The organism is Streptomyces sp. NPDC018031 (genome assembly GCF_044327625.1).
GTDB lineage: Bacteria > Actinomycetota > Actinomycetes > Streptomycetales > Streptomycetaceae > Streptomyces.
Map to the genome: position 1 here is coordinate 993494 of NZ_JBIRFT010000001.1, position 57671 is coordinate 1051164.

A 57671-nucleotide genomic window follows, 5' to 3' on the forward strand; every position below is an offset into this window, starting at 1 on the left:
GGATCATGGACCGCGGGAGTGCGGAGGACTGGGACATCGTCGTGGCCCTCACCGACCTTCCGCTGCACACCCACGGTCGCAGGCTCGCTGTGGATCTGAATCACGAGCACGGCTTGGCGCTGCTCTCTCTTCCTTCGCTGGGGGGCCTGCGGCTGCATTCGAGGGCCCGGCGGGCCGTCGAAGAAGCCGTGCTCGGCCTGGCGGGTCCCCAGACCACGGCGGTCGAAGGACTTCCGCTAGGTCAGCCGTCCCCGCCTCCAGACGATCGTCTCGAGCCTGTTCATCCGGGCCCGATCGGTGAGACGGAAGCCGACGATCTCCGGTACGTCGTCAGCGGACCGCGTGGTTACATGCGGGTACTCGTCGGTATGGTCCGCGCCAACCGGCCGTGGCGGTTGGTGACGGGCTTGTCGAAAGCCCTGGCCGCCGCACTCGCCACCGGGGCCATCGCCACCCTCGACTCCACCACCTGGAGCCTTGCCGAGGCCCTGAGCGCACCGCGCCTCGTGATCGCCATGGTCGGGTCCGTCGGGCTCATGATCGGCTGGCTGATCGTGGACGGAGAACTGTGGCATCGATCAACAGAAGGCTCACCGGAGGCGAGGCAGAGGGCCAGGCTCTACAACGCCTCGACGGTCGTGACCGTGGGTATCGGGGCCCTGGTCTGCTACGTGGGTCTGATGGCCATCAACTTGGTGTGGGCCCTGTTCATCCTCAACGACCAGGTGTTCGCTTCCATGACGCGATCCCCGCTGCACGCCACGGAGTACCTGACGCTGTCCTGGTTCGTCGCGTCGGTCGCCACCGTGGGGGGCGCGCTGGGATCGGGCTTGGAGAGCGACGAGGCCATCCGTGCAGCCGCCTACTCCAAGCGCGAACAGGAACGTCGCCACAGGCTCCAGGGCGCCCACGATGACTAGCCGGGGTCCGAGTCGGACATACGTCGCCGACCGGTGGTCGTTCTTGGGCCCTGCGGCAGTCTCGCCCGCCCGGGTGGTCCACCTCGACCAAGCCGTCGAGCCCCGGCAGGGCGTTCCGGCCGGGCTCACGCCGTGAGGTGGCTTCGGACCTTCGGGGAGGTCGTGCGATCCGGGCTCACGATCGAGGAGACCCGGCTGGAGCCTCTGCTCGCGCTGCGCACGGCTGCGGGGGTGGCGCTGGTCGTCGGGCCCGCGCTGTGGCTGGTCTCGCCCGCGTTCGCCGCGTCCGCCGCCCTCGGGGCCTTCTCCGCGGGTACGGCCACCTTCCAGCGCACCTGGCGTCCGCGCAAGGTGATCGCGCTCGGCGCGGGGGCGGGCCTGGCGCTGAGTACCTTCGTGGGCTACCTGGCGGCGGGGCGGCTCGCGACTTTCCTCCCGCTGCTGGCCGTATGGGCCTTTGCCGCAGGGATGGCGTGGGCCCTCGGATCGACCGCTGGGATCGTCGCGGCGACGACGGTCGGCAGCATGCTGGTGACCGTCACTCTGCCCACGAGCGTCGGGCTGGCCCTGGAACACGCCGGCGTCATCGCGCTCGGAGGCGTGGCGCAGGCCGTGCTGATCCTGCTGTTCCCGATCCGGCGGTGGGGGGCGCATCGCGACGCGCTCGCCGACGCGCTGGCCGCCGTGGCCGACTACGCCCGTCGGCTGCAAGACGACCCGGCTGCCCCGTTCGACCCGGAGCCCCTGATGACGGCCCGGGACGCGGCCGCCGTGACGCCGTCGCAGGCCCGCACCCGGCCTCCCGTCCTCCACGGCCCCCGGGGCCTCGCCGAGCGCATCGTGCCGGTCGTCGCCGCGCTCGCCGACCCGGACGTCGGCGCCCCGGCGGAGGGGCCCGGGCGGGACCGCGTACGGGAGCTGCTCAATGCGGCCGCCGACGTGCTGGACGCGGCCGCGCGTTCGATCCGCCGCGGCACTTCCACCGAGGTTCCGCCCCGCAGCGCGGACGTGCTGAGCCTCAACGGGCAGGGTGAGATACGGGAGGGCCCTGCCCGGCAGGCCGGGCGGGGCGAGGTGCTGGAGGGCCATGCCCGGCAGGCCGCCGAAGAGCTCGTGAAGCTGCTCGCCGAGACGTTGGAGGTCGCCGGGGGCGTTGGCGCGCACGAGAAGGCGCCTGCGTCGTCCCGCCCCGCGAGCGCTCAGTTCCTGGTGCGCCCGACCTTGTTCCGGCTGCTCCCTGTTGTCGTCCGGGCGGTCCGCCGTGAGCTGCGCCGCGACTCACCCGTGTTCCGGCACGCCGTCCGCCTGGCGGCGGTGGCCCCGCTCGGTTATCTCATCGCTTCCCCGCTGCCCGTGGGCCACGGGTACTGGGCGCCCATCGCCTCGGTCATGGTCATGCGGCCGGACTTCCACCGGACGTACGCGCGTGCGGTGGGCCGCCTCGCAGGGACCCTGGCGGGCGTGGCCCTCGCCACCGGGATGGTGCGGGCCCTTGGCCCGGACGCCCAGGTGTTCGGCGCGCTCGCGGTGGTGTCGGCGGCCCTGTCGTACACGCTGCTCCGTACCGGCTACGCGTATTCCCAGTGCTTCACCGCCGCGTACGTCGTCTTCCTGCTCGGCATGGGGGGCCATGCGTGGGAGCAGACGGTCCCGGAGCGGGTGGTGCTCACCTTGCTTGGCGGGGCCCTGGCAATGCTGGCGTACGTGGTGTTCCCCGCGTGGGAGACTCCCCGGCTCACGAGTCGGCTTGCGGACTGGCTCGCCGCAAACGGCCGCTACGCGGCGGCGGTGCTCCGCGGCTACTCCGAACCGACCCGGGCGCATCGCGCCGACATGCGCGGGGCCCTGCTGGCGAGCCGGGAGGCACGTGCCGCCTGGCAGGGAGCCTATGACCAGGCGAGGCAAGAACCCGTCCGTCCCAGGGGCCTGACGTCCCGCGAGGCGGAGGAGGCGCAGGAGGCGCTCAAGGGGTTCGACCGAGCGACGATGCTCATGGAGAGCCACCTCCCGGGGGCCGACAGTCGTCCTGCCCCCGAGGTGGAGAGGTTCGCCGAGGCTCTGGAAGCGAATACCGCCCAGGCGGCAGAAGACATGCGCGAGCACAGGAACCCGGACTGGGGACGCGTGGCGGAGGCGCTCGACACCTGGGAGGGCGCCGCCGGGGACCGCAGCCCGGTCCTGCGACGCGGTGCGGAACTGCAGAAGAAGGCCCTGGACAACCTCGCGACAGCCGTGAGCCGCACACCCTTGGAGCGGGACGTCGGCTCTGCTCGCGAGGGGCAACGGGTGCGGGCGGCTCTGGCTTCGGAGGGTGACGGATCAACGCCCGCCCGCGGGGGTGGGTGAGGGTTTCGGCGTCGAGAAGCACGGCGTCTCCCGAGTCAGCCGGACCCGCCCAGCACGATCTTCCATACGCGGGTCGCCACTTGGAGGTTGAGCCGGTCCTCGACATTCGCGAGGTCGTTGCCGCTGATGTCACGGATTCGCTGCAGCCGATAGCGCAGCGTGCTTCGGTGGATCGCGAGGGACGCGGCGGTCTCGTCGTAGTTGCCGCCGCAGTCGAAGTACCGGGTCAGGGTGTCCACCATGGTCGCGTGGTGCCGGGAGTCGTAGTCGATGAGCTGCCCGATCCACTCGTGGACGAACGCCTCCAACTGTTGGTAGTCGTTGCCGGGGCCGAGGATGCGGTAGAGGCCGAGCTCGTCGAAGAACGTCGTGCCGTGGCCCTCGCGGGAGTGGCGGCGCACCTCCAGGGCGCGCTGCGCCTCCTGGTAACCCCGGGGGATGCCGGTCGGGGAGTCGCACGGGGCGCTCACCCCGATGGCCCCTGAATGTGTCCCCGTCTCCACGGCGAGCGCCTCGTACAGCGCGCGGGCGCGCGGCCTGGCGTCGGTGACCAGGACCACGTGATCGGAGCGCCGGGTCAGCAGCGAGCGCATGCCCTGGGCGGTGGCCGCCCGGCCCACGGTCTCCGCGAAGGAGTCGTCCACGGTGCGCTTCGACCACTGCACCACGACGATGTAGTGGCTGCGGTGCAGGTCGTGGCCGATCGCCTCGGACCGGGCGTAGGCGCTCGCCGTGTCCGTCCCGGCCAGGAGGTCGTCGGCCAGCTCGCGGCGCAGTCCCAGCTCGACTTCGGCAAGGTTGCGCAGGTGGGCCAGCTCAAGGGCGAGTGACGTGGCGGCATGTTCCAGCGCGAGCACGGTGTGCTCGTCCGCCTCGCCTCCGGCATCGATCAGGGCGAGCACGCCCAGGATCTCGCCGTGCGGGCGGACCAGGGTGAGCAGCCGGTCCTCTATCCGTACCGGCCCGGCCTCCCGTGCCACGGCGTGCAGCATCTCGTCCTGACGCACGGGGTCCGGTTCCGGATAGGGGTCGGGCCGGCTGGGGCCGCTCCAGGACCTCAACCGGCCGAAACGGTCCTCGACCAGCGCGGGGAGTCCGGTGAGACCGTGGAGTGCCCGCGTGACGGCTTCCTCGCCGCCGCCCGCGGCGGCGACGTCGGTGATGAGTGTGTGAACGGCCCGCTGGTACCGCTGCTCGGCCACGACCGAGATGAGCTGTCGCTGAAGGGCGGTGCGTTCCTCCCTCACCCGGTGGAGCTCCACCGCTTGGTCGCGCAGGCGGCGGTGTGCAAAAGCGAGCGAGAGAGCGGCGGCGGTGTGCCGGACGAGCGTGGCCAGCAGGAATCGTTCTGCCTCGGTGGGCTCGGAATCGGACGTCACCACAAGGTAACCGTGGAGTCGCTCCAGCCCGTGCAGCCCGAGGGCGCGGCCCCAGGGTCTGTCGGGTACGGTCACCGGGCCGTCCTGGCCAGCCAGCTCCCGCACTCTCTGGTCCACCGCCGAGGCGTGATTCCGTCCGTTGGCCGGAGCCGGAAACAGATCACCACCCCTTTCGACGAATCCGGCCTCGGCTCTGTAGGCCCCTACGGCCTCCACGTGGGCCATGGCCAGCCCGAGGATCTCAGCTTCGTCCAGGGTGTCGAGCAGAGCGTAGGAGAGCGCCGCCAGGTCGTTGAGGGCACGGTCGAACTGGCCGGCCGATGGTGGCCGGCCCGCCGCCGGGGCGGCCGCGGGAGCCAGCCCGGCGCCGCCCCGTGGGAGATCGTTCTCCCGGTCGGGGCCGCTGGAGTACGGATCCTGCACCCGGCTGCCGGCCATGGGATGGCTCCGTCCGCTCGAGCCGTCGGTGGACGAGCTGACGGGTACCCGTCCACAAGCCGACTCATTCGAGATGCACGACTTGCACCGTCTTGTGCCGACGGTGCGAACGGCCGCGGGCAATCTCGACTCGCCAGGAGCAGGCGTGCTCCTTCTCCTCTCACCACCCTGGGGTGTGTCCGAGAACCTCCGTCCACACCGGCGGCAAGAGCTGGGCGATGCCCGAGGAGCCCGCCCTGCAGGCCAGGAGGTTCCGGTCGTAAGTGAACCACGCGATCCGGAGAGTCGGCGCGGGCCGCCAGAGCAGGAGGAGATCCTCATGGCCAAGGCAGTGGGCATCGATCTGGGCACCACCAACTCGGTGATCGCCGTGTGGGAGGGCGGCGAGCCGTCCGTCGTGCCCAACAACGAGGGCAACCGCACCACACCATCCGTGGTGGCCTTCACGGACAGCGGTGAGCGCCTGGTGGGCCAGCTGGCCCGTCGCCAGGCGATTCTCAACCCCAAAGGCACCATCTACTCGGCCAAGAGGTTCATCGGCCGGCACTTCGACGAGATCTCGGACGAGGCCAGAGCGGTGGCGTACGACGTCGTCGAGGGCGACGGCGGGGCGGCCCGCTTCAAGGTGGGCGACAAGCTGTACGCGCCTGAGGAGATCAGCGCACAGGTGCTGCGCAAACTCGCCGACGACGCTTCCAAGCAGCTGGGCGAGCGGGTGACGGAGGCGGTCATCACGGTGCCGGCCTACTTCAACGACGCGCAGCGCACCGCCACCAAGGATGCCGGACGGATCGCGGGACTGGAGGTGCTGCGGATCATCAACGAGCCGACGGCGGCCGCCCTCGCGTACGGCATGGACAAGAAGCAGCACGAGACGGTGCTGGTCTTCGACCTGGGCGGCGGCACCTTCGACGTGAGCATCCTCGACGTCGGCGACGGCGTAGTGGAGGTACGGTCCACCGCCGGCGACAGCCACCTGGGCGGTGACGACTTCGACCGGCGTCTGGTGGATCACCTCGCGGACGACTTCCAGAAGGAGAACGGCGTCGATCTGCGCAAGGACCCGCAGGCGCTGCAGCGGCTTTTCGAGGCGGCGGAGAAGGCCAAGACAGAGCTGAGTTCGGTGACGCAGACGCAGGTCAGCCTGCCGTTCATCACTGCCGACGCCTCGGGTCCCAAGCACCTCACCGACTCGGTGATGCGCTCCACGTTCGAGCAGATCACCAGCGACCTGGTGGAGCGGTGCCTGGGCCCCGTCCAGCAGGCCATGGCTGATGCCAAGGTCGGCGAGAGCGACATCGACGAGGTCATCCTCGTCGGCGGTTCCACCCGTATCCCCGCCGTCCAGGCCCTGGTGCGCCGGCTGACCGGCGGCAAGGACCCCAACATGAGCGTCAACCCCGACGAGGTCGTGGCCCTGGGCGCCGCGATCCAGGCCGGGGTGCTCAAGGGCGAGGTCAAGGACGTCCTGCTGCTCGACGTCACGCCCCTGTCGCTCGGGGTGGAGACACGTGGCGGCGTGATGACGAAGATCATCGAACGGAACACCACCATCCCGGTACGCCGCAGCGAGACCTTCTCCACCGCCGAGGACAACCAGCCGGCCGTCGACGTGGTGGTCCTCCAGGGCGAGCGCGAGCGGGCCGCCGACAACCGGGTGCTGGGCCGGTTCCAGCTCACCGACATCCGGCAGGCGCCGCGGGGCGAACCGCAGATCGAGGTCACCTTCGACGTCGACGCCAACGGCATCCTCGAGGTCAAGGCCCGCGACCGGGACACCGGCAAGGAACAGGGCATCACCATCAGCGAGAGTTCGAACCTGGACCGCGGTGAGGTCGAACGGATGGTCCAGGAGGCCGAGCGCAACCAGGGCGAGGACCAGGCACTCCGCGAAGCCGTCGACGCCCGCAACGAGCTGGACGCCGTCGCCTACCAGGTCGAGAAGCGCCTCGCCGAACTGGGCGACACCGCCCCGGCGCACGAGAAGGCACGCGCCGAGATGCTCGTGTCCGACGCTCGGGCGGCGGTCAAGGAAGAGGCGGGCGTGGAGCGGGTACGGCCGCTGACCTCCGAACTCCAGCAGGTGCTGGCCGGGCTGGCGGCTGCCCAGCAGAGCGCCACCGCCGCGGGCGGGCCCGGCCAAGACACCGCCGACGGTGGTCCCGCCGGTGGCGGTGACGACGACGTCATCGACGCCGAGTTCGACAAGGACTGAGGCACGCCATGCCCACCCACCCGAACGAACCCGACCGCGCCGCGTCGGACCCGGCCGAGCCGGCTCCGGAAGCCGAACGTCCGCCTCACGGGGATGTGCCGCGACCGGACCCCTCACCGCCTGGACCGGAAGCGGCGCACGGCGAATCGGAACCCGACGCCGTCCGCCCCGAGCCCGCCGACGACGAGTACACGACCGCGGTCCAGGAGCTCGAAGACCGCTGGCGGCGCGCGCTCGCCGACCTCGACAACCTCCGCAAGCGTCATGCCAGGGAGCTGGAGCGGGAACGGGCGGCGGAACGGTCCCGCACCGCCGCCGCCTTCCTCCCCGTCATCGACAACCTCGAACTCGCCCTGAACCACGCCGGTGCCGCCCCCGGCGCGATCGTGGAGGGCATCCGGGCGGTCCGCGACCAGGCGGTGAACGTCCTCGAACTGCTGGGCTACCCGCGACACGCGGAGATCGGCGTCGCCTTCGACCCGGCCCGGCACGAGGTGGTCGGCGTCGTCCAGGACCCCGAGGCCCCACCGGGCACCGTCGTCGAGGTGCTGCGCCCCGGCTACGGCGACGGTGACACGCAGCTCAGGCCCGCCGCCGTGACGGTCGCGAAGCGGGAGTGACGGGTCATGGCACGGGACTTCTACGAGGTGCTGGGCGTGTCGCGGACCGCGAGCCAGGACGAGATCCAGCAGGCGTACCGCAAGCTCGCCCGCAGGTACCACCCCGACGTCAACAAGGATCCGGGGGCGGAGGAACGCTTCAAGGACCTCAACGAGGCGTACAGCGTCCTCTCGGATCCGAAGACGCGCGGCCGTTACGACCGCTTCGGCGAGGACTTCCGCAAGATCCCCGAGGACTTCGACGAACGGGTCGCGGCCGGAGCGGGCGGCGGGTTCCGCGCTCGCAGGACCGCGGGCACGGGTGGCCCCCGCGCCCGGTACGCCACCGGCTTCGGCGACGACTTCGCGGGGGAGGGTGTCGACATCGAGGACCTGCTCGGTTCGCTCTTCGGAGCGGGCGCGGCCCCCGGCGGCGTACCGGGAGCCGACCAGGAGGCCGAGCTGCCGCTCACCGTCGAGGAGGCGTACAGGGGCGGCCGCCGCACCGTCACGCTCGCCGGCCCCGGCGGGCAGCCGCGGCGGTACGACGTCGACGTGCCGCCGGGCGTCACCGACGGGCAGCGCATCCGGCTGGCCGGCGAGGGCGGCCGGGGCAGCGGCGACGCCCCGGGAGGCGACCTGTACCTGAGGGTGCGTCTCCAGCCCCATCCCCGGTTCCGGCTGGAAGGCCGCGACGTGCACGTGCAGCTCCCGGTGGCCCCCTGGGAGGCGGCGCTGGGCGCGACCGTGCCGGTGCCCACCCCCGGCGGTGGCACGGCCAAGGTCACGGTGCCCGCGGGCTCGTCCAGCGGCCGGCGGCTGCGACTGCGCGGCGAGGGCATGCCCAATCCCCGCGGTGCCGACGGCGACCTGTACGCCGAAGTCCGTGTCATGGTGCCGTCCACCCTCGGCGACCGGGAGCGCGAACTGTTCGAGGAGCTCGCCGCCACCTCTTCCTTCGACCCCAGGAGGACACGATGAAAGACCGACCCGAGAGAGCGGCAGGCCCCGTCCGGACCGGGCTGGGCGACCGCCCGGCCCGGGCGCCCGCCGACGTGACCGCCTCCACGGCCGTCCGGTTCGCACTCGTGCCCGCACCGAGGCTCTCCTTGGACGCCGTGGCCCGCCGCTCGGGCCTCCACCCCGATCTCGTCCGCCGGTTCGTCGCCCTGGGGCTGGTCGACGCCGAACGCGACGCCGCGGGACAGCTGGTGTTCGATCCCACGGCCCCGGCGGTACTCGCCCGCATCCAGCGGCTGCGCGCCGGACTCTGCCTCAACTACGCGGCCATCGGCCTGGTGCTCGACCTGCTCGACCGCATCAGTCTGCTCGAGTCCGCCCTGCGCGTCCGCGGCACGAGGAGTGAAACACCCCCATGGACATGAACCGTCTCACCCAGAAATCCCAGGAAGCCCTCCAGGAGGCCCAGACCGCGGCCGCCCGCATGGGACAGACCGAGGTCGACGGGGAACACCTGCTGCTCGCGCTTCTCGACCAGGAGGACGGTCTGATCCCGCGGTTGCTGCAGCAGGCGGGAGCCGAGCCGAAGGAACTGCGCGAGGCCGTGCGCGACGAACTCTCCCGCCGCCCGCGGGTCACCGGTCCCGGCGCGGCGCCCGGCCAGGTCTTCGTCACTCAGCGCCTCGCCGGCCTGCTCGACACCGCCGAACAGGAGGCCAAGCGCCTCAAGGACGAGTACGTGTCCGTGGAACACCTCCTGCTCGCCCTGGCCGGGGAGGGCTCCTCGACCGCCGCCGGACGACTGCTCGGCCGGGCCGGCATCACGACGGACTCGTTCCTGGGCGCGCTCTCCCAGGTGCGCGGCAACCAGCGCGTCACCTCCGCCAACCCGGAAGTGGCCTACGAGGCCCTGGAGAAGTACGGCCGGGATCTCGTGGCCGAGGCCAGGGACGGCAGGCTCGACCCGGTCATCGGCCGGGACTCCGAGATCCGCCGCGTCACCCAGATACTCAGCCGCAAGTCCAAGAACAACCCCGTCCTGATCGGCGACCCCGGCGTCGGCAAGACCGCCATCGTCGAGGGCCTCGCCCAGCGCATCGTCCGCGGTGACGTACCCGAAGGACTCCGCGACAAGATCGTCTTCGCCCTCGACATGGGCTCCCTGGTCGCGGGCGCCAAGTACCGCGGTGAGTTCGAGGAACGTCTGAAGGCCGTGCTCAGCGAGGTCAAGGCCGCCGAGGGAAACATCCTGCTCTTCGTCGACGAACTGCACACCGTGGTCGGCGCCGGCGCCGCCGAAGGGGCCATGGACGCGGGCAACATGCTCAAGCCGATGCTCGCCCGCGGCGAACTGCACATGATCGGCGCGACCACTCTCGACGAGTACCGCCGGCACATCGAGAAGGACGCCGCCCTCGAACGCCGCTTCCAGCAGGTCCTGGTGGACGAACCCAGCGTCGAGGACACGATCTCCATCCTGCGTGGACTGCGGGAACGCCTGGAGGTCTTCCACGGCGTCAAGATCCAGGACACCGCGCTGGTCTCCGCGGCCACCCTGAGCCACCGATACATCACCGACCGGTTCCTGCCCGACAAGGCCATCGACCTCGTCGACGAGGCATGCGCCCGGCTGCGTACCGAGATCGACTCGATGCCCGCCGAACTCGACGAGATCACCCGCCGGGTCACCCGTCTGGAGATCGAGGAGGCGGCCCTGTCCAAGGAGACCGACCCCGCCAGCGAAGCCCGCCTGGAGGAACTGCGCAGGGAGCTGGCCGACCTGCGCGGCGAGGCCGACGCCAAGCACGCCCAGTGGGAGGCCGAACGGCAGGCGATCCGCCGCGTGCAGGAACTGCGCCAGGAGCTGGAGCAGGTCCGCCACGAGGCGGAGGAGGCCGAACGCGCCTACGACCTCAACCGCGCCGCCGAACTCCGCTACGGACGCCTCCAGGACCTGGAGCGCCGGCTCGCCGCCGAGGAGGAGCAGCTGGCCTCCAAGCAAGGGGAGAACCGGCTGCTGCGCGAGGTCGTCACCGAGGAGGAGATCGCCGAGATCGTCGCCGCCTGGACCGGCATCCCCGTCGCCCGTCTCCAGGAGGGGGAACGGGAGAAACTGCTGCGTCTCGACGAGATCCTGCGCGAGCGCGTCGTCGGCCAGGACGAGGCCGTCAAGCTCGTCGCCGACGCCATCATCCGCGCCCGCTCCGGCATCCGCGACCCGCGCCGCCCCATCGGGTCGTTCGTCTTCCTCGGCCCCACCGGCGTGGGGAAGACCGAGCTGGCCAAGACCCTCGCCCGGGCTCTGTTCGACTCCGAGGAGAACATGGTCCGCCTCGACATGAGCGAGTACCAGGAACGGCACACCGTCAGCCGGCTCATGGGCGCACCGCCCGGATACGTCGGATACGAGGAGGGCGGCCAGCTCACCGAGGCCGTACGCCGCAAGCCGTACTCCGTTGTGCTGTTCGACGAGATCGAGAAGGCGCACACCGATGTCTTCAACACGCTGCTGCAGGTCCTCGACGACGGCCGCATCACCGACGCCCAGGGCCGTACCGTCGACTTCCGCAACACCGTGATCATCATGACGTCCAACATCGGCTCCGAGCACCTCCTGGACGGCGTCACGGCCGAGGGGGAGATCAAGCCGGACGCCCGCGCCCTGGTCATGGGCGAACTGCGCGGGCACTTCCGCCCGGAGTTCCTCAACCGCGTGGACGACATCGTGCTGTTCAAGCCGCTCGGCGAGCGGCAGATCGAGCGGATCGTGGAGCTGCAGTTCGACGAACTGCGACAGCGGCTCGCCGAGCGCCGCATCGAGGTCGAACTCACCGATCAGGCGCGTGAGGCGATTGCCCATCAGGGCTACGACCCGGTGTACGGGGCGCGCCCGCTGCGGCGTTACATCTCCCACGAGGTGGAAACACTGGTCGGGCGCGCCCTTCTGCGCGGCGACGTCCAGGACGGCGCGACGGTCCGTGTGGACACCGAGAACGGAGAGCTGGTGGTCACCTACGACCAGCGGGAGGCCGCCGCCCGGGAAGCGAGGGCCGCGTGAACACCAGCCGGACGACGACGGTGACCTGCCCGCACTGCGAGCGCGAGAACCGGATTCCCGTGACCGCCGAGGGACGCCCCAGGTGCGGTCACTGCAAGCAGTACCTACCCTGGATCGTCGACGCGGGCGACGGCGACTTCCGCGAGGTCGTCGAGCAGGCCACGGTGCCCGTCGTCGTCGATCTCTGGGCGACCTGGTGCGGCCCCTGCCGCGTGGTCAGCCCCGCCCTCGAACAAGTGGCTCGCGACCTTGCCGGACGGATCAAGCTCGTCAAGGTCGACGTCGACAAGAACCCACTGCTCAGCCAACGGTTCGAGGTGCAGGCGGTGCCCACACTGCTTGTCCTGGACCGGGGCGAGACGGTCGCCCGGCAGGCCGGCGCGGCACCCGCGCACGTCCTCCGGGATTGGGTCGAACAGGCCATGGCAGGCCGGCCGGACCGACGAGAAAGCGGAGGTGATCGGTGATGAACATGCCCGTTCGCAGCCACCGCGGTGGCGCGACAGCAGAGCGGCCTCTCGGGTGGGCCCGTAATCCACTGACGGATTTCGACGAACTGCTCAACCAGATGAGCGGACTGCTCGAATCGACGGTGGGCGGGGCGGCCGCGCCCGCAGCCGCCTGGACCCCCCTCGCGGACGTCACGGAGACCGATGACGCCTTCGAGGTCGAGATCGAACTTCCTGGCGTCAAGAGCAAGGACATCCACGTCGAGGCCAACGGACAGGAACTGGTGGTCACCGGAGAGATCAAGGAAAAGGAGCGCAGCGGCGTCCTGCGCCGCCGCGCCCGCCGAACCGGTGCCTTCGAGTACCGGCTGCGGCTGCCGGGCGAGGTGGACACCGAAAAGGTCACAGCGGAGACGTCGGCAGGTGTACTCACGGTCACCGTCCCCAAGGCGGAGGTCGCCAAGCCCCGTCACATCCAGATCACCGAGAGCGGCGAGAGCGGCGAGAGCGGCGATCGCTGACCCGGGAGCCTGGCGGTGCGGGACCGCGGTCCGGCACCGCCGGCCCGCCGGGAGCGAAGGGAGCCCGGTCATGACCGAGACAGGATTTTCCTCTTTCGACACCATGGTGGACAAGGCGAACCGGCTCCTCAGGGAGATCGAGGAAGCCAACGGCTGGCCCAAAGAGCGCCGTAAGCAGTCGTACGCCGCACTGCGCGCCGTCCTGCATCGGCTACGGGACCGCCTCTCCGTCGACGGGGCCGCGCACTTCGGGGCGCAGCTGCCCACTTTGATCCGAGGCGTCTACTACGACGGCTGGAAGCCGTCCGAGACACCGGTGAAACTCAGCGGCGAGGAGTTCCTCCAGCGCGTGCGGGACGAGTTTCCCTACGCGGTCGACGGTGGCGTCGAACGAGTCGTGCACACCGTGCTGGAGGTTCTGGAACGCCACGTGAGCGAAGGCGAGTGGAACCACCTCAAGTCCGGACTGCCGAAGTCACTGGCCTCCGTGCTGCCGTAGACGCTCGGCGCGCTGCCGCGCACAGCTGCGAAGCGGCCCCTGTCCAGGAAGGAGCACCCCCTCATGGTTACGATCCCCGACCCGCACCTGGCGATGGTGCGTCCCGTGAGTCCACGTACCCCGGAAGGATGCGAGGAGTGCCTCAGGGTCCACTCCCCGTGGGTGCACCTGCGGCTCTGCCTCACCTGCGGGCACGTCGGCTGCTGCGACTCCTCGCCCCTCAAGCACGCCAGCCGCCACGCGGCCGGCGTCGGTCACCCCGTCGTGCAGTCCTTCGAGCCCGGGGAGGATTGGCGCTGGTGCTACGTCCACGAGGCGATGGTCTGATGAGCAGCGCCGAGCACGGGCAGGGTGGCCCCCGCGAGACACCGGACCAGTACGGGGCGTTCCCGCGCCTCTCACCGGAGCAGCTCCAGGTCCTGACCCCGCACGGGGAGCGCCGCAGGACGGCCGAGAACGAGGTGCTGTACCGCGAGGGTGAGCCGTTCCGGGAGTTCCTCGCGATCCTCAGCGGGACCGTCGAGATCGTCCACGACCACGGCGGACCCGAGGAGCGCACGGTGGCGGTCCACGGACCCGGCCGCTTCCTGGGCGAACTCGGATTGCTGGAGGGCCAGGCGGCCTTCGACACCGCCGTGGTGCGTGAGCCGGGCGAGATCCTGGCCGTACCGGTGGACCGGCAACGCGCCCTGGTCGGCCGCGATCCCGTCCTCGGTGACCTGATTCTCCGCGCATACCTGGGCCGCAGACATCTGCTCATCGGCCTCGGTGCGGGCTTCCGGATTCTGGGATCGTGCTATTCACCGGACACGTTGCGGCTGCGTGAGTTCGCCGCCCGCAACAGGCTGCCCCACCGCTGGGTGGATCTGGAGAAGGACAGGGAAGCGGAGGCGCTGCTGCGTCGGTTCGCGATCCGACCCGAGGAGACTCCGGTGGTCCTCTGGAAGGGCGACCAGGTGCTGCGCAACCCGAGCAACGCAGAACTCGCCCGGATCATCGGGCTGCCCGCCCCCTCGCCGGAGACAGGGCGGTACGACGTGATGGTGGTCGGTGCGGGCCCCGCGGGACTCGCCGCCGCCGTGTACGGCGCCTCCGACGGCCTCACCACCGCCGTCGTCGATGCTGTGGCCACCGGTGGCCAGGCCGGTACCTCGTCCCGCATCGAGAACTACCTCGGCTTCCCGTCGGGCATCTCCGGGGGCGAACTCATCGAACGCGCGGTGCTCCAGGCCCGCAAGTTCGACGCCCGCCTCATGGTGCCCGCCAAGGTCACCGGGCTCACTCCTCAGAACGACGAGTACGTCGTCACCTTCGCCGACGGGTCGAGGGCTCGTGCGAACGCCGTGGTGCTCGCTTCGGGCGTCTGGTACCGCAGACTCGAGGTGCCCGGCATCGACCGTCTGGAAGGCATCAGCGTCTACTACGCGGCGACCGTCCACGAGGCCGGCCTCTGCCGGGCCGATCCGGTCGCGGTGGTCGGCGGCGGGAACTCCGCCGGACAGGCGGCGCTGTTCCTCGCGAACCACGCGTCCAGGGTCCAGCTCCTCGTCCGGGGCGACGACCTCAACGCGGACATGTCGCGCTACCTCGTCGACCAAGTGGAACGGCACCCGAAGATCGAAGTACTGCTGCACACCGAGGTCCGACGCGTCTTCGGGTCGGAAAAGCTGGAAGCTCTGCTGGTGGAGGACAACACGAGCGGCCGACGGCGAGAACTGCAAGCCGCGGCGCTGTTCGTGTTCATCGGAGCCCGGCCGCGCACGGAATGGCTCAGGGATGTGCTGGCTCTGGACGAGAAGGGCTTCGTCCTCACCGGCGCCGACGCCCAGCCGTTGGCCGATCCGGCCCGGTGGGCTGTTCTCGGCCGTGGTCCGTTGCCATTGGAGACCACCCTTCCCGGCGTCTTCGCCGCCGGCGACGTCAGAAGCGGTTCGGTCAAGCGGGTGGCCGCGGCGGCCGGTGAGGGTGCGATGTCGATCCATCTGGTGCACGAGCACCGCGAGCAGACGGGCAACCTGGTCCGTGCCGCGGGCCCGGAGGGGCGTCGGCCGGTGAGGAGTTCGGTACCCGCGGCCGACTGACATCTGCGCTGGTCTGCTGACGGGTGTGCGCCCGCGTCCTGCAGGACGTGTGCTGTCTACCGTGAGGTCCGGCGCGCCAGACCCCGGCGTCGTCACCCGATGCCGGGGCCCGCCCCCGACCCGGACCGCTCGCCACGTGTCGGTCGGGCCGACCCGGGGGTGGGCATCGGATTGCGGTCCTCGGGGCCCCTACCGCTTGTGGCCGTTGCCGTGGCCGTCGGGATGCAGCACCACCTTCGTCCAGCCCTCCTCACGGGCGTCGAAGTGCTCGTAGGCGGTGGGGGTCTCGTCCAGGCTGAGTTGGTGGGAGACGATGAAACTCGGCGTCGCCTTCTCGCCGGCGATCAGGTCCCGCAGTGCCCGGTTGTACCTCTTCACCGGCGCTTGGCCGGTCCCCATGTGCTGACCCTTGAACCACATCATGCCGAAGTCGATGGGCACCTTGCCCTGTGCCTCCAGCTCACCTTGGGCCTCTTCGCCGCCAGGGTCCTGAGGCAGGTAAACGCCCACCACACCGATGTGGCCCGTGAACCTGACCGAGTCGATCAAGTTGTTGAGGGTGAGGCTGGCGTCCTCGTGGCCCTCGGGGTCATGTGCCTGGTACCCGACGCACTCACACCCGTTGTCGGCGCCCAGACCGAGAGTCGCCTCCTTCACGACCTCCGCCGCGTCCTGCTCGGCGGTGTTGATCGGGATGGCCCCGATCTCCTCCGCCTTGCCCAGCCGGTCGGGCTGATGGTCGGCCACCCAGACACGGCCGGCGCCCTTGAGCACGGCGGAGTAGGCCGCCATCAGCCCGACAGGGCCCGCCCCGAAGATGATCGTCTGGTCACCCGGTTTGACGTGGGCCATCTCGGTGGCGTGGTAACCGGTGGGGAAGATGTCGGCGAGCATCACGTAGTCGGTCTGCCGCTCGGCGGCGTCCTCGCCCAGGCGCAGCGCGTTGAAGTCGCCGTAGGGCACGCGCAGCAGTTCCGCCTGGCCACCCTGGTAGGGGCCCATGTCGGCGAAACCGTAGGCGGCTCCGGCGAGGGCGGGTTCCGGCTGCATGGTCAGGCAGTAGTTGGTCAGCCCTCGCTCGCACTGCTTGCAGAAGCCGCAGGCGATGTTGAAAGGCAGAACCACGTACTCGCCGACCTTCACCTTGCTCACGGCCGGGCCGACCTCCACGACCTGGCCCATGTTCTCGTGTCCCAGCGTGCGGCCGGACTCGAACGAGGTGCGGCCCTCATACATGTGCAGGTCAGAACCGCAGATGTTGGTAGCGGTGATCTTGACGATGATGTCGCAGGGGTGCTCGATCTTCGGGTCCGGTACGTCCTTCACTGCGACCGTTCGCGGACCTTCGTATACCGCTGCTTTCATGATGACTTCTTTCGGTGCCGCTGCTCGAGCACGGCACTGACGGGTTGAGACGGCGTAGAACCTGACTCCCGTGAGTCGCTGCGAGGGGCCACTGGGCTCCGGCACGCCTCTGCGGGCCGTTCACCCGAATCAAGGGGGAACGGTGGTGCCGCCGTCCTGCCGGGCGAAACTCCAGTGTTCCGGCGGCATGCTGTCCGGGTCCCCGGGGACCTCTACGCGTAACAGCAACGCACCGCCCGATCAGCGCAATTCTCCGGACTCTGTCGTTGCCCCGTAGACGCGTCTTGCTAGTGGTCCTGATCGTTCTGCAGCATGCGGCGACGCTCTTGCTCGCGCTTGGAGTAGGCGGCTGCCCGGATCGCGTCGTCGGTCTCCAAGCCCGATCCGAGGGCGCCGCCCACCGTGGCGATCGAAGCGACGAACCAGGACAGCGTCCAGTACGCCGTGGCGTCCAGCGGGTTTCGAGTGAAGGAGGCGAACACCCTGTCGTTGAGGATGAACAACGCCCACACGAAGTTGATGACCAGCAAACCCACGTAGCAGACGACTACCCCGATGCCCACGGTCAAGACGGTCGAGATGTTGTAGAGGGCTGCCTGCTTCCTCGCCTCCGGTGACTCCTCCGCCGTTCGATGCCACAGTTTCGCATCCACGATCAGCCAGCCGATCATGAGCGCGACAGACCCGACCGTGGCGATCACGAGACGTGGCGTGCTCAGAGACGCGGCGAGGCTCCAGACGGTGGAGTTCACCGTGGCGATGGCTCCCGTGGCGAGTGCGGCTGCCAGGGCCTTCGACAGACCCGGCACCAACCGCCAGGGCCGGTTGGCGCGAACCATGCCGACCAGGACCCTGAGGTATCCGCGCGGCCCACTGGTGACGTACCTCAGATCGGCAGATTCCTCCTCTGCGACCGGGTCTGGTTGGACAGGCGCGTGACGGCCGACGGAAGGCTCCAGCGACAGCCGACTCGATCCAGCCTCTTCACCCTCCCTGGCACGCGCGCCGGCCAAGCTGAGTACGGCTTCCTCCACGGCCCGTCGAACCCTTGTCTGCAGCCGCAGGCCCCCCAGCGAGGGAAGGGACAGCAGCGCCAAACCGTCTTCATGACTCAGATCGACCACGAGTTTGCGCCCATGAGAGTGCAGCGGGAGATCGGTGAGGGCCACGACGATGTCCCAGTTCTCCTCACGCCCGCGGTCCCTGATCCGGCGCATCAAGGTGGGCGGATCCTCCGTCCCCGAAGTGAACGGCTCACTGACCACCTCTACGTCGAACCGTCTCCCCCGGCCCGACTTGCCGGCGAGTCGATCAGGAAGTCTCCGCGCCACACGCTGAGCGATCTCCGTGGGTGCATCGGGATCCGCCAGGAGAACCACCCGCATGACTGGACCCTTCTCGTCGGTCGCCCGCGATCGCAGGTGACCAAAGATTGCCTCCGCGGACGTGTCGGCGCACCCCGGCCTGCACCGTTTGCCACGCCGGACCACGATCGGCGCCCAACCCGGAGGCCGGCATCGAGCCGCATCCCTGTCGTCAGTCGGGGCGACGCCATGCCTTGACCAGCGGTTCCATCGATTTTACGGAGCAGCGACCTTGCCCGCCCCGCACGTCTCCCGCCCACACGACGGGACCTCTCTCGGTTTCCCGAACAGCACATGTTCAGCACATATGAACACGGGAAGCCCCGCGAAGATGTGAGAACTATGGCGTCATGATTCCCTGACCAGGGCGCGTGTTGCCAGCATTCCCGCAGGTCAAGGCCCAGGTCATAAGGACCTCCTAAAGCGGGTGTCGCAGGTTCGAATCCTGCCGGGGGCACAACGCACTACCGCTCCGAACTGGGGTTTCTCCCCGAGCGAGGCGCTCTGCTCGGCCTCGGACTCCTCCGTCCGAGGCCGTTTTCGTGAGCGGTGTGTGAGCGGACCGAAGGTTGATTTCCCAAAGATCAGCATCGTCCGGCACGAACTCCGGGCCGGGCTTCTCCGCATCGTCCGGCTCTGGCACCGCTTCGGGAGCGGTGGTCTCGGAGGTGCTGCAGGAGCGCGGTTGTTGCTTTCGGGCCTGTGACACGTCGGGCCGGGCTGCGACGCACTGAGGTAGTTCCTCGGCCAATGCCGTCGACGCTTCGAACGCCGGCATCGGCCTCCGCTTTCCAGCTCCGCCGTCCACGCTACGGAGTAGACCGGTGCCACGTACTGGGCGCGCCGGCCGACACAGTGCAAGACGGTGTTGGAGGGCAGAATGGAAGCTCATAAGGGCGGGGCGAAGGAGCGTTGCGAGTGAGGCCGGGAAGACGGCAGGAGCTGGCCGAGGACACCGGTGAGGCGCGTGCCATGGACGGTGCAGTCGCGAACAGCGGCGTCCTGAAGGTCGCCGGGGATCTGGTCCTGGGGCAGCGCCGCCCCCCGGTCCTGAGCTCGGGCTATCTACACGAGGTCGCCCAGCTTGCGGCCGTCCGCTTCGAGGGCCGATCCGCCGAACTTACGGCCATGGCCGAGTTCTCCACCGCACCCGACGGTGTCCAGGAGGCCCAGGGAAGCGATGCGGGCACGGCCTACTGGCGATGGCTGGCGCCGGCGTGGTCGGGAAAGACCGCGCTCATGGCTCAGTTCGCGCTGCACCCTCCGCAGGGCGTGGACGCGCTGGCCTTCTTCATCACCGCGCGTAGCGCCGGGCGCTCGGACCGGACCGCTTTCCTAGCTGCCATGCAGGGGCAGTTGCGGGAGTACCTGTGTGATGCCGACGTGGACTGCGCCTCCCAGGGGCACTTCCTCGACGCCCTCGAACGTGCCACTGCCAGAGCTACGGCCGAGGGCCGACGGCTGGTCCTGCTGGTCGACGGACTCGATGAGGACACAGGCGTCGAGTCGGCGAGCAGCGGTTACAGCATCGCCGCGCTACTGCCGCGCGTGCCGCCTCCAGGCCTGCGGATCGTCGTGTCCGGCCGTCCAAATCCGCCCATTCCCAGCGACGTATTAGAGGACCACCCGCTGCACAGCGCACACGTTGACCACCTACTGGCACCGTCACCCGCGGCCCAGGCCCTACGGAAGGCCGCGGAGCGTGACCTTCACGCCCTGCTGACGGGTGGTGGACACGGGCGGGAGGTGGCGTGCTTGATCGCCGCCGCCAACGGTGGTCTGAGCGCCCAGGACCTGGCCGACCTCATGGGCGAGGTGAGTCCCTGGGAGATCGAAGAGGTCCTCGGCGGATCATTGGGCCGGTCCTTCCAACACCGACCCGGCCAATGGCCAGCGACCGGCCAACAACCGGCGCACCTGTTCTCCTTCGCCCACGAAGAGCTGCAACAGGGCACTTTGAAGCGGATCTCCCGGGTGGCGCTTGAACGCTATCGTGCGCGGGTGCACGCCTTCACTGACGCCTGGCGTGAGGCTGGCTGGCCAGCAGAGACGCCGGAATACGCTCTCGTCGGCTACCCACAGCTGTTACGCAATCTGGCGGACACCACTCGTCTCACCGTACTGGCGACCGATGCGGGGCGGCACGAGAGACTGTGGGAGACCATCGGCTCCGACACAGAAGCGCTTGCCGAGATCGCCGACGCCATCCGTCTCCACCGGGCCGCAACCAATCCCAACCTGCGGGCGTGTGTGCGGCTGGCTCAGCGCCGCGACGAAATCCGCGGGCATGTTGCCAGTATCCCTGACGAGGTCATCGAGACTTGGGCAATTCTGGGGCACGTACGACGTGCCCTCACCCTGGCCCAGGTGGCGCACGGTTCGAGGCGCATTCCCGACCTCGTCAGACGGCTCCTCTTTGCGGGGAGAGCAGACCAAAACACCGCGTCGCTCATAGCATCGGTGGCCCGTCAGCTCCTGAGCCCCGTTCAGGATGGCTGGGAGCTACGGGACGTCATCGATGCCCTCTGCGGCGCCGGGCACCCTCAGCAAGCCGCCGACCTCGCCCGCAGCATCGCCAGGCCCGGCCGTCGCGACGACGCCCTCACCGCTGTCGTCGGCGCGATGGTCAGGAACGGAGACCCTCAACAGGCCACCGAACTCGCCCGCGCCATCGCCGACCCCGGCCGACAGGCCGGAGTTCTCGCGTCCGTGGCCAGGGCACTGACCGGGTCGGGGCGTCAAGAGCAAGCCGTGGAGCTCGCCCGAAGCATCGCCGACCCACAGCGGCGGAACGGAGTCCCGGGCTCGCTGTCCGCCGCTGCTGCCGAAGCCGCAGCCGATGAGTCGGCCACCGCATACGCCCCCACTCATTGCGCGTTCGGCCAGCAAGTCCCGATCCCGGCCGAACCCGTCGAGGACCCCCATTTCGCGAATAACCATGAGCGAGCAGCCGAACATGCCCGCGGCATCTCCGACCCGGACCGAAAGGCCAAGGCTCTCGGCGCCATAGCCAAGGAGTTGGCCCTGAATGGATTCCACCGGCAGGCTGCCCAACTCGCCGACGAAGCCGCTCGCCTCACTCGCGGCATCGTTAACCATGACGAACGGGACGGGGCGCTCAATATCACTGCCCGGGCCGTGGCCCGCAAGGGGCACCACGCCTTGGCCGCCGAACTCGCCCGCGCCATGGTCGACACCAACCGGTGCGCGGACACCCTGGCGGCTGTCGCCGTGCTCACGGTCCGCACGGGTGCTGGGCAACAGGCAGCCGAACTCGCGGACGAGGCAGCCGAACTCGCCCTTGGCGCCACCGCCCTCGGGCCAAAGGCCGCGCTGCTGGCAGTGGTAGCCGAGGCCATGACACTCACGGGACGTCACGAGCGGGCAGCAGAACTCGCAGGCACAGCCGCCAATCTCGCCCACGATGCCAAAGGGTCCGGTCAACGAGCGATGGCCCTTACGCTCGCCGCGAGGGCCATGGCCCGCACCGGACACCATCGACAAGCGATCGACATCGCACGAATGGTCACCGAACCCGACTTGCTGGATGGGGCGTACGGGGCCGTGGCCGTGGTTATCGCCCACGCGGGGCATCTCAGAGACGCGATCGAACTCACAGGAAGAATAGGCGCCACCGACCGGAAGGCCAAGGCGGTAGCAGCCGTCGCCACAGCCATGGCCCACGCGGGTCGTCACCGACAGGCGGCTGACCTTGCCCTGAGTATCAGTCGGCCGATTAGCCGTTGCAGGGCCCTGACCCTCATTATCAGGACAATGACCCGAACAGGGCACGGATCAGAAGCCGTTGAACTCTCCCGGACAGCTGTCGACCTCGCTCACGAGACCGGGGACGCGCACTGGCGCGCCAGAACGTTGGCGACCGCCGCCGAGGTGCTGGCCCACGGCGAGCATCACGAGCAGGCCGTCGGTTTCGCCCAGGCGGCTGCCAAGTTCGCCCGTACACTCAAGGACCCCGGTCGACGCTCGGCGGCACTTGCGGGCGCCGCCCGTGCCCTGAGCAGTACGGGGTGTCGGGGAGAGGCCGAAGGCGTAGGGCGAGAAGCCGTCAATGCGGCTCGCACCATCAAGGACCCGGGGCAGCGGGTCAAGGCGCTGACGTCCACGGCGAAAAAGTGTCGGGATATTCTCAACGGGCGTGTGCTCCTGGCCGAGGCACTCGACATCGGCCCCTTGCAGCAGGTGGTCGACAGCCTGCCCGATATCGCACCAGAGACTCTGGAACTGCTGGCTCGACTAATGACCACCAAACGTCCGGAGACAGACCATGGACGTACGGTCCGAGGGGGGACATCAGCAGGACACCGGCTTGGACGAGACGACGAGGAGGGGATGGGCCGATGGGCGGACGGCAGCGACTGGTGGCCGGGCTGACAAGGCTGGCGGTGGCGGCCCTGGCCTGAGTCTTATGCTTTTTAGCTGGGCCCGTGCCAACCAGGTCGCAGGGATCGTCTCGGCGCTCGTGGGCGTCGTGGCCCTGGGGACGTGGCCCTGGCCCTGATGTCGGGCCGTGACGGGTCAGTGCGGGTCGCGAACACCGGCCTGGCCACCGCGGTCGGGGCAGGCTTGCACGCCGACACTGGTCTCACCGCTCAGGGGCGTGTGCACGGAGGCATGGAAATCGGGAGGACCGCAGAGGCACAGGCCGCGCGGCGGACGCGCGAACACCGGCTACGACCAGCTCTGTCGCGGTGTGGGCGGTGCGCCGTCCGAACAGGCAGAAACTTCGCCTGCAGGTCCCCCGCTACCCAAGTTGCGGTACGAGACACGCCGGAGCAGACAGGGGCTCCCACCGTGGTTTGCAGCTGTTCGCGGCCGGAGTGACAGGGAAGGGCGGTGCGTGCCGCCGAAGTGGTCGACGGCACGCACGACCATCAGGGTGGGATGCGTGAACGATGCGTGAGCGCACTGCCTCGGACGCGCTGCCCAGCACTGGTCACGGCCCCACGCCGTGCAGCGCTGATCAGCAAGTACAGCACCACACAGCACGGCCCATAATCCTCGATCAAGGACCCAATTCCACTCCTAGAGCGGGTGTCGCAGGTTCGAATCCTGCCGGGGGCGCAGAGAAGCAGCAGGCCGGAGGCCCTGCCGTCCTAGGGGGCGGCGGGGCCTCCGTTCTCGTAGCGCCTGCTTGGTACCAACCGTTCGTGGCAGGGCCTTCGGTGTTCTCCGTCTCAGTCTGCGGTCTGTCCGTCCGCTGCCGCCGTGACCCGTTCCTCCGGTCCCGACGGCAGGCTGCGGAGTCGGCTCACCGGGGACAGGGCCAGTGCGATCAGCACGGCGGCGGATCCGATCGCCGCCACGGTCAGCGCAGCCTGGGCGCCGATCCGGCCGGACAGCAGGCCCGCGCACAGACCGCCGAGTGCGCCGCCGCCGAACAGCAGGGTGCGGAAGACCGCCGTCATCCGGCCCATCATCGACTGCGGGGTACTGGCCTGGCGCAGGCTGACGATGACGACGCCGGCGACGCCCAGTCCGAGGTAGGTGGTGAAGAAGGAGAGGACGAACATCGCCACCATCACCGGCCGGGGGCCGGTGGCCAGGACGATCAGCACCGGGCCGAGGAGAAGGGCCGACTGGGCGACGAGATAGACGAGGCCGAGCCGGAAGCGCCGGATGACGTTGCGGGAGATCGCCGCACCGATCAGACCGCCCACGGAGGCGGTCGCGAAGATTCCGCCGAGGGTCGTCGAACCGAGGTGCAGGTCGCGTGTTCCGTACAGCAGGAACATGGTCCACACGGTGACCATGGAGAGGTTGCAGCAGAACCCGATGAACGCCAGCGACCGCAGCACCGGGTTCTTCAGCACCCAGCGCAGTCCGTCGCGGAGCTCGGTCGGCCAGTGCCGTCGTACGGCCGGGGGGTCGGGACGGGGCTCGCGGGTGCGGATGAGCAGCAGCGAGACCAGGGACACCAGGTAGGAGAACGCGTCCACGATCAGCGCCACGGGCGCGGTCACGGCGCCGACCAGCACTCCGGCGAGCCCGGGCCCGGCCACATCGGCTGCCGAGGAGCTCATCCCCATCTTGGCGCCGGCTTCGACATAGTGCTTGGGGTCGCGTACGAGAGTGGGTACGTACGACATCCAGCTCACGTCGAACAGCACCGAGGCGACGCCGACGGCACAGGCGATCACCAGCAGCGAGACCAGGCTGAGCGCATCCGTCCAGTAAAGGACGGGCACGAGGGTCAGCAGGATCATCCGGACGAGGTTGGCGCCGAGCATGAGGCGCCGCCGCCGGTAGCGGTCGGCCCAGACCCCGAAGATCAGGGCGAGCGCGAGATAGGGGACGAGTTGCAGGAACCGCAGGACGCCGACCTGCTCGTCGGTGGCGTCGAAGGCGAGGATCGCTGTGAGCGGCAGGGCGAGGTTCGTGACCTGGGCACCGAGGAGCGAGAGTGTCTCGCCGAGCCAGAACCTGAGGAAGTCGCCGTTGCGCCAGAGGCTTTCCGGAGACCGTTCCGCGGTGGGTGTCTGCGTGCCGGTCATCGCCGTCCCCGGCCGGCGAGGTCCGCGACCGCGTCCGCGACGTGGTCCACCTGCTCCTCGGTGTCGTAGTGCGGCGACGACCGCAGGCACCCTTCGGCGCTCTCGTCGCCGAAGTCGAACCGTGCGAACTCACCTCTTTCGAGCGCCGAGTTGATGCCGCGGGTGTCCATGGCCGCCTTGAACGGCTGCGGCTGCCGGCCCGCCACGCCGAAGGTGACGAGCGCGGCAAGGCGCGGGTCGCGGTCGAGCACGCTCACCCCGGGTATGCGTTCGAGACGGCCACGCAGCCGGGCCGCGCGCGCCGGTGTGCGCTGCTCGACGGCCTGGATGCCGACCCTGCGGGCATAGCGCGTCGCCGCGGCGCTGCCGAGCACCGTGGCGTACGGGAACTCCCGCTCCTCGAACCGGCCCGCCGCCCCTACGGGCTCGTAGCCGCCCGGCTCGGTCCGTCGGGCGCCGTGCATGCCGGTGAGCGGCGGTTCGTGACCCGCACGAAGGACGCGATCGGAGACGTACCGGAATCCCGAACCACGGGGGAATTCGCGGCGGGTGGCGGTGCGGAGGTCGCAGCCGATCTCCTCCACGTCGATGACGAACTGGCCTACCGACTGGCAGGCGCCGACCAGGTCGTTGTCGGGCGTGGTGTCGATGAGGACGGCGATCTCCGTGTGGAGCTCGGGGTCTTCGGCCACACGGGCGGCCGGTGCCTCGTAACCACCGATCCGTGCTTCGAGGCCCAGAGGGCCGACCATCGCGTCCGTCATGGGCAGGTCCGGCATCCCGCAGCCCGCGTTGTGGAAGCGGATGACCTGGCGACACCCCGGGGTGCCGGCCCGCAGGGCGGCGACGTCCGGCTGAAGTGCTTCCCGAGGAGGGTCAGTAGCGCTATTCTCGTCTCTCATAAATGACAGTAGCACTTTCGCCATACCGCGGCCGGACCCCCGCCTCGCCCGAGCAGGGCTACCACTTCACAACTGGCGGACAAGGAGAGCAGGTCCTCCCGGTCAACAGAAGAGGCCGAGCAGCTCCTCCACGGTCCGGAGCTTGACAGCCCCGGAGCCGGTTCCGGCCGCCCGCGACGTACGGTGGGAGGTACCGAGGGCATCGCGTACTCCGGCCGCCGCGCCGGGTCGTCCTCGGCGAGAGGCGAATCCCGGGCCGCCCCAGGGGTCGGCGCGGAGACGGGTCGGCATCATGTCCGCCGCGGTCGAAGCAACTCCACGCAGGCTCGCCATGGCCGCGTCCGTACCGCGTGCCCGTACCGGCCTGCGCTCCTGTCGAGGGGAGGTGTGATGGTCCTTCCCCGGCTGGACATCCACCGGCGGAACCGGGGGGAGGGTGCCGTCGTCACGCTCGCCGGTGAGATCGGACCGGCCACCGCGCCGCTGCTGCGGGACGCGCTCGAGCAGTGTCTGCGCGACGGCGTCACCGTCATCGACGTCGACCTGACCACGGTCGGCTCCTGTGACGCCAGGGGCCTGGACGTCCTGCTGTCGGCGTCACGGCGCGCCAGCCGAGTGCACGCCTCCTTGCAGTTGCACCACCCGTGCACACAGATCACCCGGCTCCTCGCTGTCACCGGGTCCACCCCTCTGCTCCTCCCGGCCCCCACGGCTCCGGTACCGCCCGCCCTGCCTCCTGGTCCCGTGGAAACGGCCTCCTCGGGTCCACCGACCGACGCGAAGCGGACGCTTGAGCACACCGCTCGCGGGCCGGTCCTCCAGGACGGGATCCGCCTGCGCCCGCTGACCCGTTGGCAGACCGAGGGGATGCGGGAGGACATTGCGGACCTGGACATGGCATCCGTCGCCGACACCCCCGGGGAGTCGTTCCACGACCGGGGACGGTTCCTGCGCCGTCTGGCCGCCAGTGCCCGGCGCCCCGGTTTCGCTCTGCTCGTCGCCGAGACGACGGGGCTGGTCGGCTGCGCCTACGGGTTTCCGGTGGGCCCGGACGGCTCCGGCGGGCGTGGGCTCGACCGGATGCTGCGGGAGAGCATCCCCCCGCTGACCGCCTGCGCACGGTTCCTGCTCCTCACGCAGGTGGTGGCCCATCCGCACGCTCAGCGCCGCGACATCGCCCGCCGCCTGCAACAGCGTCTGCTCACCGACCGGCGCGCCGCCCTGGGAGTCGTGCTGCTCCATCCGGCTGACCAGACCGGACAAGCCACCTTCGAGTCCTGGGGCTGGCAGAACATGGGCGAGGTCGTCGGTCTGCCGGGTCCGGTCGCCCCCTGTGTGCTGATCCTGCCCAGGGAAGGGCCGACCCGAGCCGGCCGGTGATCGAGTGCCTGCCGCGGACATCCGTGGCGCGGGCGACGGGCGGCCGCGCCGTCCCGGCCGGTAGGGCCGCCCGGCTCGGCACCTCGCGCCGCCCCCCCATGGCCGGGAGTACGCTGACCTTACCGAGAGCTTTTCGGGCGCACGACCACGACGGCGCCCATCCCGGCGAGTGACGGATGCGGGCTGCCGCGAGCCGCCCGGGACGGGATCCCACGATGGGCGCCATCACAAGGTTCGCCGAAGGTACGTCACCGGGAGACGCGCACACCTACCGGATGCCCTTGCCCCGGCTGCACCTCACACCGGGCGCCAGCCACGGCCCGCTGGACGGAGCGTGGTGGCCTCGCTGCGAGGCACTGGAACTGGAGCTGCCCGCGCTGGTCGGCTCCCTGGACCCGGCTGTCGGCACCGTCACCCGCGCGACCGTGGACACCTCGTCCTGGCCCGGTGCCCCGCAGCGGGTGACGGCGCCCGGCCACGTGATCGAGGTGGTCCGGACCGACCTCGCCGCCGAGGCGCATGCCATCACTCTGGACTGCGGCACGGTGGGGCGATGGGAGCTGCTGGTGATCCCGTGCGACGAACCGGCCGGAGCGGCCGGCCGGCTGCTGACGGCTGCCGCCGACCCCGAGAACCCGCTGTCGGCTCCGCGCATGCTGGCACTCGCCGAGGAGGGCCTTGACGGAGAGGCGAGATGGGAATCGGAAGGAGGGCACGGACTCAGGTGAGTGCCCACCGCCTGTCGGGCCCGTGCGACCGGCCGGCTGGTCGGTCGTCGTCCCGAACCGCCCCGCCGCAACGGATGCGCGCGGACCATGGCGGGTGAGCGGATGACGCCCGGACGGCGTGCGGACCGCTCCGAGAGCTTCGGGGAAACGCTGCTGGGAGCCGTTCTCGATCGCGCGCACGAGCTTCCTCCCCATCTCATCGGGCCGCTGGTCGCCGAGGTGCTGGGACGGTTGGGGGGCCGGCGCCCGCAGGTGCTGCTGCAGGACTACGGCCAGCTGCTGCTCGCGCCCCTGCCCGGGGAGGGCCTCACGGGCGGGGAGTCACAGGTGATCGACGCCTCCGAGGCCGGGCGCTGCTTTCTCGACGCGGTCCCCGTCGAACTGCCCGAGGACGACGGCGTTCGGGTCCACCTACCGCTGCTGGACGGCGGCGACCAGGTGGGTGTCATGGCAGTGACCCTGGACAGCGTCGATGACGACGACCGACGCCTGCTGCTGAGGATGTCCGGCCTGGTGGCCGACCTGCTGGTCACCAAGCACGGCTACTCCGACCTCTTCTTCGGTGTCCGACGCGGTGAGCCGATGAGCGTCGCCGCGGAGATCCAGTGGTCCCTGCTGCCACCGCTGGCGATGATCATGCCTCGGGTCGCCGTGGCCGGGATCCTGGAACCCGCCTATGACGTGGCCGGCGACAGCTTCGACTACGCGCTCAACGGGGACGTCCTCCACGTGGTCATGATCGACGCTATGGGGCACGGGCTGGACGCGGCCACGATGGCCACCGTGGCCATCGGCGCCTACCGCCACGCCCGCCGCCTCGGCGTCGGACTGTCGGGGATCTACGACTTCATGGACCGCGCCGTGGGGGAGCAGTTCGGCCCCGAGCACTTCGTCACCGCGCAGATGATGCAGCTGGACACGACGACCGGACAGACGCAGTGGGTGAATGCCGGGCACCCATCGCCGATCCTCGTGCGCGACCACCGCGTCGCGCGGCGCCTGATCGCCCCGACGACCCTCCCGGTCGGCCTGGGCGGTTCGGAACCACGAATCAGCGAGCTCGTGCTGGAACCCGGGGACCGTGTCCTCTGCTTCACCGATGGACTGGTCGAGGAGCACAAGACCGGTGGGGAGGAGTTCGGGGAGGGCCAGCTGATCGACTGTGTGAACCAGCTGGAACGAACCGGCCGCGGGATCCGGGCGGTGACGCGCTCCCTGTCGCACACGCTCAAGCGGGCACGGGGCGGGCACACCACCGATGACGCGACGCTGCTCATGGTGGAGTGGCGCGGCTGACCTCCCCGTCGCCGTCCGACGCCACTTCCGCGGAGCTCGGGCGAGGGCCGGCCCGTCGGCCCGGTCCTGCCCGCTTCCGCTGTCGAGTGAGCGTCCGGCTGGGTGACGACGCCCGCGCGCGACCGGGGCCCGTCGGGCCGGTTCGCCGTCGGGACTGCGCTCGCGGGGAGTGCTCCGAAAATGGGTGCGATATACGGGGCGGGATTTGCCAGGGGTGAAAGGAAGATTTCCAAAGGGTCGGACATGTGGGCCGGGGCGTCAGTAGCGTGCGTGGGCATGGGAGTTGCGAGGGATGAGCCGATGTCTCCTCTGACGTGGGAGATGCGTGCGACCGGGATGCCGTTGTTGCCGGGGCCGCGGGACGGGTGGATCGCCGGGCTGGACGGGCTGATAGCGGAGCTGTCCGGGGAGGGGTCGGTGCCCGTCCCGCGCGGGGAGCCGCCGGTGCCGGGCGGGGCGGGGGCCGGGGGGCTGGACCGGCACCAGTTGCAGCGGTTCGTCCGGGCGGGGCTGCTCCGGCGGGAGGGCGCGGCGTTCCGGCCCAGTGCCGCGGCCCTGGAGTGGCGGCGCGGCGGCGAGCCAGGGCTGCTGGTGGAGATCCTGCACCGGCACGTCAGGTTCGTGGGTGAGTTGATGGCCGCGCTTGCGGACGGGCCGCGCACCCATGAGCAGTTGCTCGACCTGGCGCGGGAGCGGTTCGACCTGCCGTGGGAGACCCCGGGTCCGGTGCGCGACCGGACCGCGTGGCTCGCGGTGACACGGATGGTCGATCTCTTCGGGGGCCGGCTGCACCTGACGGACGCCGGCCGGGAGGTGCTGGGGCGGCTGGTGCTGGGCGGACCCGAGGCGGACGACGCCGAAGCGGTCGCGCCGCTGCCGCCCACCGTGGGGGCCGTCGCCGAACTGCTCGGTTCACTCGACGGAGCCGCCCTTCGGGCGCGGGCGGACGGGGCGAACCTCTATGTGCCCGGCGGCTCCGCGAACGGCGGCAGGCTGGACGCGCTTGAGGTACTCACCGAGGCGGCCAGTCCGTCGGTCACGGACGCGGACTTCGTGCGCCTGGTCCAGGAGACGTTCCCCAACGCCCGGACCTCCGCCACGGCGCGTACGGCGAAGGACACGTTGAAGGCCCTCGGGCTCATCGAGCGGACGTCGTCCGAGACGTGGAGCGCCACGCCGGCCGCGCTCGGCTGGCTGGAGTCGGGCGAGCCGCTGGATCTCGCGCGCATCGTCCATGCCTCGATCGCCTTCTTCGGCGAGCTGCTGGGTGAGCTGGACCGTGCGATCCGGCCCACCTCGGGCGCGCTCGCGGAGCGCAGTGCGCGGTATCTGCCCAACCGGGGGAAGCCTCTGACCAGGAGCGCGGTCAACACCCGGCTCAGTCTGCTGGAGGCCTGCGGCCTGGTCACCCGCCTGTCCCAGACCACCTACCGCACGACGCCGCTCGGGCGGGCGTTCCGGGACTCACTCCCCTGCCTGGGCGCGGACGACGCCGCGTCCGGTGCGCCGGTCGGCGACCGCGCCGGCGAGCCTCAGGGAGCTTCGCCCGGCACCGGACCGCGTTCCGGCCCGCTCGGGGCGGACATCGCGGCGGAGTTGGAGGATGCCGCGCGGGACAGCGCGAACCACCGGCGCCTGGAGCGGGCGGCGGTGGTCGCGCTCGGCTATCTGGGACTGCCGGGTGAACATGTGGGCGGCAGCGGGGCGGCGGACGGGCGGGTGCGCTTCGGGGTGGGCGCGGAATCCCGGCTGCTGGCCGTGGAGGCGAAGACCGCCGCGACCGGGCGGGTGGTGGACCAGTCGCTGTTCGGGCTCGCGGAGCACCGGGCGGACATGGGCGCCGAGGCCACGCTGCTCATCGGCCCGGGGTTCGAGCGACGCATGCTGAAGGAGGCCGACGACGACCCGGCCATCGCCGTCATCGAGACCGGGCTGCTGGCCGAGGTCGTCCGCCGGCAGGAGCAGACGCCGCTCACCCCGGCTCAGCTGGCGCCCCTCTTCGATCCCCGGCTGCGCGCGGCCGAGCGTGAGGACGCCATCCGCGGCTGCTGGGAGGCGCAGGAGATCCGCGGCCAGCTCGAGTACGCGCTGGTCGACATCCTCAACGTGGAGGCCGAGGACCCGCTGGAGGAGGGTGGCTGGCTCGATCTCACCTCGGTCCGGCGGGAGCTTCGGACCCGCGGCTACCGCGTCGAGGAGACCGAGGTCGTGGCGGCCCTGGAATTCCTGGCCTCCGCCCGGGTGGGGGTACTGCAGGGCTCCGGGCGGGGCTACCGCTGCACGGCCGGCGTCCACACGGCGGGGCAGCGCATCCGGGCCCTGGGGCACCAGTGGGCGGCGGCCGCGGAGCTCCACCACCGGAACCGACCGGCGGGCGGCACCGGCCGGGCGTAGCGCGGTTCCCGGCGGTGGGCCGTCGCCGCCCCCGCCGAAGCGCGCCGCCCCGCCCCGGCCGCCCGGAGCGCCAAGCCATCCCCGGCCCGGCCGCGCGCGGCGGCCGGCCGGTCGCCAAGCCGCCCCGGGGACGGCCGAGATCCGACCCCGGGCTCGCCGGCCCGGCCCGGCCGCGGCCAGCGGCCGGCCCGGGGCCACCGGCTATACCGCGACCACGCAGTCGTCGGAGCTGCGGGTGCCCAGCACGCTGACTATCCCGCTGGTGCCGTCGCCGAAGAAGCGGGAGAACAGTCCGGCCGGGCGGCCGCCGAACAGCAGCGGCCCGAAGACCGGGGCGATGTCCACGTCGTGCGGCTGGTCCGCGTCGTCGGCGATCATCGCCAGTCGGCAGGTGCGCGGCTCGACGAACTCCTGCACCACGCTGGTGCCGGTCCCGGCGGCCGCGGTCACCGCCGTCTCCCAGTCCTGCTGGGTCGTCTGCCGGCCGATGACGACCTGCTTGCCGCTCATCCCGATGCTCTCCTTGAGCACCAGCGACTCGCGGTGCTCCACGGCGTACCGGACGAGGTCGACCTTCCGGTCGCCGCGGTGGGTCCAGCGGTGGCCGAGGATCCGGGTCCACGGCAGGTAGGTGTCGACCAGGGCGCGTTCGGCGGCGCTCATCCACGGCCGGCCCTCGGACAGCATGCCCATGGTGAGTTTGCTGGACAGGAAGGTGGAGGTCTGGGTGCCGACCAGCAGGCAGCCCTGGTCCAGCGCGGCCTGCACCGGGGCGGTGTCGATGCCGAGTTCCTCCCAGTCCGGGATGGTGAAGTCCCGCAGCCCCAGCGGGTAGCGCAGGTGCGCGGGGCAGTCCCAGGCCTCGTGCAGGTCCTCGGGTTCGAAGAACCTGGCGGTCAGCCCGTGGCTGTTGAAGTAGTCGGTCTGCAGGTCGAAGTACCGGGTAAGCCCGCCCTGGTCGCGCGCGCTGCCCAGCAGGGCCACCCGGGGGGCCGCCCCCAGCTCCGCGCACAGGTCCTGGAACATCGCGGTCCGTACGGCGAACGGGTCCTGGTAGGCGAACGGCAGCCGGCCCAGGTCGTCGGCGTAGAGCCGGCGCCACACCTCCAGCCGGCAGTGCGTCTCCACCGGGCCGCCGAGCGCCCCGCTGACGTTGAACTCCAGGAACTGCGGCCCGTTCGGCCCGATCACGATGTCCGGGCGGGTCACGCAGTCCGCGTACCGCTCCTCGACGAACTGGTCGGCCATGAAGAGCTGGTGCTCGTTGGGCGGCATCCGGTACGCCGCGAGGCGCCCCTCGGTGGTGGGCGCGCTCTCCAGCGCGGTGCGGCGCACCAGGTCCAGCAGCGCCGCCGTCACCCGGAACAGCTCGGCGTAGGACGCGCGGGGCAGGGCGATGGGCGCCGCGGGCAGCAGGGACTGGTGCGGCCAGCCGGTGTCCCGGATCTCGGTGTGCAGCATGTCCCGGATGGTGGAGCCGGGCGCCGCGGGAGCCAGCCGGAGCCCGCCGAACCACGGGTGTCCGGACGCGGCTTGCGGGCCGGCCTCCTGGAGCTTGCTCATCCGCAAAACCTTCCTCTCTGCGTGGTCCGCCGGCGCGCCCGTGGTCAGGCGTCCGCCGGGGTCTGTCGTCGGTCGTCCGCCGGCGCCCGTCGTCAGGCGTCCGCCGGTGTCCGTATTCGGTATTCGGTCGTCCGCCGGGGTCTGTCGTCAGGCGTCCGCCGGGGTTTGTCGTCGGTCGTCCGCCGGGGTTTGTCGTCAGGCGTCCGCCGGGGCTGGGGTCGGTCGTCCGCCGGGGCTGTCGCCGGTCGTCCGCCGGGGCCGGTGTCGTGGGGCCGCGGAGGGGACGGGGGTGGTGTCCGCCGCCCGGGGCGGCGGGTCGCGCCACGCGGCATCCCGCCCCGGCGGGGGTACCGGGCCGGGTGCCCGGGGCAGGGTGCCCGCCGCCGGCCGGGGTCCGGACGGGCCTCGCTAGTCTTGGCGCCGGGGGCGGTGCGGCCACCGGCGTCGCCGTCCCGGTGGGACCTCGCCGGATCACGGGCTACCGCACACGGGAGGACGACGCATGACGCTGCGCCAGGTCGGGGACAACGAGTACGTCGAGGAGCACGGCGGGGACTACGAGGACTTCGAGCCGGGGATGGTGATCCGGCACTGGCCGGGCCGGACCATCACCGAGACCGACAACACCTGGCTGACCCTGCTGACCATGAACCAGCACCCGCTGCACTTCGACCGCCACTACGGGGCGGGGGCCGAGTACGGGCGGGTGCTGGTCAACAGCGGGATCACCCTCTGCCTGATCGGCGGCATGACGGTGCAGGCGCTGTCCGCGCGGGCGGTGGCCAACCTCGGCTGGGACAAGGTCCGCCTGAAGGACCCGGTGTTCGTCGGTGACACGCTGTACGCGACGAGCCGGATCCTGTCCAAGCGGCTGTCCGCGTCCCGGCCGGGGCAGGGCATCGTCACCGTGGAGACGACCGGCACGAAGTCGACCGGGGAGGCCGTCATCGTGTTCGAGCGGTCCTTCATGGTGCGCTGCCGCGAGTCGGCCTGAGTCACCCCCCGGCGTCCGCGGTCTCGTGGAGCGCGGCCGCGGCGGCGGTGTCCTCGATCGCCATGCCCACACAGCGGAACACCGTGGTACGGCCGTCCGCCGCGGTCGCCCCGTTCACCAGGTCGCCCAGGTCGTGCAGGTCGTCCTCGCCGATGAGCCCGCCGGCCAGTGCGGCCCGCACCTCGCCGGCGTCGGCGAGCGCGGCGGCGCGTTCCTCCACCACGACGTAGCCGGACCCCAGCAGCGCCGGGTCGACCTCCAGGGCGTCCTCGTGGGTGCCGCCGATCACGTTCAGGTGCGCCCCGGGGGCCACCCAGTCGGCGGCCACCAGCGGGGTCCGGTCGCCGGTCGAGGTCGTGGTGCAGATGATCTCGGCGTCGGCGACGGCGGCCTTCGCGGTGTCGCACACCGTGACCCGGACCGGGTGTTCCGCGGTGTCGCGGACCCATCCGGCGAACTCCTCGGTGCGCTGCCGGGTGCGGGAGAAGACCCGGACCGAGCGGACCGGGCGGACCGCGGACACCGCCCGCACCACCGCGCGGGCCTGTACCCCGGCCCCGATCACCGCCAGGTCCGCGGCGTCCTCGGGCGCGCACAGGCGGGTCGCGAGGCCGGCCACCGCACCGGTGCGCACGGCGGTCAGTTCGGCGCCGTCCAGCGTCGCGGTGATCCGGCCGGTCTCCAGGTCGGTGAGCACCACCACGCCGTGGATCAGCGGCAGGCCGCGGCCGGGGTTGTCCGGGGTGAGCGTGGTGATCTTGACGCTGCCCACCCCCCGGCGTTCCCAGACGGCCGTGCCGGCCAGCAGCTCCCGCCGCGGGCCGTGCTGGACGATCGTCCGGGGCGGTGACCAGGTGCGGCCCCGGGACAGGTCGGCGAACACCTCGGCCAGCGTGTCGATCACCCGCAGCAGCCGGCCGGCGCCGGCCATCTGCTCGGCGCCGATCCACCTCGGCCCGGTCATACCGCGGCCTGCCGGGCGCTCAGCTCGGACACCACGTCCACGATCAGGTCCTCCTGGCCGGCGATGGCCTGCCGCCGGCCGAGTTCGAAGAACACGTCGCGCGGGTCGACCCCGGCCCGCCCGGACAGCTCCAGCACCTGGTGCTTGAACCCGGAGAACACCCCGGCCAGGCCGCTGACGATGCTGAGCGAGCCGGTGACCGGGGGCGCCGGCATGAGCTCCCGCTCGGCGAACTCGGCGGCGTCCAGCAGCCCGTACAGGTCGATGCCGGTCCGGAACCCGGTGCGCTCCAGCACCGGTACCAGCACCTCCAGCTGGGTGTTGCCCGCACCGGCGCCGAAGCCGCGGGCGCAGCCGTCGATGATCCCGGCGCCGGCCTGGGCGGCGGCGACGGAGTTGGCCACCGCCATGCCGAGGTTGTTGTGCCCGTGGAAGATCACCGGCACGTCGACCGCCCCGGCGATCGCGCCGATCCGCTCGGTGACGTCGGCCGGCAGGAAGTGGCCGGCGGAGTCCATGATGCCCACCGCCCGCGCCCCGTACCCGACCACGACGGCGGCGTGCTCGGCCAGTTCGGCGGGGGTGGCCATGTGGCTCATCATCAGCACGCAGTGCGCGTCGGCTCCCTCTTCGCGCAGGAAGCCCAGATGGCGCTCGGCCAGTGAGGTCTCGGTGCAGTGCACCCCGATGCGGATCACGTCGGCGCCGTGCGCGATCGCCTTCCGCAGGTGGTCGGAGGTGCCCCAGCCGGGCAGCATGAACACGCCCATGCGGCTGTTGCGCAGGGCCTCCCGCACGGTGGACAGCATCAGGTCGTCGCTGACGGCGGCCCGCCCCACCTGGAGCGAGGAGGCGCCCAGACCGTTGCCGTGGCCGACCTCCACCACCGGGACGCCGGCCGCGTCGGCCGCCTCGGCGTAGCCGCGCAGCGCGGCGACGCCGAGCTGGTGCCGCACCGCGTGCTGGCCGTCGCGCAGCGTGGGGTCGTATATCAGCACGTCACTGTCCCGGCCCTGCTCGGTTCGCTCGGTCATCGCCCCGCCCCGGTCCGGGCGGCCACGGCGAGCCGGGCCGCGTGCTGCTCGGCGACCAGGATGGCGGCCGAGTTGATGATGTCCAGGTTCCCCGCGTACCCGGGCAGCACGTCGCTGTCGGCGGTGACCTCCAGGGACACCACGACCCGGTCGCCGTTCACCGTGCAGGCGACGACCCGGTATCCGGGCGCGAAGGTCCGCATCCGCTCGGCCGCCTCGTCGACCACCGCGCGTACCGCCAAGGCGTCGGCTCCGGGGATCACCGCGTGGACGGCGGTCCGGAAGGTCGCCGGGGGGACCGCCGGGCTGATGTTGAGGATGGCCTTGGTGTCCGGCACGCCGGAGAACGTGGTCAGCGCGTGCTGCGTGGTGGCGACGTACTCGTCGAGGTTGAGCCGGGTGGCCCGGCCGGCGATGGTGCTGGCCACGGTGGAGACGACCTCGATGTACTCCACCTTGAACCGGCCGGCGAGCGCGTGCGCGACCGGGACCGACGCCTGGCCGCCGCAGCTGATCAGGTTGACGTTGCGCGCGGCCGTGCCCTCCGCCGCGGCGGGGGCGTCCCCGCCGGTCACCGTGGGCACCACCATCTGCCCGACCTTGCTCGGGGTCAGGTCGATCAGCAGGGTGTCCAGGGGCCGCAGCAGCCGCCAGTGCTCGGCGTGCGACATCGCGTTGGTGGCGTCGAAGACCACGTCGAAGGGGCGCGGGGCGGCGAGGACGGCGTCGATGCCGTCCGCCGAGACCGGGTAGCCGAGTCCGGCGGCGTGCCGAAGGCCCGCGGACTCCGGGTTGCGGCCGGCCACCAGCCGGCACTCCAGCACGGCGGAGCGGTGGATCTTGCCGACCAGGTCCTGGCCGATGGCGCCGGTGCCGATGACGGCGACGGTCGCGGGCGGCACGGTGCCGGGCGCGTCCCCGTTGGCGTCCCCGGTCGCGGTCACGTCTTCTGCGACGGTCATCGCCGGGCCTCCTCGCCGCTGCCGCCGGTTCCGGCGAACCGTTCGGTCCAGGCGTCCCCGCGGGCCACCGTGGTACGGGCCAGCCGGGCGAACGGCGGGCCGACCATGTTGCCGTCCAGGACGGCGATGCCGCCCTTCGCCGCCCGCACGGCCTCGGTGACCCGCCGGGCCAGCCGCAGGCCGTCCGGGTCGGGCCGCAGCGCCCGGTTGATGGCGTCCAGCTCGCTGGGGTGCACCGCGGCCTTGCCGTGGAAGCCCAGCTCACGCGCGCGCTGGAGCTCCTCGGCCAGTACCTCGGGCTCGGCGAGCCGGAAGTTGGCGGTGTCGATGCAGCCGCTGCCGTAGCGGGCGCAGGCCAGTGCCATCGCCTGGCGGGCGGCGAGCAGGCCGGCCCAGGTGATCTCCACGCCGAGGGTGGCGGCCAGGTCCGCCGATCCGAGGACCAGCCCGTCGGCGGCCGCCGCGATGGCGTCGATGGCGGCGACGGCGGCCGGGGTCTCCAGGGTCACGTAGATCTGCGGGTGGGCGCCGGCGGAGGCCAGGGTGGCGCGCAGCAGCGTCACCTCGACCGCGGAGTCCACCATCGTCATCACGATGAAGCCCGGCCGGACCGGGGACGCGGCGAGCATCGCCAGGTCGTGCACCGCGTCGAGGGTGCCGAGCGGGTTGACGCGTACCGCGAGGCGCCCGGGTTCGCCGGCCCGCTCCAGCGCCGCGGCGCACACGGTCCGCGCCGCGGCCTTCTCCGCGGGCGGTACGGAGTCCTCCAGGTCGATCAGGTGTACGTCCGCGTCGTAGGACCAGGCCTTCACGACCCGGTCCAGGTCGAGCGCGGGCGTGTACAGGATGCTGCGCGGGATGGCCCGGGCGGTGGTGCCGGTCATCTGGTGCCCTCCCCCGGCAGCGGGGTGGCGGGCTGGGCGCCGACCTCGACGAGCACCCGGCTCAGGTCGCGGATCTGCTGCTCGGTCTGCCCGGCGCGCATCATGACCCGCAGGCCGGCCGTGCCGCGCGCGACGATGGGGAAGAACACCGGCGAGACGTAGAACCCGGCCTCGATGACCCGGCGGCCCGCCTCGATCACGGTCGCGTCGCTCATCGGCACCAGCCGGATCGGGAAGGTGCTGCCGCCCTGCTCGGTGTGGACCAGCGAGTCGAACAGCTCGATGTTGCGGTAGAGGCGGTTCTGCAGGGTGGTGAGTTCGGGGGTGCGGTGGATCTCCGCCGAGGCGAGGCCGGCCCCGACCGACGCGGTGTTCAGCAGCTGCGAGTAGTTCAGGGCGCCGCCGAAGCGCTCGATGACGCGCAGCGTCTCCTTCGACTGGCCGTCGAGCACGATCGCCGCGCCGCTGGTGCCGAACGCCTTGTTCAGGGTGACCACGGTGATGGTGCGCTCGTCCAGCACCGGGCTGTGGGTGCGGACGTAGCCGACGCCCCGCTCGCCGTACGCCGACAGCGAGTGCGAGTCGTCGTAGTAGACCAGCAGGCCGTACTTGTCCTGGAGTTCGGCGAGTTCCTTCACCGGCGCGTAGCCGCCCAGGCTGTCGCTGCCGTCGCAGACGTAGGCGACCCGGGCGTACTTCCGGCACATGTCCTCGATGTAGTCGAGGTCGTGGTGGCGGGAGGTGACGACCTCGGTCTCGTCGGCGCAGACCGGCTTGAGGTTCGCCATCGAGATGTGGGCGTTCTTGTCGAAGATCATCAGCGGCCGGGTGCCGTCGCCCAGGTGCCCGGAGGCGATCAGCGGCAGCAGGCCGAAGGTGGCGGTGCTGGCGGCGATGGAGCAGACCACCTGGGCGCCGAACAGCTCGCCGAGGGAGACCTCCAGCTCCTGCATGGCGGGGATCTGCACCCGGCTGCGGGCGATGCAGTGGTCGAGCACGCCGTAGCGGCGCATGGCGTCGATGCCGCCCTCGATCACCTTGGGGTGGGAGTCGAGGTCCAGGTACGAGCAGCAGCTGAAGTTGACGAACTCGTGGCCGTCGGCGATGAACTCGTGGCCCTCGGTGGCGCGCAGCACGCCGGCCGCGGGGTCGAGGTCGGCCACGATCCCGGCCAGCCCGTTGCGCTCCGACATGTCCCAGAACTGGTTGCCGATCCCGATCAGCTTGTCGTTGTTGCGGTACCGGTGGGTGGGGGTGATGGTCTCGCGCTCGGTCATGACTTCGTCCCCGCCGGTTCGTAGTTGTAGACGCCCTTGAGTTTCCGGTACACCGCGGTGTAGATCGCCACGCCGAGCACGTACGGCCTGCGGAAGATCTTCGCGTCGCGGAGCCAGAAGTTCATGTTGATGTTCATCTCGTCCAGCGACTCGGCCTGGTGCCACCAGCCCAGCGGCAGATAGAGCATCTGGCCGGGCTCCAGGATGAGTTCGCGCCGCTGGGCGAGCTTGGCGGCGAGCTTGGGGTAGCGCGCCCAGTCCACGTCGTCGAAGTCGAAGACCTGGGACTTGTCACCGAAGCCGTCCTTCAGCGACCGGGGGTAGTACTCCCAGAAGCCGGGGGGTGCCAGGACGAACCGCTTCCGGCCCTCCAGGCAGATGTTGAAGTTCTCCAGCTCGTCGAAGTGGCTCTGGGTGAAGACGCCCTTGTGGCTGATCCACAGGTTGGCGGCGTTCATCGGGCCCCGGTAGTCGAACAGCTTCCCGGCGTCGAAGCCGAGGATCGCGTTGACGTCGGCGGGGCTGTTGCGGAAGTTGGAGACGATGCGGTTCCAGGTGCCGGGGTCGGTCATGTACCGGTCGTCCGCGAAGAACTCGCGGAGCCTGATCTCCTTGGTGGTCCACCGCTCCGAGTTCTGCTTGTTGCTCGGCTCGGTGAACAGGGTGACCGCCATGTCGCCGAGCCGCTCGGCGACACCGTCCCGCCCCAGGCCCTCGGTGCCCTTCGGCAGGGTGATCACCACGGGGACGTCGGCCCGGATCAGGGCCTCCCGTCCGAAGGCCATGAACTCGTCGAACGAGATACGGGGGACCGGTAGACCCCCGAGGTTGTCCCGCCCGGAAACAGAATGCGCTGTGTTCACAACTCTGTCCTTATTGTTCATTGTTCGGCTACCGCCATTTCCGAAGCCGGCCGCGGAGCCGGCTTCCCCCTCCGCAGCGCGGGCTGGCCCACGAGGCTCAGGGTCAGGGCGACGACGCCGCCCCCGACCGCGGCCCACGCCGCCTGAGCGGAGCTGTTCAGCTCGGCCAACTGGCCGCCGGCGGCCGTGCCCGAGGCGATACCGAGGGCTCCGCAGCTGGTGAGCCAGGAGAACGCCTCGGAGAGAGTGCCCTTGGGGGCGAGGGATTCCAGCAGGGTGCTCCCCGCGATCAGGGCCGGCGAGATCGCGATCCCCGCGACGACGGCGAAGCACGCCATCACGAGGGAGGAGCCGGCGAAGGCCAGCGGCACCGCGCCGAGCGTCAGCAGACAGGTGGTGACGGGCAGCAGCCGGGACTGCGGGAGGCGCCAGTCCACCGCCCCGTAGACCGCCCCGGCGATCAGGCTGCCGACCGCCGTCAGCGCCAGCAGCACACCGCCGAGACCGGGCGTCCCCTGCTCCTTGGCGAACGCGATCAGCGTGACGTCGACCGCGCCGAACTGGAAGCCCATCCCGGCGTAGGCGATCATCAGCACCCAGACCCCCGGCACCGTGATGGCCCGCTGGGAGCCGTGGCCCCGGGCCGCCTCGGACACCGGCTCGGACCGGCGGTGCAGCGCCACGAAGACCGACCCGACGGTGGTCAGGGACACGCAGGCGACCAGGCCCGCGGCCGGGTGCACCGCCGACGCCAACGCGGTGACCAGCAGCGGGCCGAGCAGGAAGATGGTGTCGTCCAGCATGGACTCCATGGCGTAGGCCGTCCGCAGCACGCCCTGGCCGACCATCGCCGCCCACCGCGCCCGCATGAACCCGGTGAACGACACCGAGGTGCAGCCGGTGGCCACCGCCGCCAGGCACATCACCCACAACGGGGCGCGCGTTCCGATCGACACCAGCAGCAGCGTCATCCCCACCGCGTGCCCCAGGCACGCGGAGAGCAGCACGTTCCGCTGGCTGTGCCGGTCGGCGAGGCGTCCGAGCACCGGGCTGGCCACCCCCTGCGAGAGCAGCATCGCCGCCGCCACCGTGCCCGCGTCCGCGAGCGACCCGGTGACGTCGGAGATCAGCAGCAGGACGGCGATGGGCCGCATGGCGATCGGGAACCGGCCGACCATTCCCCACAGGGCCAGCGCCGCGGCGCCGGGTTCGCGCAGCAGGCGAAGATAGGACCCCAGTCCGGAACTCGACCCCGATGTACCTGCGGACACGACGCTCCCGTCTGCGTAACACGTCAAGTTGCCACATCACCGTGGCGCTTGGCCGGCTCCGGGTGCCGGAGCGGCCGAGCGCACGTCAGCCACCGCCACATGGATGGCCGCGCCGAGCACCGAACTGCGAGCACAGGGCGGCGGTCAAGGATCCGCGCGCCGCACTGCGGGGTGGAGCTGGTCCAACTTCGGGTGTTCCACGGCCCTTCACGGGCCGGCCCGTACCTGACCGCGGGAGCACACAGCGTGAACCACGTGCCGCTTCCAGGGCCAGATGTCCGGGCGACTGCGAAGGTGAACCTAGTTGAGGCGATCTAGTCAGCCCATCGACAGATGGCGTATACGAAGCGCAGGATTTCTGACAAACGTATGATGCGGGACGGGGCGGTCTCTGTCAGGAGAGAAGCCACCGGCGAGGTGGCGGAAATTCCCTCGATCCCGTTCTCCCCAAGGGGTGTCCGGCCTGCCGCGGTCCGGTGCGCCCGCATCCCACAGGCTGAGACCCGGCCCGGTCCCGCCCACCCATACGATGGCTGGCGGCCGCGTGCGACGGAGCAGGCGTGCCCGATTCGATTCAGGAGGCAGTCGTGACCGAGCGGACGTCCGAGGGCCAGGAGCCCGGCCAGGAACCCCAGGCCGTCGAGAGCCCCGAGGGCGAGCGGACCGAGGCCATCAAGCAGCGCAAGAACGGCCTGGAGCGGGGGGTGAGCGACGAGCTCGCCGAGAACATGAAGCGGGGCTGGGCCGACACCGAGCGGCACGACCTGCGCCCCATCGAGCAGGCCGGGCACACCGCCCGCCGCCGCGCCGCACTCTCCGCCCGCTTCCCCGGCGACCGCCTGGTGATCCCGGCCGGCAACCTGAAGATCCGCGCCAACGACACCGACTACCGCTTCCGCCCGTCCTCCGACTACGTCTACCTGACCGGTGACCAGACCGAGGACGCGGTGCTGGTCCTGGAGCCCCGCGCGTCCGGCGGCCACGACGCCACCGCCTACCTGCTGCCCCGCTCCGACCGGGAGAACGGCGAGTTCTGGCTCTCCGGCCGGGGCGAGCTGTGGGACGGCCGGCGCAACAGCCTCACCGAGAACGAGCGGCTGCTCGGCCTGCCCTGCGAGGACGTCCGCACGCTGGCCGACGCGCTGCGGGAGGCCACCGGTCCGGTCAGGCTGCTGCGCGGCTACGACGCCGGCGTCGAGGCCGCCCTCACCGACAAGGTGACCGCCGAGCGCGACGAGGAGTTCCGGGTCTTCCTGTCGGAGATGCGCCGGGTCAAGGACGACTTCGAGATCGCCGACCTGCGGTTCGCCTGCGAGTCCACCGCCCGCGGCTTCGAGGACGTGGTCCGCTCCCTCGACAAGGCGGAGGCCACCTCGGAGCGGTACATCGAGGGGACGTTCTTCCTGCGCGCCCGGGTGGAGGGCAACGACGTCGGCTACAGCACGATCGCCGCGGCCGGCCCGCACGCCACCACCATCCACTGGGTGCGCAACGACGGCGCGGTCCGCTCCGGCGAACTGCTGCTGCTGGACGCGGGCGTGGAGACGCGCAACCTCTACACCGCCGACGTCACCCGCACGCTGCCCATCAGCGGCCGCTTCACCCCACTCCAGCGCAAGATCTACGACGCGGTGTACGAGGCCCAGGACGCCGGCATCGCGGCCGTGAAGCCGGGCGCCGACTACCGCGACTTCCACCTGGCCGCCCAGCGCGTGCTCGCCGAGAAGCTCGTCGAGTGGGGCCTGTTCGGCGACATGGACCTGGCGAAGGTCCTGGAGCTGGGCCTGCAGCGCCGCTGGACCATGCACGGCACCGGCCACATGCTCGGCCTCGACGTCCACGACTGCGCCGCGGCGCGCACCGAGATGTACGTCAACGGCACCCTGGAGCCCGGCATGGTGCTCACCGTCGAGCCGGGGCTGTACTTCCAGGAGGACGACCTGACCGTGCCCGAGGAGTACCGGGGCATCGGCGTCCGGATCGAGGACGACATCCTCGTCACCGAGGACGGCAACGAGATCCTCTCCTCCGGTCTGCCCCGGCAGGCGGACGAGGTGGAGTCCTGGATGGCGGGCCTCCGGGGCTGACGCGCTCCGGCGGTCCGGTACCGGCCCGCGCCGCCACCGTGCGGCGCGGGCCGGCGGCGTTCCGGGACGCCCCTGGCGGGGAGGGTCCCGGGCGGCCACGGGCCGGGAGGGTCCCGGGCGGCCACGGGCCGGGGCTCAGCCTGCCGGGGCGGGCCGCTCGGCGCCGGGCACCCGCACCGCGAGCAGCGCCAGGTCGTCGTGGCCGTCGCTGGGGTGCCGGTCGGCCAGCTCGGTGACGAAGTCCTCCAGCGGCAGTCCGGCGCGGGCCGCGGCGAGTCCGGCGAGCGCCTCCAGTGACGCGTCGAGCGGATGCGCGGGATGCTCCACCAGGCCGTCGGTGAAGAGGACGATGGTGGATCCGGCGGGGACCGGGTGCCGGTGGTCCGGGCGGAACTCCTCGACCAGCACCCCGAGCGGCAGCCCCGGGTCGCCGTGGAGGAACTCCGCCGTGCCGTCCGGGGTCAGCAGCAGCGGCGGGTGGTGGCCGGCGCTGCTCCAGTGCAGCGTCCACGGGGCGCCCGGGGCGCCGGCCGGGGCGGCCTCGATACGCGCCAGGCAGGCCGTGGTGACCGGGACGTCGGTGACCGCGTGCAGCGTGCGGTCGAGTTGGTGGAGCACCGCGCTGGGGGGCGAGCACCGGTCGTACAGCAGTGCGCGCAGCATGTTCCGGGTCTGCGCCATGGCGGCCGCGGCGTTCAGGTCGTGGCCGACCACGTCGCCGATGACCGCCGCCCAGGAGCCGTCGGGCAGCAGCATGGCGTCGTACCAGTCGCCGCCGAGGTGGTGCGGCTGCGCGGCCGGCCGGTACACCGCCGCCGCCTCGAACGGCCGCATGTCCGGGAGGATCGGCAGCAGCAGCCGCTGGAAGTGCTCGGCCCCGGAGTGGACCTGCTGGTACAGCCGGGCGTTGGCGACGGCGATGCCGGCCGCCCCGGCGAGGGCGACCAGGATCTCCTCGTCCTGGGCGTCGAAGGGCTTCCCGTCGTACCGCTCGGACAGGTAGAGGTCGCCGTAGATCTGCCCCCGGACGGTGATCGCGGCACCGAGCAGGGTGCGCATGTGGGGGTGTCCCGGGGGGAATCCGACCGAGGCCGGGTGGGCGGGGATGTTCTCCACGCGCAGCGGCTGCGGGTGGCGGATGAGGTGGCCGAGGACGCCCCGGCCGTGCGGGAAGTCGATCCCGGCCAGGGCGCCCCGCTCCCCCTCGGACAGCCCGGCGGTGATGAACTGGGCCAGTTCGGTCCCGCTCTCGTCGAGCACGCCCAGCGCCCCGTAGCGGGCGCCGACCAGGTCCATCGCGGTGGTGACGATGCGGTGCAGGACGGTGGGGAGGTCCAGCTCGCGGCTGATGGCGAGGACCGCGTCCAGCAGCGCCTGCAGCCGGTCCCGGGCGTGCACCAGGTCCGCCATCGGCCCGGCGGCCTCGTCCGGCGGGGTGTCCGGGCCCGGCCGGACGCCGGGTGGGTCGTGCCGCGGGGGCTCGTCCCCAGGTTCCATCCCGCTCTCCGTTCCGTCCCGGCGTTCCTCGCCACACCGTAGCGGCGATCACTCCCGGCCATGGCACGGCCCCGGCGCTCCGGGGGCGGCGTCCGGGTGCCGCGGCGGCCGGTCGAAGGGGCGCGGCCGCCGGGGCCGGGCCGGTCCCGGCGGCCGCCACGGGGCACCGGCGCGGCTCCGGCGGCAGCAGGGGCGCCGGGAGGTGTCCCGGGGGCGCCGCCGGGCCGTCAACTGCCATGCTGCCAGCCTCGGTTGACCATCGCCCGGGTTAGGCCTGGGCCATGGCTGAGCGCTGCGTTCATGACCTGATCGTCGAGCAGTGCGTGGACTGCGCGCCACCGCCCGGCGGGCTGCCGCGGTTCGTCCACATCACCGCCCGGGGCCAGGCGTTCCACCGCTCCGCCGGCTGCCGGGCCCTGCGGGAAGGCCAGGACTACGCCGCCCGCCTGGGCCCTGGAGACCCACACCCCGCGCCGGGTCCCGCTCGCCACCGCCAGGGCGAAGGGGCTCGGTGCCTGCGCCTCCTGCTTCGCGGGCTACCGGCCCGGCTGACGCCGCCCGACGGAGGGCTGTTTCGCTCGGCGGACGGGCGGTTGGCGCGGCCGGCCAAGGTCTCCGGCGACCGGCGTGGGGCGGCCCTCGACGGCGCCGGGGGCGGACCGGACGGCCTCCGCCGGCCGGGCGGACGGCACGGGCCCGGTCGGCGGGACGGCCGGAGCCGGTGCGGTGCGGGCCCCGCACCGGTGCCGGGCTCCGTCACGCCTGGGCCTGGACCCCGTGCTCCGCGGCGAGCGCGCTGATCCGGGCCGCCATCCCGGTGTCCTTGGCGGTGATGGCACCGCCCGCGTCATGGGTGTTCAGGCCGAAGGTGATGGTGCCGTACAGGATGGTGATCCGGGCGTGGTGGTCGGCCTCGTCCTCGGCCGCGGCGACGGCCGCGTACAGCCCGGGGACGGCGGACCTGGGGCCCTTGAAGGTCTTGGTCAGCTCCCCCTCCTGGACCGACCAGCCGGGAAGGTCGGCCAGGGCCTTCTCCAGGGCGGCGTCGGTCAGCGGCTTGGTGGGCATGGAGGCTCCTTCGCGTCGGTGGGCGCTGGTGTCCACCGTGCACCCTCCCGGGCGGGCCTTCCAGTCCGGCGCGGGGCGGGGCCGGCGGAACCCGGCGCGGCCCGGTCCGGATCGCGCCGGAGAAGCGGCCGCGGCGGCGGCCCGGGCGGCACGGGACCACCGGATGGGTGCGCTCGGCGAGCGGACACCGCTACCCCGTGCCGAGGATGAACGAGACGTGTTCCGGCACGCCTCCACGTCCCCTCGGGAAGCGGGTACCCATGTCTGAAGACACGACCCGGCCCAGACGGTCGGGTCTCATCGGTGAGCTGTCCGCCGAGTTCGCGGGCACCATGATCCTGATCCTGTTCGGCTGCGGCGTCGTCGCCCAGGTGGTGACCGGCGGGTTCCTGGCCGAGGGGGCGCTGGGTGACCACGACAGCATCGCCTGGGCCTGGGGCATCGGCGTCACCCTGGGTGTGTACGTCGCCGCCCGGCTCAGCGGCGCCCACATCAACCCCGCGGTCACCCTGGCGCTCGCCATGTTCAAGGGCTTCCCCTGGAAGAAGGTCGCCCCGTACGCGCTGGCGCAGACCGCCGGCGCGTTCGTCGCGGCGCTGCTGGTGCGGTGGAACTACACCGAGACGCTGGCCGCGGCCGACCCCGGGCACACCATCAAGACCCAGGGCGTGTTCTCCACCCTGCCGGGCAACGGCGTGCTGCCGGTCAGCGAGTGGGGCGCGTTCCGGGACCAGATCATCGGCACCGCGATCCTGCTGATGCTGATCTTCGCGGTGACCGACCTGCTCAACACCCCGCCGGGGGCGAACCTCGGCCCGTTCATCATCGGGCTGATCGTGGTGGCGATCGGTATGGCCTGGGGTTCGGACGCCGGATACGCGATCAACCCGGCGCGGGACTTCGGCCCCCGGCTGGCGTCGTACCTGACCGGCTACGGCGGAGCCTGGCGAGATCAGTACGGGGATCTGTACTTCTGGGTGCCGATCGTCGGCCCGCTGATCGGAGCCGTCCTCGGCGCGGCGCTCTACAAGTTCTTCGTCGGCCGCTTCCTCCCGGTGCCGGAGATGCAGGAACCCGGCCGCACCCCCGACCTGACCTGACGCGCGGCGCGTCGGCCCGACCGAGCACGAGAGGCGGCAGCGATGCCCGAGTTCGTCGGTGCGGTGGACCAGGGAACCACCAGCACCCGGTTCATGATCTTCGACCACTCCGGCAACGAAGTGGCCCGGCACCAGCTCGAACACCGGCAGATCCTGCCGCGGTCCGGGTGGGTCGAGCACGACCCGGTGGAGATCTGGGAACGCACCAACACGGTGATCCAGAACGCCATCCGGTCGGGCGGGCTCTCCGCCTCGGACCTGCACGCGATCGGCATCACCAACCAGCGGGAGACCACCGTGGTGTGGGACCCGCGCACCGGTCACCCGTACTACAACGCCATCGTCTGGCAGGACACCCGCACCGACGCGATCGCCGCCGCCCTGGAGCGGGACGGGCACGGCGAGGTGATCCGGCGCAAGGCCGGGCTGCCGCCGGCGACGTACTTCTCCGGCGGGAAGCTCAAGTGGCTGCTGGAGAACGTCGACGGGCTGCGGGAGGCGGCCGAACAGGGGCACGCCGTCTTCGGCAACACGGACGCCTGGGTGCTGTGGAACCTGACCGGCGGTCCGGACGGCGGGGTGCACGCCACCGACGTCACCAACGCCAGCCGCACCATGCTGATGGACCTGGAGACCCTGGACTGGGACGACGAACTGCTGCAGATCTTCGGGGTGCCGCGCGCCATGCTGCCGCGCATCCATCCGTCCGCGCATCCGGAGGCGTTCGGGCAGGCCCGTACCTCCCGCCCGCTGCGCGCCGCGATCCCCATCGCGGGGGTGCTCGGCGACCAGCAGGCGGCGACCGTGGGGCAGGTCTGCTTCACCCCGGGCGAGGCGAAGAACACCTACGGCACCGGCAACTTCCTGGTCCTCAACACCGGCACCGAGCTGGTGCGTTCCCGGTCCGGCCTGCTGACCACGGTGGCGTACCAGTTCGACGGCAGCCCGGCGGTCTACGCGCTGGAGGGCTCGATCGCCGTCACCGGGGCCGCGGTGCAGTGGCTCCGCGACCAGCTGAAGATCATCAAGGACGCGGCGGAGAGCGAGCGGCTGGCCCGCGCGGTGGAGGACAACGGGGGCACGTACTTCGTGCCGGCCTTCTCCGGGCTCTTCGCCCCGTACTGGCGCTCCGACGCCCGGGGCGCGATCGTCGGCCTGTCGCGGTACAACACCGGCGAACACCTGGCCCGTGCCACGCTGGAGGCCATCTGCTACCAGAGCCGTGACGTGGTGGAGGCGATGGAGCAGGACTCCGGGGTGCACCTGGACGTGCTCCGGGTGGACGGCGGGGTGACCGCCAACGACCTGTGCATGCAGATCCAGGCCGATGTGCTGGGCGTCCCGGTCAGCCGTCCGGTGGTCGCCGAGACCACCGCGCTGGGCGCGGCCTACGCCGCCGGGCTGGCCACCGGCTTCTGGCGGGACGCCGACGAACTGCGGTCCCACTGGCAGGAGTCGAAGCGCTGGGAACCGCAGTGGAGCGAGGAGCGGCGCGCGGAGGGCTACGCGGGCTGGAAGAAGGCGGTGGAACGGAGCCTGGACTGGGTGAAGGTGTCCTGACCCGCCGGGACGTCCGCTGCCCGCCACCGCGGGCCGCCCGCCGCGCGGCCTGCGCGGCGAGCGGCCTGCGCGGCGAGCGGCCTGCGCGGCGAGCGGCCCCCGGCGGCGCGACCGCCGGGGCCGCCGGGGCCGCCGGGGCCGCCGTCAGCCGGCCGGTTGCGGGGAGCGCTCCGGCACCGGCGTCCGCGGCCCGGACGACGCCCCCGCCGGCGTCCCGGCCGGTGCCGGGTCCGGCTGCCGGTAGAAGTCGCGGGGCCGGCCGCGGCCGTCCCGGAGCCGGCCGAGCAGGCCCGACGGGTACTCCACGAGCCAGTAGCTGAGCGCCGCCGCGGGCACCGAGACCAGCAGCACGACCGCCACCGCCGCCGGGAAGCCCCCCTGGGCGTCCGGCAGCAGACCGGCCCGGGCCAGCTCCAGCATGATCGGCTCGTGCCAGATGAAGAGGCTGTAGCTGATCAGTCCGGTGGCGGTCAGCCACCGGGCGGAGAGCATCCGGTGCCACCGGCCGCGGGTCCGCGTGTGCACGGTGGCGTACAGCAGCACCGCCCACAGCAGGCTCGCCGCCGGGTGGTAGAAGGTGCTGGCGACGTTCTCCGGGTGGGTGGTGAGCAGCGACAGGGTGTAGAGGGAGGCCAGCGCGGTCAGCCGCAGCGCCACCACCGGCCCGGTGCCCGGCCTGCCGCGCTCGCCGAGGGCGACGGTCAGCACCGCCAGCGCCATGCCGGCCGCGAAGCCCCCGAAGCGGGCCTGCGGCCCGAAGTACACCGGCCAGTCGGTGTGCGGCACCCCGAACCCGTAGCGGGCGACGGCGATCCACAGGACGGGCAGCACGTACAGCAGCCCGCAGCCCGCCGCGCAGACGGCCACCCGGGCCGCGCGCCGCCGCAGCGGCCGGCAGAGACGGACGGCGGCCGGCCCCAGCACCACCAGCGCCAGGTAGAACAGCATCTCCAGGGAGAGCGACCAGGTGGGGCCGATGGTGTAGAAGATCTGCTCCCGGTCGAAGACATGGGTGAAGGTGAGGTGCGCGAGCAGGTCGGACCAGTTCCCCGGCAGGGTGGGGTTCCGGAGGGACCAGACGACCAGGACCGCCAGGAAGTACAGCGGGACGATGCGGACCGCCCGGCGGTGGAGGAAGGCCCGGGCCGGCCGGACGGAGCCGCCGTCGATCGCCGCCCGCGCGTAACTGAGCGTCAGCAGGTACGCGGACAGCACGAAGAACAGGTCGATGACCTCCAGGGAGATCAGCGCGCCCAGGAACGGGTCGGACACCGGCGGGTGGGAGCCGGCCGCGTCGTAGCGGAAGTACTGCTGCCAGACGTGGAAGACCACCGTGCTCAGGGCGGCGAGCCCGCGGAACCCCTCGATCTCCCGGGCCCGGCTGCGGGCCGGCGCGCCCTCCGGGGGGCGCGGGCCGCCCGCCGTCCCGGTGCCCGCCGGGTCCGGGGCGGCGCCCTTCCGGCCGGCCCGCCGGGGGCGGGCCGGGGCGGCCGTGGCCCGGCCGTCGGTGGCGCTCATGCCCGGCCCCCCGCCTTCGGGGCGGACGCGGCCCGGGGGGTGACCCGCCACTGCCGCTCCCCCAGCGCCTCCTTCAGGCACGCCTGCCGGGCGAGCATGTTCTTGAAGTGGGTGTAGAAGAAGGTGGTGGTGAGCACGTAGCGCCAGAACCAGCCGCGCCGCCGCCGGATCTCCGGCACCGCGAGCCGCCGGGCGAACGCGGCCTGCACCACCCCGGCCGAGAGGGTGAAGGCCGTGGCGAGCAGGCACACCGGCACCGCCCAGTCCAGCCGGTCCGGACCGCCCGCGCGCCAGACGGCGAAGCCCAGCACGGGCAGCATCTGCAGGGTCAGCCACGGCTGGATCTCCCGCCAGCCGAGGAGGACCAGCAGTCCGGCCTTCTGCCGGCGGTCGAACACCGGGGACCGCAGGGCCCGCCAGAGGTGCTTGAGCGAGACCTGGAGCCAGCCCTGTGCCCAGCGCGACCGCTGGTTCCACAGCGAGGTGAGGCTGGTGGGGGCGAGTTCCCGCGAGATCAGGGTGCGGTCCACGGTGAAGCGCGCGCCGTCGGCCAGCGCGCGCATGGTGGAGTCGATGTCCTCGGTGAGCATCGAGCCGTGCATCCGGGTCCGGGCGAGGACGTCGGTGCGCCAGAAGCCGTTGGAGCCGCCGAACACCCCGAAGCCGTAGAGCCGGGTGCGGCCCGGGTGGCTGACCGCGTAGATCGCCTCGAACTCCACGGCGACCAGTTCGGCGACCCAGGAGCTGTCTCCGTTGCGGACCACGCAGTGGCCCTGCACCACGTCGTAGCCGTTGGACAGCCAGTGCCAGGCGTGCCGGAAGGCGTCCGGGGCGGGGTGGTGGTCGGCGTCGAAGATCCCGACCATCTCGCCGCGCACCCGGGTGACCGCGGCGTTGACGTTCTGCGCCTTGGAGGTGCTGCCGGCCACCGGGAGCAGCACCAGGCGGGGGTCGCGCCGGGCCATCTCGCGCAGGGTGTCCTCGACCGGCAGCGGGTGCGGCGTGTTGTAGGCGAGCACGATCTCCAGCTCGCCCGGGTAGCGGAGGCCCAGGAAGGACTCCACCGTGTCGACGATGGTCGCGGCCTCGTTCGGCAGGTAGGCGGCGATGACCGCGCTGGCCGGCGGATAGGGCTGCCCCGGCCGGTCCGGGCGGCTCGGCGCGTCGAGCGAGAACAGGCACTCCAGCAGGATGAGCACCGCGGAGACCAGCAGTCCGGTCACCACCACCCAGTACATGGCGGAGCCGAGGTCCCAGCCGGCCTGGTAGGCCTGCTGGTAGAGGAGGAACGGCAGCCCCACGCCGACCAGCAGCACGACCGCCGGGGAGAGCACCGCCAGCAGGGAGCGGACCGCCGCGCCGCGGGAGGACCGCCGGTGCCGGGGTCCGCGCATCGTCGGCTCGTAGCGCACCGGACGCAGATCGCGGTGGCTGATCGCCTCGGCCGCCGCGGCCCGGGCGCGCTCCTCCGCCTGCACCGGTTCGGCGCAGCCGGCCAGCGGTGTCCAGCCGACCGCCGGGGTGAGCCGGACGTTCTCGTCGGCGACGATGAACCGGGTCCCGGCGGCGGCCGCGGCGAACCGCTCCAGGGCGCGGCGGGCGGTGTCCTCGTCGACGCCGGGCAGCAGCATCAGCAGATGCCCGTCCTCGTCCCAGCCGAACCGGTCGCAGGGGCCGCCCAGTTTCTCCGCCACCCCGGCCAGCCGCTCGGCGACCTCGCGCCGCACCCGGGGCCCGAGCCGGGACTCCAGCGCGCCCATCTCGGCGACGCCGACCACGGCCATCACACCGCCGCGCCGCCCGGTGGCCGGGCGGCGCAGCTCGCGGTCGAGTTCGTCGAGGAAGTGCGGCCGTGAGTACAGCCCGGTCCGCGGGTCGCGCAGCAGGTTCTCGACGGGGACCGGCACCCGGCGGAGCTTGGCCTCGATCCGGGCCGAGACCTCCACCGGGTCGGAGGTGTCGGGAACGCAGTCGTCGGCCCCGTGCCGCAGCAGGTCGGCGACCTTCTCGGGGCCCGGTGCGGCCGCGACCATGAGCAGCGGCAGGGCGCGGCCGGCGGGCGCGGCGCGTACTTCCCGGACGGCGTCGAGTCCGGTGCCGTCCCCGGTGTCCTCGTCCAGCGCGACGATCGCGTCCGGCGGGGCCTGCCGGAGCTGCCGCCCCACGTCGCCGGGGGGCGCGTGGCTGACCTCGTGGCCGGTGGCGCGCAGGGTCGCGGTGAGCCGGTCGAGCCGCGGGCCGGGGGCGCCGACGGCCAGTATCCGGCCGCCGCCGGGCCCGGACGGTGTCCGGGGGCCGGGGACGGAACGCTGCGCCGGGGGTGACGGCACCGATCCGGGCGACGGCGACGACGGGCCGTCACCCGCATCGTCCGTCCCGGGTATCGGGCCGGGGTTCACGGGGTGCGAAGTGAGCACCTGAAGGGTTCCTTCCGTACACATCGGGGGGTGCGGACCGTCCGCCGGAGCGCGCCCGCGCTCGGGCCGTCCGCCGGAGCGCGTCCCGCGCCGCCCGCGGGCGCGACCGGGCCGGGGCCGGGCGGCCCGCCGCGGGGCGCGCGGGAACGTCCTGGGGCGCGCCCGTCCGGCGGGTGGCCGGGGCCGCACCCGGCGGGGCATGCGGAGCGCGTCCGCGGCACCGTCGGGTGCGGCCCGGGCGGGCGGTGGCCGCCGGACGGTACGCGGTCACGGGCGGCGGGGCCGCCGGCATGCCCGCGGCCGGCACGCACCGGGCGGGGCGCCTCCGTGGCGGGTCCGCCGCCGGAACGGACTGCCGCCGGAACGGACTGCCGCCCGGGGCGGGTCGCCACCGGGACGAGTCCGCCGACGGGGGGTCCACCACCGTGGCCGGTCCGCCGCCGGGACGAGTCCGCCGTCGGGGCGTTCCGCTGCCGGGGCGGGTCCGCCGGCCGGCCGTGGCGGGGCACGGCGGAGCGGCCGGGGGCCCGGAAGACCCCACCGCCGCTCGGACGGCGCGCGGAGTCACGCGTACCCGCGGTCGTGGACCGGTTCGCGTGGCGGGCGGGCGGGGCGCGGAGCGCGGGCGCTCAGCGGATGCGGTCGGTTCTTCGACCGGTCAGCGGCCGGTCCGCCGGTTGGCGGGCGGCGCGGCCCGGGTACGCCGGGCCGGCGGCCGGGCGCACGGCCGGGCCGGGGTGCGCGGCGCGGGCCGTGGCGGCCCCGCCCCGTGGCGACCGCGCGTGGCGGTGCCGATCGGTGGTCTCGGCAGGTGGGGACTGCCCTTTCGGGCGCCACCCCGATGTGCGGTGGCGCGCGGCGGGGCGTCCCCGGAGCGCGTGGACGCGCCCCAGCGGATTCCGCATCTCTGTGGTCCCATCCTGGTCGGATCGTGGGGGGAGGACCGTACTTCTGTCGGACGTGACGGCTGGGCGCTGTCGTCGGCGGCAGCCGGAACGACACCAGCCTCAACGATCACTGTGACACCACACCTACCACGGTGTAACGCATTGGTTAAGACCCGGCGTGACATCTGCGCCACATGAACACGCCCTCCATCGGCCGCCGTCGAGGCTTCGGCCGGACCGGTCCCCTCGTGCGGGGTGACCCGCCGGAACACGGCCGCGGTGAGCCGGCGGCCGGGCCCCCGGGGCATGTTCACCCACCGCAGCCGCCCTCCGGCCCACCGGGCCGCCTACGGCCCGGACGGGGTGTTGAGCGCGATCCGCAACGCGACGAACAGCAGGTCCGGGTCGGTCGGTTCACGCTCGGCCGGGACCCGCCAGTACAGCCCCGGGCCCGCGGTCCGGTGCGCCGGCGGCACGCCCAGGTACACGGTCCGGCCGTGCTCCGCGGGAAGGACGGTGACGTCCCGCATCGGCGGCCGCCGCGCCATGGTCGTGGGCACGAGCCAGTACATCCGGTCGCCGTCCTGGATCACGGGTCCGCTGACGTCGCCCAGGAGGGTCAGGACCCGCTCACCGAGCCCCGCCGGAACGCGGACCGCGTTCCACCACCGGCCCGCGGGGAGTACCACCACGTCCAGGCCGTGCGGGGGGTTCCATGTGCCGCGGTCCACCACTTCGGCCCCGAACCGGTCACGGTTCGTACCCACCGGTGCCCGGCGAGAGGTGCCGGTTGCCGTGTGCTCGTTCATGCGCCCGTCCCCAGTCGATCGACTCGGCAGGGTGTGCCTGCCTGGCACGGAGAGTCTTCTCTCGAACGACCGCCACATGTGGTGACTGGGCGGTGACAGCGTGGTGACCAGTAGGCTGAACCCATGGGCAGCGGCGGTGACTTCGGACGTCGGGTGGCGGCGGCGCTGCGTGAGCGCGGGTGGAGCCTGCGAGCGGCGGCTCGGCAGCTCAGCTATGACCACGCCTATCTGTCGCGCGTCGTGTCCGGAAAGCAGGCACCCTCTCCCCAACTCGCGGCGGCACTGGACGCCTTGCTCGACGCGGAGGGCACGCTGGTCGAACTCGCCGCACGACTGGAAGACCCCGGGGCCGCCCCGGACATCGCTCCGCTACTGAGTGCGTCAGCGGGATCGGCATATGCACAGGCCATCCGGGAGACCTCCGCACGCCTGGTCGCCCTGGACAACGAGTTCAGCGGCATGCCCATCGCGGAAATGTCCGCACGGGCCTTCAAGGCGGTCCACAGACGGCTCGGTGAGGGCGATTTCGACCCGCAGCACGAGCGCGACATCCAGGCGGCGGCGGCTGAATTGGCCGAAGTGGCGGGATGGGCCCTGTTCGATGCGGAGAAGCACGCCGCCGCGCGCCGGTTCAACCAGGAAGCGCTGATGCTGGCACGGGTTTCCGGGGACCGTTCGATCGAGTTGCTCGTGCTGCAGAACATGGCCATGCATGCGGGCTGGCTGGGCCGCCACCGGGAGGAGCTGTCCATCGCCCGTTCGGTCATCGAGCGCACTCGGCTGTCACCCCGCATCGAAGCCCTGTTCCGCATGCGTGAGGCGAAAGGGCTGACGGAGGGCGGGCAGTTCACGGAAGGCACGCGCTCCTTCGACATGGCGCGGTCGCTCCATAGCGAAGGGGAGCGTCATGGTGACCCGCCGTGGGCATGGTGGGTCAGCGCGAACGAGATCGACGGCCACCAGGGGTACGCCCTGCAGACCGCCGGACACTACGCGGAGAGCATTCCCCACCTGCGGCGCGCGCTGCACCGGGACGGCGGCCCGCAGGTCGGGTACCGCAACATCTCGGCCGCTCGCCTCCTCCACGGCCTGCTGCGTCTCCGTGCTTGGCAGGAGGCGGAAGAGCTCGCCCTCTCCCTCCTTCCCGCCGTCGGCGAGACCGCGTCGGTGCGCACGCTCAACCTGTTCCGGGCGAGCGCCCGGCAGGCGCGGACCTCGACGGCTGCTCCCGTCGGCGTCCGGGATGCCCTGGACCGACTGGCAGCCGCCGCCGTCGAGGACCCGTACACGCTCTGACGCGGCGTGCCGACAGGCACCTGAATCCCGCCGGGTCGGGCGGGACGGGTGGGCCGTCAGGACGCCGGGGTCGTCGGGTACGGGAACAGCGGGGCGCTGAGGCGGGCGAAGCCCTCCTGGCGCTCGTAGGGGAAGTAGGGGTAGGGCGCGGGCTTGCCGCTCGCCGCGTCGAGCTTCGCGACCTGCTCCGGGGTCAGTTCCCAGCCCACGGCGCCGATGTTCTGCCGCAGCTGCGCCTCGTTGCGGGCGCCGACGATGACGGTGGCGACGGTCGGGCGCCGCAGCAGCCAGTTGATGGCGACCTGCGGGATCGTCTTCCCGGTCTCCTCCGCGACCTCGTCGAGCGCGTCGACCACGCGGAACAGGTCCTCGTCCGCCACCGGCGGGCCGTAGTCGGCGGTCTGGTGCAGCCGGCTGTCCGCCGGTATCGGGGTGCCGCGGCGCAGCTTGCCGGTGAGGCGTCCCCAGCCCAGCGGGCTCCACACCATCGCGCCGACGCCCTGGTCGAGGCCGAGGGGCATCAGCTCCCACTCGTAGTCGCGACCGACCAGCGAGTAGTAGACCTGGTGGGCCACGTGCCGCGGGTAGCCCTGCCGGTCGGCGGCGGCGAGCGACTTCATCAGCTGCCAGCCGGCGAAGTTGGAGACGCCGGTGTAGCGGATCTTTCCGGCCCGTACCAGCTGGTCGAGCGTGGACAGCACCTCCTCGACGGGGGTGGCGGCGTCGAAGGCGTGCAGCTGGAAGAGGTCGATGTAGTCGGTGCCGAGCCGGCGCAGGGCGTCCTCGGTGGCCTTGATCAGGCGGGACCGCGAGGTGCCCGCGTCCCCGGGGCCGTCGCCCATCGGGAGGCCGGCCTTGGTGGACACCAGGACCTGGTCGCGGCGGCCCTTGATGGCCGCGCCCAGCACCTCCTCGGAGGCGCCGGCCGAGTACACGTCGGCGGTGTCGAACATCGTGATGCCCGCTTCCAGGCAGATGTCGACCAGCCGGCGCGCCTCCTCGGCGTCGGTGTTGCCCCAGGCGCCGAACAGCGGCCCCTGGCCGCCGAACGTGCCGGCTCCGAAGCTCAGCGCGGGAACCTTCAGGCCGGACGCGCCCAACTGCCGGTACTCCATGGTCGATCCCTCCAGCGTCAGTTAACGGGACCGGAGCCCCCTTAAGATGGGTACAACGTAACAGACGATCGCTTCTAATGGAACTGGAGACCCGTTATGGGGATCGAGAGTGCCGAGCCGGGAACCGTACGCCCCGGAGGACGCACCGCGCGGGTGCGGGCCGCGGTACTGGAGGCCGCCGGGGACGCCCTGGCCGAGCAGGGGTTCGCCCGGCTCGACCTGGCCGACATCGCGCGCCGCGCCGACGTCGGCAAGACGACCGTGTACCGCCGGTGGGGCACCGTGGCCGGCCTGGTGGCCGACCTGCTGAGCGACATGGCCGAGCAGTCGCTGCCGCGCACCGAGACCGGCTCGCTCCTGGAGGACCTGAAGGCCAACGCCTCGCTGGTCCGGCGCACCCTGTCCGACCGGCGCCAGGGCGCGCTGTTCAAGGCGGTGATCGCCGCGGCCACCACGGACGCGAGGACCGCGGAGGCCCTGCACCGCTTCTACGAGATCCGGATCGCCGAATGGGCCCCGTGCGTGCAGCAGGCCGTCGAGCGCGGCGAACTGCCGGCGGACACCGACGGGCACGAGGTGATCCGCGCCGTCTCGGCGCCCCTGTACTACCGGCTGCTCACCAGCGCCGCCCCGCTGGACGAGGCCGCGGCGGAACGCGCCGCCGAAGCGGCCGCGGCGGCCGCGCGGGCGGGGTGCTACCGCTCGACCGCGGGATCCGGCGCCTGAGCAGGGGCCGGGGCCCGCGCCGGGGGCGGCGCGGGCCCGCGGGGCGGCCGGCCCCGGTCAGTCCGCCGGCAGCGGCGCGGCGTGCCCGGGGTCGAAGAGCGGGCCGAGCAGGTCCCCGTACCGGTCGAGGCGGGCCGGGATGTCCTCGATGCGGAAGCCGAGCCGCTCGGGAGCGTCGCAGGATTCGACCTCGTCCCAGGTGACCGGGGTGGAGACGGTGGGAGTGGGCTGGGCGCGCGGGGTGTACGGGGCGGCGGTGGTCTTGGCCGCGGTGTTCTGGCTGAAGTCCACGAAGACCTTCCCGGGCCGCAGGGCGCGCTTCATCCGGTGCAGCGCCAGGTCGGGCAGGGCCCGCTCGGCCTCGATGGCGAGC

Annotated in this window: 43 protein-coding genes (2 of these 43 running past the window's edge); 23 read left to right on the forward strand and 20 right to left on the reverse strand. The window is 71.9% G+C overall.

Annotated elements, in window-relative coordinates; all coding sequences use genetic code 11:
• Positions 1 to 920 carry the 3' portion of a hypothetical protein gene (locus ACH4B3_RS04230; protein WP_393516748.1) on the forward strand. 199 nt of this gene lie to the left of the window's left edge, so 920 of the gene's 1119 nt are visible here — the last part of the coding sequence; its start codon lies beyond the left edge, outside the window; it ends in the stop codon at positions 918 to 920.
• A 132-nt stretch (positions 921 to 1052) separates the two neighbouring features.
• Positions 1053 to 3266: an FUSC family protein gene (locus ACH4B3_RS04235; RefSeq protein WP_398461157.1), complete on the forward strand. Its 2214-nt coding sequence runs from the start codon at positions 1053 to 1055 to the stop codon at positions 3264 to 3266.
• A gap of 35 nt (positions 3267 to 3301) precedes the next feature.
• Here the strand turns inward: ACH4B3_RS04235 and ACH4B3_RS04240 are convergent, their stop codons facing one another.
• Positions 3302 to 5083 carry a PucR family transcriptional regulator gene (locus ACH4B3_RS04240; protein ID WP_398461158.1) on the reverse strand — a complete coding sequence of 594 codons (1782 nt, stop codon included), beginning with the start codon at positions 5081 to 5083 and terminating at the stop codon, positions 3302 to 3304.
• 319 nt (positions 5084 to 5402) lie between these two features.
• On the opposite strand from ACH4B3_RS04240, the gene dnaK reads away from it, so the two are divergent.
• From dnaK to ACH4B3_RS04290, 10 genes are all read left to right on the forward strand, one after another.
• Positions 5403 to 7298, forward strand: coding sequence for a molecular chaperone DnaK (gene dnaK / locus ACH4B3_RS04245; RefSeq protein ID WP_398461159.1), 1896 nt, complete (start codon positions 5403 to 5405; stop codon positions 7296 to 7298).
• Between the two features lie 8 nt (positions 7299 to 7306).
• Positions 7307 to 7918 (forward strand): nucleotide exchange factor GrpE, encoded by a 612-nt coding sequence (locus ACH4B3_RS04250; RefSeq protein WP_398461160.1) that lies wholly within the window; start codon positions 7307 to 7309, stop codon positions 7916 to 7918.
• Positions 7919 to 7924: 6 nt separating this feature from the next.
• On the forward strand, positions 7925 to 8878 hold the full coding sequence (locus tag ACH4B3_RS04255; protein ID WP_366472177.1) for a J domain-containing protein: 954 nt from the start codon (positions 7925 to 7927) through the stop codon (positions 8876 to 8878).
• On the forward strand, positions 8875 to 9282 hold the full coding sequence (locus tag ACH4B3_RS04260; protein ID WP_398461161.1) for a chaperone modulator CbpM: 408 nt from the start codon (positions 8875 to 8877) through the stop codon (positions 9280 to 9282). Before ACH4B3_RS04255 ends, ACH4B3_RS04260 begins: the two co-directional genes overlap by 4 nt.
• Positions 9273 to 11915, forward strand: coding sequence for an ATP-dependent chaperone ClpB (gene clpB, locus ACH4B3_RS04265; protein ID WP_398461162.1), 2643 nt, complete (start codon positions 9273 to 9275; stop codon positions 11913 to 11915). Before ACH4B3_RS04260 ends, clpB begins: the two co-directional genes overlap by 10 nt.
• Positions 11912 to 12382, forward strand: a complete 471-nt coding sequence (gene trxA, locus ACH4B3_RS04270) for a thioredoxin (RefSeq protein ID WP_398461163.1) — start codon at positions 11912 to 11914, stop codon at positions 12380 to 12382. Before clpB ends, trxA begins: the two co-directional genes overlap by 4 nt.
• On the forward strand, positions 12382 to 12885 hold the full coding sequence (locus tag ACH4B3_RS04275; RefSeq protein ID WP_398461164.1) for an Hsp20/alpha crystallin family protein: 504 nt from the start codon (positions 12382 to 12384) through the stop codon (positions 12883 to 12885). Before trxA ends, ACH4B3_RS04275 begins: the two co-directional genes overlap by 1 nt.
• Positions 12886 to 12955: 70 nt before the next feature.
• A complete protein-coding gene (locus tag ACH4B3_RS04280; protein WP_087808818.1) occupies positions 12956 to 13384 on the forward strand; it encodes a DUF2267 domain-containing protein in 429 nt (142 codons plus the stop codon).
• Between the two features lie 63 nt (positions 13385 to 13447).
• Positions 13448 to 13711 (forward strand): UBP-type zinc finger domain-containing protein, encoded by a 264-nt coding sequence (locus tag ACH4B3_RS04285; RefSeq protein WP_398461165.1) that lies wholly within the window; start codon positions 13448 to 13450, stop codon positions 13709 to 13711.
• Positions 13711 to 15465, forward strand: a complete 1755-nt coding sequence (locus ACH4B3_RS04290) for an FAD-dependent oxidoreductase (protein ID WP_398461166.1) — start codon at positions 13711 to 13713, stop codon at positions 15463 to 15465. The genes ACH4B3_RS04285 and ACH4B3_RS04290 overlap by 1 nt, the downstream gene beginning before the upstream one ends.
• Positions 15466 to 15654: 189 nt before the next feature.
• On the opposite strand, the gene ACH4B3_RS04295 is transcribed toward ACH4B3_RS04290, so the two are convergent.
• Positions 15655 to 16830: a glutathione-independent formaldehyde dehydrogenase gene (locus tag ACH4B3_RS04295; protein WP_398461167.1), complete on the reverse strand. Its 1176-nt coding sequence runs from the start codon at positions 16828 to 16830 to the stop codon at positions 15655 to 15657.
• Positions 16831 to 17117: 287 nt separating this feature from the next.
• The gene (locus ACH4B3_RS04300) at positions 17118 to 18215 is read right to left on the reverse strand and encodes a hypothetical protein (RefSeq protein WP_398461168.1); all 1098 of its coding nucleotides are present in this window, start codon (positions 18213 to 18215) and stop codon (positions 17118 to 17120) included.
• Between the two features lie 951 nt (positions 18216 to 19166).
• Here ACH4B3_RS04300 and ACH4B3_RS04305 point away from each other — a divergent pair.
• Positions 19167 to 22586 (forward strand): hypothetical protein, encoded by a 3420-nt coding sequence (locus ACH4B3_RS04305; protein ID WP_398461169.1) that lies wholly within the window; start codon positions 19167 to 19169, stop codon positions 22584 to 22586.
• Between the two features lie 803 nt (positions 22587 to 23389).
• On the opposite strand, the gene ACH4B3_RS04310 is transcribed toward ACH4B3_RS04305, so the two are convergent.
• The gene (locus ACH4B3_RS04310) at positions 23390 to 24706 is read right to left on the reverse strand and encodes an MFS transporter (RefSeq protein ID WP_398461170.1); all 1317 of its coding nucleotides are present in this window, start codon (positions 24704 to 24706) and stop codon (positions 23390 to 23392) included.
• Positions 24703 to 25608, reverse strand: a complete 906-nt coding sequence (locus tag ACH4B3_RS04315) for an aminotransferase class V-fold PLP-dependent enzyme (RefSeq protein WP_398461171.1) — start codon at positions 25606 to 25608, stop codon at positions 24703 to 24705. Before ACH4B3_RS04315 ends, ACH4B3_RS04310 begins: the two co-directional genes overlap by 4 nt.
• 390 nt (positions 25609 to 25998) lie before the next feature.
• On the opposite strand from ACH4B3_RS04315, the gene ACH4B3_RS04320 reads away from it, so the two are divergent.
• From ACH4B3_RS04320 to ACH4B3_RS04335, 4 genes are all read left to right on the forward strand, one after another.
• Complete coding sequence (locus tag ACH4B3_RS04320) at positions 25999 to 26988, forward strand: STAS domain-containing protein (protein WP_398461172.1); 990 nt, start codon at positions 25999 to 26001, stop codon at positions 26986 to 26988.
• Positions 26989 to 27203: 215 nt separating this feature from the next.
• The gene (locus ACH4B3_RS04325; protein WP_398461173.1) at positions 27204 to 27716 is read left to right on the forward strand and encodes a DUF5994 family protein; all 513 of its coding nucleotides are present in this window, start codon (positions 27204 to 27206) and stop codon (positions 27714 to 27716) included.
• A gap of 102 nt (positions 27717 to 27818) precedes the next feature.
• Positions 27819 to 29012, forward strand: coding sequence for a PP2C family protein-serine/threonine phosphatase (locus ACH4B3_RS04330; protein WP_398461174.1), 1194 nt, complete (start codon positions 27819 to 27821; stop codon positions 29010 to 29012).
• 300 nt (positions 29013 to 29312) lie between these two features.
• Positions 29313 to 31406, forward strand: coding sequence for a hypothetical protein (locus ACH4B3_RS04335; RefSeq protein ID WP_398461175.1), 2094 nt, complete (start codon positions 29313 to 29315; stop codon positions 31404 to 31406).
• A gap of 201 nt (positions 31407 to 31607) precedes the next feature.
• Here ACH4B3_RS04335 and ACH4B3_RS04340 read toward each other — a convergent pair whose 3' ends face one another.
• Positions 31608 to 32969, reverse strand: a complete 1362-nt coding sequence (locus tag ACH4B3_RS04340; protein WP_398461176.1) for a hypothetical protein — start codon at positions 32967 to 32969, stop codon at positions 31608 to 31610.
• 502 nt (positions 32970 to 33471) lie between these two features.
• On the opposite strand from ACH4B3_RS04340, the gene ACH4B3_RS04345 reads away from it, so the two are divergent.
• Entirely contained in the window at positions 33472 to 33963 is a 492-nt protein-coding gene (locus tag ACH4B3_RS04345) for a MaoC family dehydratase (protein ID WP_398461177.1), read from the forward strand.
• A gap of 1 nt (position 33964) precedes the next feature.
• On the opposite strand, the gene ACH4B3_RS04350 is transcribed toward ACH4B3_RS04345, so the two are convergent.
• Genes ACH4B3_RS04350 through ACH4B3_RS04380 form a run of 7 tightly spaced genes read right to left on the reverse strand, consistent with a single transcriptional unit; the run spans position 33965 to position 41218 of the window.
• A complete protein-coding gene (locus ACH4B3_RS04350) occupies positions 33965 to 34927 on the reverse strand; it encodes an ornithine cyclodeaminase family protein (RefSeq protein ID WP_398461178.1) in 963 nt (320 codons plus the stop codon).
• Positions 34924 to 35961 carry a 4-hydroxy-2-oxovalerate aldolase gene (gene dmpG, locus ACH4B3_RS04355; protein WP_398461179.1) on the reverse strand — a complete coding sequence of 346 codons (1038 nt, stop codon included), beginning with the start codon at positions 35959 to 35961 and terminating at the stop codon, positions 34924 to 34926. The genes ACH4B3_RS04350 and dmpG overlap by 4 nt, the downstream gene beginning before the upstream one ends.
• A complete protein-coding gene (locus ACH4B3_RS04360; RefSeq protein WP_398461180.1) occupies positions 35958 to 36923 on the reverse strand; it encodes an acetaldehyde dehydrogenase (acetylating) in 966 nt (321 codons plus the stop codon). Before ACH4B3_RS04360 ends, dmpG begins: the two co-directional genes overlap by 4 nt.
• Complete coding sequence (locus tag ACH4B3_RS04365) at positions 36920 to 37807, reverse strand: HpcH/HpaI aldolase/citrate lyase family protein (RefSeq protein ID WP_398461181.1); 888 nt, start codon at positions 37805 to 37807, stop codon at positions 36920 to 36922. Before ACH4B3_RS04365 ends, ACH4B3_RS04360 begins: the two co-directional genes overlap by 4 nt.
• Positions 37804 to 39084 carry an aminotransferase class I/II-fold pyridoxal phosphate-dependent enzyme gene (locus ACH4B3_RS04370; protein ID WP_398461182.1) on the reverse strand — a complete coding sequence of 427 codons (1281 nt, stop codon included), beginning with the start codon at positions 39082 to 39084 and terminating at the stop codon, positions 37804 to 37806. The genes ACH4B3_RS04365 and ACH4B3_RS04370 overlap by 4 nt, the downstream gene beginning before the upstream one ends.
• Positions 39081 to 39947, reverse strand: coding sequence for a cupin-like domain-containing protein (locus tag ACH4B3_RS04375; RefSeq protein ID WP_398461183.1), 867 nt, complete (start codon positions 39945 to 39947; stop codon positions 39081 to 39083). Before ACH4B3_RS04375 ends, ACH4B3_RS04370 begins: the two co-directional genes overlap by 4 nt.
• 17 nt (positions 39948 to 39964) lie before the next feature.
• Positions 39965 to 41218, reverse strand: a complete 1254-nt coding sequence (locus tag ACH4B3_RS04380; protein ID WP_398461184.1) for an MFS transporter — start codon at positions 41216 to 41218, stop codon at positions 39965 to 39967.
• Between the two features lie 671 nt (positions 41219 to 41889).
• Between ACH4B3_RS04380 and ACH4B3_RS04385 the strand changes: the two genes are divergently transcribed.
• Positions 41890 to 43305 carry an aminopeptidase P family protein gene (locus ACH4B3_RS04385; RefSeq protein ID WP_398461581.1) on the forward strand — a complete coding sequence of 472 codons (1416 nt, stop codon included), beginning with the start codon at positions 41890 to 41892 and terminating at the stop codon, positions 43303 to 43305.
• A 135-nt stretch (positions 43306 to 43440) separates the two neighbouring features.
• Here the strand turns inward: ACH4B3_RS04385 and ACH4B3_RS04390 are convergent, their stop codons facing one another.
• On the reverse strand, positions 43441 to 44802 hold the full coding sequence (locus ACH4B3_RS04390) for a PP2C family protein-serine/threonine phosphatase (RefSeq protein WP_398461185.1): 1362 nt from the start codon (positions 44800 to 44802) through the stop codon (positions 43441 to 43443).
• Positions 44803 to 45558: 756 nt separating this feature from the next.
• The gene (locus ACH4B3_RS04395; protein WP_398461186.1) at positions 45559 to 45870 is read right to left on the reverse strand and encodes a 4a-hydroxytetrahydrobiopterin dehydratase; all 312 of its coding nucleotides are present in this window, start codon (positions 45868 to 45870) and stop codon (positions 45559 to 45561) included.
• Positions 45871 to 46130: 260 nt separating this feature from the next.
• Between ACH4B3_RS04395 and ACH4B3_RS04400 the strand changes: the two genes are divergently transcribed.
• Together ACH4B3_RS04400 and glpK are read left to right on the forward strand one after the other, a co-directional pair.
• A complete protein-coding gene (locus tag ACH4B3_RS04400; protein ID WP_398461187.1) occupies positions 46131 to 46970 on the forward strand; it encodes an MIP/aquaporin family protein in 840 nt (279 codons plus the stop codon).
• Positions 46971 to 47012: 42 nt separating this feature from the next.
• Complete coding sequence (glpK, locus tag ACH4B3_RS04405) at positions 47013 to 48530, forward strand: glycerol kinase GlpK (RefSeq protein WP_398461188.1); 1518 nt, start codon at positions 47013 to 47015, stop codon at positions 48528 to 48530.
• 144 nt (positions 48531 to 48674) lie between these two features.
• Here the strand turns inward: glpK and ACH4B3_RS04410 are convergent, their stop codons facing one another.
• The 3 genes from ACH4B3_RS04410 to ACH4B3_RS04420 all read right to left on the reverse strand — a co-directional run bounded on the left by ACH4B3_RS04410 (position 48675) and on the right by ACH4B3_RS04420 (position 54161).
• Positions 48675 to 50048, reverse strand: a complete 1374-nt coding sequence (locus ACH4B3_RS04410; RefSeq protein WP_398461189.1) for an acyltransferase family protein — start codon at positions 50046 to 50048, stop codon at positions 48675 to 48677.
• Positions 50045 to 52465: a glycosyltransferase gene (locus ACH4B3_RS04415; RefSeq protein ID WP_398461190.1), complete on the reverse strand. Its 2421-nt coding sequence runs from the start codon at positions 52463 to 52465 to the stop codon at positions 50045 to 50047. Before ACH4B3_RS04415 ends, ACH4B3_RS04410 begins: the two co-directional genes overlap by 4 nt.
• 1234 nt (positions 52466 to 53699) lie before the next feature.
• Complete coding sequence (locus ACH4B3_RS04420) at positions 53700 to 54161, reverse strand: hypothetical protein (protein ID WP_398461191.1); 462 nt, start codon at positions 54159 to 54161, stop codon at positions 53700 to 53702.
• Between the two features lie 123 nt (positions 54162 to 54284).
• Between ACH4B3_RS04420 and ACH4B3_RS04425 the strand changes: the two genes are divergently transcribed.
• Entirely contained in the window at positions 54285 to 55457 is a 1173-nt protein-coding gene (locus ACH4B3_RS04425; protein ID WP_398461192.1) for a multiprotein-bridging factor 1 family protein, read from the forward strand.
• A gap of 56 nt (positions 55458 to 55513) precedes the next feature.
• On the opposite strand, the gene ACH4B3_RS04430 is transcribed toward ACH4B3_RS04425, so the two are convergent.
• The gene (locus tag ACH4B3_RS04430; RefSeq protein ID WP_398461193.1) at positions 55514 to 56572 is read right to left on the reverse strand and encodes an aldo/keto reductase; all 1059 of its coding nucleotides are present in this window, start codon (positions 56570 to 56572) and stop codon (positions 55514 to 55516) included.
• Positions 56573 to 56668: 96 nt separating this feature from the next.
• Here ACH4B3_RS04430 and ACH4B3_RS04435 point away from each other — a divergent pair, with 96 nt between their 5' ends.
• Entirely contained in the window at positions 56669 to 57298 is a 630-nt protein-coding gene (locus tag ACH4B3_RS04435; protein WP_398461194.1) for a TetR/AcrR family transcriptional regulator, read from the forward strand.
• Positions 57299 to 57355: 57 nt separating this feature from the next.
• Here ACH4B3_RS04435 and ligD read toward each other — a convergent pair whose 3' ends face one another.
• Positions 57356 to 57671 carry the end of a non-homologous end-joining DNA ligase gene (ligD, locus tag ACH4B3_RS04440; protein WP_398461195.1) on the reverse strand. It continues 578 nt past the right edge of the window, so 316 of the gene's 894 nt are visible here — the last part of the coding sequence; the start codon falls outside the window, past its right edge — the gene reads right to left on this strand; the stop codon is at positions 57356 to 57358.

Coding starts and splice junctions, on each gene's coding strand:
- ACH4B3_RS04250 (WP_398461160.1), top strand. CDS start 7,307: ATGCCCACCCACCCGAACGAACCCGACCGCGCCGCGTCGGACCCGGCC.
- ACH4B3_RS04305 (WP_398461169.1), top strand. CDS start 19,167: ATGGACGGTGCAGTCGCGAACAGCGGCGTCCTGAAGGTCGCCGGGGAT.
- ACH4B3_RS04425 (WP_398461192.1), top strand. CDS start 54,285: ATGGGCAGCGGCGGTGACTTCGGACGTCGGGTGGCGGCGGCGCTGCGT.
- ACH4B3_RS04360 (WP_398461180.1), bottom strand. CDS start 36,923: ATGACCGTCGCAGAAGACGTGACCGCGACCGGGGACGCCAACGGGGAC.
- ACH4B3_RS04260 (WP_398461161.1), top strand. CDS start 8,875: ATGAAAGACCGACCCGAGAGAGCGGCAGGCCCCGTCCGGACCGGGCTG.
- ACH4B3_RS04365 (WP_398461181.1), bottom strand. CDS start 37,807: ATGACCGGCACCACCGCCCGGGCCATCCCGCGCAGCATCCTGTACACG.
- ACH4B3_RS04350 (WP_398461178.1), bottom strand. CDS start 34,927: ATGACCGGGCCGAGGTGGATCGGCGCCGAGCAGATGGCCGGCGCCGGC.
- ACH4B3_RS04255 (WP_366472177.1), top strand. CDS start 7,925: ATGGCACGGGACTTCTACGAGGTGCTGGGCGTGTCGCGGACCGCGAGC.
- ACH4B3_RS04285 (WP_398461165.1), top strand. CDS start 13,448: ATGGTTACGATCCCCGACCCGCACCTGGCGATGGTGCGTCCCGTGAGT.
- ACH4B3_RS04320 (WP_398461172.1), top strand. CDS start 25,999: ATGGTCCTTCCCCGGCTGGACATCCACCGGCGGAACCGGGGGGAGGGT.
- ACH4B3_RS04300 (WP_398461168.1), bottom strand. CDS start 18,215: ATGCGGGTGGTTCTCCTGGCGGATCCCGATGCACCCACGGAGATCGCT.
- glpK (WP_398461188.1), top strand. CDS start 47,013: ATGCCCGAGTTCGTCGGTGCGGTGGACCAGGGAACCACCAGCACCCGG.
- dnaK (WP_398461159.1), top strand. CDS start 5,403: ATGGCCAAGGCAGTGGGCATCGATCTGGGCACCACCAACTCGGTGATC.
- ACH4B3_RS04310 (WP_398461170.1), bottom strand. CDS start 24,706: ATGACCGGCACGCAGACACCCACCGCGGAACGGTCTCCGGAAAGCCTC.
- ACH4B3_RS04390 (WP_398461185.1), bottom strand. CDS start 44,802: ATGGAACCTGGGGACGAGCCCCCGCGGCACGACCCACCCGGCGTCCGG.
- ACH4B3_RS04330 (WP_398461174.1), top strand. CDS start 27,819: ATGACGCCCGGACGGCGTGCGGACCGCTCCGAGAGCTTCGGGGAAACG.
- ACH4B3_RS04395 (WP_398461186.1), bottom strand. CDS start 45,870: ATGCCCACCAAGCCGCTGACCGACGCCGCCCTGGAGAAGGCCCTGGCC.
- ACH4B3_RS04430 (WP_398461193.1), bottom strand. CDS start 56,572: ATGGAGTACCGGCAGTTGGGCGCGTCCGGCCTGAAGGTTCCCGCGCTG.
- ACH4B3_RS04420 (WP_398461191.1), bottom strand. CDS start 54,161: ATGAACGAGCACACGGCAACCGGCACCTCTCGCCGGGCACCGGTGGGT.
- clpB (WP_398461162.1), top strand. CDS start 9,273: ATGGACATGAACCGTCTCACCCAGAAATCCCAGGAAGCCCTCCAGGAG.
- ACH4B3_RS04370 (WP_398461182.1), bottom strand. CDS start 39,084: ATGACCGAGCGCGAGACCATCACCCCCACCCACCGGTACCGCAACAAC.
- ACH4B3_RS04240 (WP_398461158.1), bottom strand. CDS start 5,083: ATGGCCGGCAGCCGGGTGCAGGATCCGTACTCCAGCGGCCCCGACCGG.
- ACH4B3_RS04410 (WP_398461189.1), bottom strand. CDS start 50,048: ATGAGCGCCACCGACGGCCGGGCCACGGCCGCCCCGGCCCGCCCCCGG.
- dmpG (WP_398461179.1), bottom strand. CDS start 35,961: ATGACCGAGCGAACCGAGCAGGGCCGGGACAGTGACGTGCTGATATAC.
- ACH4B3_RS04345 (WP_398461177.1), top strand. CDS start 33,472: ATGACGCTGCGCCAGGTCGGGGACAACGAGTACGTCGAGGAGCACGGC.
- ACH4B3_RS04435 (WP_398461194.1), top strand. CDS start 56,669: ATGGGGATCGAGAGTGCCGAGCCGGGAACCGTACGCCCCGGAGGACGC.
- ACH4B3_RS04325 (WP_398461173.1), top strand. CDS start 27,204: ATGGGCGCCATCACAAGGTTCGCCGAAGGTACGTCACCGGGAGACGCG.
- ACH4B3_RS04340 (WP_398461176.1), bottom strand. CDS start 32,969: ATGAGCAAGCTCCAGGAGGCCGGCCCGCAAGCCGCGTCCGGACACCCG.
- ACH4B3_RS04275 (WP_398461164.1), top strand. CDS start 12,382: ATGAACATGCCCGTTCGCAGCCACCGCGGTGGCGCGACAGCAGAGCGG.
- ACH4B3_RS04315 (WP_398461171.1), bottom strand. CDS start 25,608: ATGAGAGACGAGAATAGCGCTACTGACCCTCCTCGGGAAGCACTTCAG.
- ACH4B3_RS04280 (WP_087808818.1), top strand. CDS start 12,956: ATGACCGAGACAGGATTTTCCTCTTTCGACACCATGGTGGACAAGGCG.
- ACH4B3_RS04335 (WP_398461175.1), top strand. CDS start 29,313: ATGTCTCCTCTGACGTGGGAGATGCGTGCGACCGGGATGCCGTTGTTG.
- ACH4B3_RS04290 (WP_398461166.1), top strand. CDS start 13,711: ATGAGCAGCGCCGAGCACGGGCAGGGTGGCCCCCGCGAGACACCGGAC.
- ACH4B3_RS04295 (WP_398461167.1), bottom strand. CDS start 16,830: ATGAAAGCAGCGGTATACGAAGGTCCGCGAACGGTCGCAGTGAAGGAC.
- ACH4B3_RS04400 (WP_398461187.1), top strand. CDS start 46,131: ATGTCTGAAGACACGACCCGGCCCAGACGGTCGGGTCTCATCGGTGAG.